The sequence below is a fragment of the Leifsonia sp. Y878 genome (assembly GCF_057669685.1).
The window spans coordinates 337,705-392,753 of the sequence record NZ_JBYHFS010000003.1 but is presented as its reverse complement, the minus strand read 5'-3'; the positions used below and the strand labels follow the sequence as shown (position 1 = coordinate 392,753).

Annotated in this window: 57 protein-coding genes and 2 tRNA genes (2 of these 59 only partly in view); 29 read left to right on the top strand and 30 right to left on the bottom strand. The window is 64.3% G+C overall.

The features are described from left to right. Positions 1–424, top strand: the end of a protein-coding gene (locus tag AC25Y4_RS13025; RefSeq protein ID WP_488120839.1) for a DUF4349 domain-containing protein. Its footprint begins 467 nt before the window's first position; only the last 424 of its 891 coding nucleotides appear in the window; the start codon falls outside the window, past its left edge; the stop codon is at positions 422–424. Positions 425–445: 21 nt separating this feature from the next. Next, positions 446–1,618 (top strand): acyl-CoA dehydrogenase family protein, encoded by a 1,173-nt coding sequence (locus AC25Y4_RS13020; protein WP_488120906.1) that lies wholly within the window; start codon positions 446–448, stop codon positions 1,616–1,618. 14 nt (positions 1,619–1,632) lie between these two features. Here AC25Y4_RS13020 and AC25Y4_RS13015 read toward each other — a convergent pair whose 3' ends face one another. Then, on the bottom strand, positions 1,633–1,872 hold the full coding sequence (locus tag AC25Y4_RS13015; RefSeq protein ID WP_488120838.1) for a hypothetical protein: 240 nt from the start codon (positions 1,870–1,872) through the stop codon (positions 1,633–1,635). A gap of 174 nt (positions 1,873–2,046) precedes the next feature. Between AC25Y4_RS13015 and AC25Y4_RS13010 the strand changes: the two genes are divergently transcribed. From AC25Y4_RS13010 to AC25Y4_RS13000, 3 genes are all read left to right on the top strand, one after another. After that, entirely contained in the window at positions 2,047–2,169 is a 123-nt protein-coding gene (locus tag AC25Y4_RS13010; protein ID WP_414802663.1) for a hypothetical protein, read from the top strand. 121 nt (positions 2,170–2,290) lie between these two features. After that, complete coding sequence (locus AC25Y4_RS13005) at positions 2,291–3,211, top strand: alanyl-tRNA editing protein (RefSeq protein ID WP_488120837.1); 921 nt, start codon at positions 2,291–2,293, stop codon at positions 3,209–3,211. A 109-nt stretch (positions 3,212–3,320) separates the two neighbouring features. Continuing rightward, positions 3,321–3,812: a DUF1269 domain-containing protein gene (locus AC25Y4_RS13000; protein ID WP_488120836.1), complete on the top strand. Its 492-nt coding sequence runs from the start codon at positions 3,321–3,323 to the stop codon at positions 3,810–3,812. A 65-nt stretch (positions 3,813–3,877) separates the two neighbouring features. On the opposite strand, the gene AC25Y4_RS12995 is transcribed toward AC25Y4_RS13000, so the two are convergent. The 3 genes from AC25Y4_RS12995 to AC25Y4_RS12985 all read right to left on the bottom strand — a co-directional run bounded on the left by AC25Y4_RS12995 (position 3,878) and on the right by AC25Y4_RS12985 (position 7,399). Next, positions 3,878–5,476, bottom strand: a complete 1,599-nt coding sequence (locus tag AC25Y4_RS12995) for a pyridoxal phosphate-dependent decarboxylase family protein (RefSeq protein ID WP_488120835.1) — start codon at positions 5,474–5,476, stop codon at positions 3,878–3,880. After that, a complete protein-coding gene (locus tag AC25Y4_RS12990; protein ID WP_488120834.1) occupies positions 5,469–6,857 on the bottom strand; it encodes an MFS transporter in 1,389 nt (462 codons plus the stop codon). Before AC25Y4_RS12990 ends, AC25Y4_RS12995 begins: the two co-directional genes overlap by 8 nt. A gap of 86 nt (positions 6,858–6,943) precedes the next feature. After that, on the bottom strand, positions 6,944–7,399 hold the full coding sequence (locus AC25Y4_RS12985; RefSeq protein WP_488120833.1) for a MarR family winged helix-turn-helix transcriptional regulator: 456 nt from the start codon (positions 7,397–7,399) through the stop codon (positions 6,944–6,946). A gap of 185 nt (positions 7,400–7,584) precedes the next feature. Between AC25Y4_RS12985 and AC25Y4_RS12980 the strand changes: the two genes are divergently transcribed. The 3 genes from AC25Y4_RS12980 to AC25Y4_RS12970 all read left to right on the top strand — a co-directional run bounded on the left by AC25Y4_RS12980 (position 7,585) and on the right by AC25Y4_RS12970 (position 10,209). Next, entirely contained in the window at positions 7,585–8,796 is a 1,212-nt protein-coding gene (locus tag AC25Y4_RS12980; protein ID WP_488120832.1) for an MFS transporter, read from the top strand. Between the two features lie 198 nt (positions 8,797–8,994). Next, a complete protein-coding gene (locus AC25Y4_RS12975) occupies positions 8,995–9,357 on the top strand; it encodes an aldo/keto reductase (protein WP_488120905.1) in 363 nt (120 codons plus the stop codon). A gap of 219 nt (positions 9,358–9,576) precedes the next feature. Beyond that, the gene (locus tag AC25Y4_RS12970; RefSeq protein WP_488120831.1) at positions 9,577–10,209 is read left to right on the top strand and encodes an Lrp/AsnC family transcriptional regulator; all 633 of its coding nucleotides are present in this window, start codon (positions 9,577–9,579) and stop codon (positions 10,207–10,209) included. Between the two features lie 33 nt (positions 10,210–10,242). Here the strand turns inward: AC25Y4_RS12970 and crcB are convergent, their stop codons facing one another. From crcB to AC25Y4_RS12920, 10 genes are all read right to left on the bottom strand, one after another. Beyond that, positions 10,243–10,620, bottom strand: a complete 378-nt coding sequence (crcB, locus tag AC25Y4_RS12965; protein ID WP_488120830.1) for a fluoride efflux transporter CrcB — start codon at positions 10,618–10,620, stop codon at positions 10,243–10,245. Continuing rightward, the gene (locus tag AC25Y4_RS12960; RefSeq protein WP_488120829.1) at positions 10,617–11,099 is read right to left on the bottom strand and encodes a fluoride efflux transporter FluC; all 483 of its coding nucleotides are present in this window, start codon (positions 11,097–11,099) and stop codon (positions 10,617–10,619) included. The genes crcB and AC25Y4_RS12960 overlap by 4 nt, the downstream gene beginning before the upstream one ends. Further along, positions 11,099–11,617: a universal stress protein gene (locus tag AC25Y4_RS12955; protein ID WP_488120828.1), complete on the bottom strand. Its 519-nt coding sequence runs from the start codon at positions 11,615–11,617 to the stop codon at positions 11,099–11,101. The genes AC25Y4_RS12960 and AC25Y4_RS12955 overlap by 1 nt, the downstream gene beginning before the upstream one ends. A 72-nt stretch (positions 11,618–11,689) precedes the next feature. Further along, positions 11,690–13,402, bottom strand: coding sequence for an MDR family MFS transporter (locus AC25Y4_RS12950; protein WP_488120827.1), 1,713 nt, complete (start codon positions 13,400–13,402; stop codon positions 11,690–11,692). A 29-nt stretch (positions 13,403–13,431) separates the two neighbouring features. Beyond that, positions 13,432–13,569: a hypothetical protein gene (locus AC25Y4_RS12945; RefSeq protein WP_488120826.1), complete on the bottom strand. Its 138-nt coding sequence runs from the start codon at positions 13,567–13,569 to the stop codon at positions 13,432–13,434. Positions 13,570–13,828: 259 nt separating this feature from the next. Then, the gene (locus AC25Y4_RS12940) at positions 13,829–14,497 is read right to left on the bottom strand and encodes a TetR family transcriptional regulator (RefSeq protein ID WP_488120825.1); all 669 of its coding nucleotides are present in this window, start codon (positions 14,495–14,497) and stop codon (positions 13,829–13,831) included. Positions 14,498–14,644: 147 nt separating this feature from the next. Further along, positions 14,645–15,064 (bottom strand): organic hydroperoxide resistance protein, encoded by a 420-nt coding sequence (locus AC25Y4_RS12935; RefSeq protein ID WP_488120824.1) that lies wholly within the window; start codon positions 15,062–15,064, stop codon positions 14,645–14,647. After that, on the bottom strand, positions 15,061–15,540 hold the full coding sequence (locus tag AC25Y4_RS12930; RefSeq protein WP_488120823.1) for a MarR family winged helix-turn-helix transcriptional regulator: 480 nt from the start codon (positions 15,538–15,540) through the stop codon (positions 15,061–15,063). Before AC25Y4_RS12930 ends, AC25Y4_RS12935 begins: the two co-directional genes overlap by 4 nt. A 77-nt stretch (positions 15,541–15,617) precedes the next feature. Next, complete coding sequence (locus AC25Y4_RS12925) at positions 15,618–16,655, bottom strand: DUF2804 domain-containing protein (RefSeq protein ID WP_488120822.1); 1,038 nt, start codon at positions 16,653–16,655, stop codon at positions 15,618–15,620. Continuing rightward, positions 16,652–17,905: an MFS transporter gene (locus tag AC25Y4_RS12920; RefSeq protein WP_488120821.1), complete on the bottom strand. Its 1,254-nt coding sequence runs from the start codon at positions 17,903–17,905 to the stop codon at positions 16,652–16,654. Before AC25Y4_RS12920 ends, AC25Y4_RS12925 begins: the two co-directional genes overlap by 4 nt. Positions 17,906–18,106: 201 nt before the next feature. Here AC25Y4_RS12920 and AC25Y4_RS12915 point away from each other — a divergent pair, with 201 nt between their 5' ends. Beyond that, positions 18,107–19,063 (top strand): NAD(P)/FAD-dependent oxidoreductase, encoded by a 957-nt coding sequence (locus AC25Y4_RS12915; protein WP_488120820.1) that lies wholly within the window; start codon positions 18,107–18,109, stop codon positions 19,061–19,063. Between the two features lie 10 nt (positions 19,064–19,073). Next, positions 19,074–21,623 (top strand): excinuclease ABC subunit UvrA, encoded by a 2,550-nt coding sequence (locus AC25Y4_RS12910; protein WP_488120819.1) that lies wholly within the window; start codon positions 19,074–19,076, stop codon positions 21,621–21,623. A gap of 137 nt (positions 21,624–21,760) precedes the next feature. Here AC25Y4_RS12910 and AC25Y4_RS12905 read toward each other — a convergent pair. The 4 genes from AC25Y4_RS12905 to galU all read right to left on the bottom strand — a co-directional run bounded on the left by AC25Y4_RS12905 (position 21,761) and on the right by galU (position 24,918). After that, positions 21,761–21,836: transfer RNA gene (locus AC25Y4_RS12905), tRNA-Ala, on the bottom strand. 281 nt (positions 21,837–22,117) lie between these two features. Beyond that, complete coding sequence (locus tag AC25Y4_RS12900) at positions 22,118–23,110, bottom strand: hypothetical protein (RefSeq protein WP_488120818.1); 993 nt, start codon at positions 23,108–23,110, stop codon at positions 22,118–22,120. Between the two features lie 82 nt (positions 23,111–23,192). Beyond that, entirely contained in the window at positions 23,193–23,852 is a 660-nt protein-coding gene (locus AC25Y4_RS12895; protein WP_488120817.1) for a GNAT family N-acetyltransferase, read from the bottom strand. Positions 23,853–23,994: 142 nt separating this feature from the next. Then, positions 23,995–24,918, bottom strand: a complete 924-nt coding sequence (gene galU / locus AC25Y4_RS12890; protein WP_488120816.1) for a UTP--glucose-1-phosphate uridylyltransferase GalU — start codon at positions 24,916–24,918, stop codon at positions 23,995–23,997. Between the two features lie 51 nt (positions 24,919–24,969). On the opposite strand from galU, the gene AC25Y4_RS12885 reads away from it, so the two are divergent. The 4 genes from AC25Y4_RS12885 (at position 24,970) to AC25Y4_RS12870 (ending at position 27,176) form a co-directional block, all read left to right on the top strand. Beyond that, positions 24,970–25,548 (top strand): 5-formyltetrahydrofolate cyclo-ligase, encoded by a 579-nt coding sequence (locus AC25Y4_RS12885; protein WP_488120815.1) that lies wholly within the window; start codon positions 24,970–24,972, stop codon positions 25,546–25,548. A gap of 46 nt (positions 25,549–25,594) precedes the next feature. Beyond that, positions 25,595–25,966 carry an FmdB family zinc ribbon protein gene (locus AC25Y4_RS12880; protein WP_488120814.1) on the top strand — a complete coding sequence of 124 codons (372 nt, stop codon included), beginning with the start codon at positions 25,595–25,597 and terminating at the stop codon, positions 25,964–25,966. Between the two features lie 118 nt (positions 25,967–26,084). Continuing rightward, positions 26,085–26,513: a large conductance mechanosensitive channel protein MscL gene (mscL, locus tag AC25Y4_RS12875; protein ID WP_488120813.1), complete on the top strand. Its 429-nt coding sequence runs from the start codon at positions 26,085–26,087 to the stop codon at positions 26,511–26,513. A 15-nt stretch (positions 26,514–26,528) separates the two neighbouring features. Further along, a complete protein-coding gene (locus AC25Y4_RS12870; protein ID WP_488120812.1) occupies positions 26,529–27,176 on the top strand; it encodes a phosphoribosyltransferase in 648 nt (215 codons plus the stop codon). A gap of 36 nt (positions 27,177–27,212) precedes the next feature. On the opposite strand, the gene AC25Y4_RS12865 is transcribed toward AC25Y4_RS12870, so the two are convergent. The 3 genes from AC25Y4_RS12865 to AC25Y4_RS12855 form a co-directional block, all read right to left on the bottom strand. Further along, entirely contained in the window at positions 27,213–27,425 is a 213-nt protein-coding gene (locus tag AC25Y4_RS12865) for a hypothetical protein (protein ID WP_488120811.1), read from the bottom strand. A 67-nt stretch (positions 27,426–27,492) separates the two neighbouring features. After that, positions 27,493–31,233 carry a DUF4011 domain-containing protein gene (locus AC25Y4_RS12860; RefSeq protein WP_488120810.1) on the bottom strand — a complete coding sequence of 1,247 codons (3,741 nt, stop codon included), beginning with the start codon at positions 31,231–31,233 and terminating at the stop codon, positions 27,493–27,495. Between the two features lie 68 nt (positions 31,234–31,301). After that, the gene (locus tag AC25Y4_RS12855) at positions 31,302–32,318 is read right to left on the bottom strand and encodes a magnesium and cobalt transport protein CorA (protein ID WP_488120809.1); all 1,017 of its coding nucleotides are present in this window, start codon (positions 32,316–32,318) and stop codon (positions 31,302–31,304) included. An 88-nt stretch (positions 32,319–32,406) separates the two neighbouring features. On the opposite strand from AC25Y4_RS12855, the gene AC25Y4_RS12850 reads away from it, so the two are divergent. Together AC25Y4_RS12850 and AC25Y4_RS12845 are read left to right on the top strand one after the other, a co-directional pair. Beyond that, the gene (locus AC25Y4_RS12850) at positions 32,407–33,369 is read left to right on the top strand and encodes an endonuclease/exonuclease/phosphatase family protein (protein ID WP_488120808.1); all 963 of its coding nucleotides are present in this window, start codon (positions 32,407–32,409) and stop codon (positions 33,367–33,369) included. 56 nt (positions 33,370–33,425) lie between these two features. Continuing rightward, the gene (locus AC25Y4_RS12845; RefSeq protein WP_488120807.1) at positions 33,426–33,881 is read left to right on the top strand and encodes a GNAT family acetyltransferase; all 456 of its coding nucleotides are present in this window, start codon (positions 33,426–33,428) and stop codon (positions 33,879–33,881) included. 14 nt (positions 33,882–33,895) lie between these two features. Here AC25Y4_RS12845 and AC25Y4_RS12840 read toward each other — a convergent pair whose 3' ends face one another. Then, positions 33,896–34,567: an SIMPL domain-containing protein gene (locus tag AC25Y4_RS12840; RefSeq protein WP_488120806.1), complete on the bottom strand. Its 672-nt coding sequence runs from the start codon at positions 34,565–34,567 to the stop codon at positions 33,896–33,898. Between the two features lie 117 nt (positions 34,568–34,684). On the opposite strand from AC25Y4_RS12840, the gene AC25Y4_RS12835 reads away from it, so the two are divergent. Next, the gene (locus AC25Y4_RS12835; RefSeq protein ID WP_488120805.1) at positions 34,685–35,161 is read left to right on the top strand and encodes a PGPGW domain-containing protein; all 477 of its coding nucleotides are present in this window, start codon (positions 34,685–34,687) and stop codon (positions 35,159–35,161) included. A gap of 4 nt (positions 35,162–35,165) precedes the next feature. Here the strand turns inward: AC25Y4_RS12835 and AC25Y4_RS12830 are convergent, their stop codons facing one another. Further along, positions 35,166–35,579, bottom strand: a complete 414-nt coding sequence (locus tag AC25Y4_RS12830; protein ID WP_488120804.1) for a PPOX class F420-dependent oxidoreductase — start codon at positions 35,577–35,579, stop codon at positions 35,166–35,168. Positions 35,580–35,684: 105 nt separating this feature from the next. On the opposite strand from AC25Y4_RS12830, the gene AC25Y4_RS12825 reads away from it, so the two are divergent. Beyond that, entirely contained in the window at positions 35,685–36,815 is a 1,131-nt protein-coding gene (locus AC25Y4_RS12825; protein ID WP_488120803.1) for a hypothetical protein, read from the top strand. Positions 36,816–36,857: 42 nt separating this feature from the next. Beyond that, the gene (locus AC25Y4_RS12820; RefSeq protein WP_488120802.1) at positions 36,858–38,558 is read left to right on the top strand and encodes a cellulase family glycosylhydrolase; all 1,701 of its coding nucleotides are present in this window, start codon (positions 36,858–36,860) and stop codon (positions 38,556–38,558) included. 33 nt (positions 38,559–38,591) lie between these two features. Here AC25Y4_RS12820 and AC25Y4_RS12815 read toward each other — a convergent pair whose 3' ends face one another. Both AC25Y4_RS12815 and AC25Y4_RS12810 read right to left on the bottom strand, forming a co-directional pair. Further along, a complete protein-coding gene (locus AC25Y4_RS12815; protein ID WP_488120801.1) occupies positions 38,592–39,434 on the bottom strand; it encodes an SDR family oxidoreductase in 843 nt (280 codons plus the stop codon). A 323-nt stretch (positions 39,435–39,757) separates the two neighbouring features. After that, positions 39,758–41,233 carry an HNH endonuclease signature motif containing protein gene (locus tag AC25Y4_RS12810; protein WP_488120800.1) on the bottom strand — a complete coding sequence of 492 codons (1,476 nt, stop codon included), beginning with the start codon at positions 41,231–41,233 and terminating at the stop codon, positions 39,758–39,760. A gap of 469 nt (positions 41,234–41,702) precedes the next feature. Between AC25Y4_RS12810 and AC25Y4_RS12805 the strand changes: the two genes are divergently transcribed. After that, a complete protein-coding gene (locus tag AC25Y4_RS12805; protein WP_488120799.1) occupies positions 41,703–44,012 on the top strand; it encodes a glycoside hydrolase family 3 C-terminal domain-containing protein in 2,310 nt (769 codons plus the stop codon). A 19-nt stretch (positions 44,013–44,031) separates the two neighbouring features. On the opposite strand, the gene AC25Y4_RS12800 is transcribed toward AC25Y4_RS12805, so the two are convergent. Continuing rightward, entirely contained in the window at positions 44,032–44,880 is an 849-nt protein-coding gene (locus tag AC25Y4_RS12800) for a class I SAM-dependent methyltransferase (RefSeq protein ID WP_488120798.1), read from the bottom strand. Positions 44,881–45,112: 232 nt separating this feature from the next. Here AC25Y4_RS12800 and AC25Y4_RS12795 point away from each other — a divergent pair, with 232 nt between their 5' ends. Next, positions 45,113–45,502: an SHOCT domain-containing protein gene (locus tag AC25Y4_RS12795; RefSeq protein WP_488120797.1), complete on the top strand. Its 390-nt coding sequence runs from the start codon at positions 45,113–45,115 to the stop codon at positions 45,500–45,502. Between the two features lie 28 nt (positions 45,503–45,530). On the opposite strand, the gene AC25Y4_RS12790 is transcribed toward AC25Y4_RS12795, so the two are convergent. Then, positions 45,531–45,995, bottom strand: coding sequence for a hypothetical protein (locus AC25Y4_RS12790; RefSeq protein WP_488120796.1), 465 nt, complete (start codon positions 45,993–45,995; stop codon positions 45,531–45,533). Positions 45,996–46,093: 98 nt separating this feature from the next. Here AC25Y4_RS12790 and AC25Y4_RS12785 point away from each other — a divergent pair, with 98 nt between their 5' ends. Beyond that, entirely contained in the window at positions 46,094–46,966 is an 873-nt protein-coding gene (locus AC25Y4_RS12785) for an SDR family oxidoreductase (protein WP_488120795.1), read from the top strand. Positions 46,967–46,970: 4 nt separating this feature from the next. Here the strand turns inward: AC25Y4_RS12785 and AC25Y4_RS12780 are convergent, their stop codons facing one another. Beyond that, a complete protein-coding gene (locus AC25Y4_RS12780; protein ID WP_488120794.1) occupies positions 46,971–47,336 on the bottom strand; it encodes a DUF2255 family protein in 366 nt (121 codons plus the stop codon). Between the two features lie 198 nt (positions 47,337–47,534). Between AC25Y4_RS12780 and AC25Y4_RS12775 the strand changes: the two genes are divergently transcribed. The 4 genes from AC25Y4_RS12775 to AC25Y4_RS12760 all read left to right on the top strand — a co-directional run bounded on the left by AC25Y4_RS12775 (position 47,535) and on the right by AC25Y4_RS12760 (position 50,389). Further along, positions 47,535–48,056, top strand: a complete 522-nt coding sequence (locus tag AC25Y4_RS12775) for a DUF1269 domain-containing protein (RefSeq protein WP_488120793.1) — start codon at positions 47,535–47,537, stop codon at positions 48,054–48,056. Between the two features lie 430 nt (positions 48,057–48,486). Then, the gene (locus AC25Y4_RS12770) at positions 48,487–48,786 is read left to right on the top strand and encodes a hypothetical protein (protein WP_488120792.1); all 300 of its coding nucleotides are present in this window, start codon (positions 48,487–48,489) and stop codon (positions 48,784–48,786) included. Positions 48,787–48,895: 109 nt separating this feature from the next. Further along, on the top strand, positions 48,896–49,507 hold the full coding sequence (locus tag AC25Y4_RS12765) for a TetR/AcrR family transcriptional regulator (protein WP_488120791.1): 612 nt from the start codon (positions 48,896–48,898) through the stop codon (positions 49,505–49,507). Between the two features lie 96 nt (positions 49,508–49,603). Next, entirely contained in the window at positions 49,604–50,389 is a 786-nt protein-coding gene (locus tag AC25Y4_RS12760) for an SDR family NAD(P)-dependent oxidoreductase (RefSeq protein WP_488120790.1), read from the top strand. Between the two features lie 32 nt (positions 50,390–50,421). On the opposite strand, the gene AC25Y4_RS12755 is transcribed toward AC25Y4_RS12760, so the two are convergent. Next, a complete protein-coding gene (locus AC25Y4_RS12755; RefSeq protein WP_488120789.1) occupies positions 50,422–52,005 on the bottom strand; it encodes a deoxyguanosinetriphosphate triphosphohydrolase family protein in 1,584 nt (527 codons plus the stop codon). 165 nt (positions 52,006–52,170) lie between these two features. On the opposite strand from AC25Y4_RS12755, the gene AC25Y4_RS12750 reads away from it, so the two are divergent. Genes AC25Y4_RS12750 through AC25Y4_RS12740 form a run of 3 tightly spaced genes read left to right on the top strand, consistent with a single transcriptional unit; the run spans position 52,171 to position 54,910 of the window. After that, entirely contained in the window at positions 52,171–53,112 is a 942-nt protein-coding gene (locus tag AC25Y4_RS12750; RefSeq protein WP_488120788.1) for a cation diffusion facilitator family transporter, read from the top strand. A 2-nt stretch (positions 53,113–53,114) separates the two neighbouring features. Then, the gene (locus AC25Y4_RS12745) at positions 53,115–54,275 is read left to right on the top strand and encodes a S1C family serine protease (RefSeq protein ID WP_488120787.1); all 1,161 of its coding nucleotides are present in this window, start codon (positions 53,115–53,117) and stop codon (positions 54,273–54,275) included. Beyond that, the gene (locus tag AC25Y4_RS12740; protein WP_488120786.1) at positions 54,272–54,910 is read left to right on the top strand and encodes a LysE family translocator; all 639 of its coding nucleotides are present in this window, start codon (positions 54,272–54,274) and stop codon (positions 54,908–54,910) included. The genes AC25Y4_RS12745 and AC25Y4_RS12740 overlap by 4 nt, the downstream gene beginning before the upstream one ends. Positions 54,911–54,997: 87 nt before the next feature. Here the strand turns inward: AC25Y4_RS12740 and AC25Y4_RS12735 are convergent. Then, positions 54,998–55,049 (bottom strand) — tRNA-Arg (locus AC25Y4_RS12735) (it continues 23 nt past the right edge of the window).

Here is a 55,049-nt window from a genome sequence, read left to right as displayed (position 1 = left end):
GGATGTGACGGAACAGAGCCAGGATCTTGAGGCGAGGATCACCGCACTGCAGACATCCGTCGATCGGTTGCTCGCACTCATGGAGAAGGCGACGACCACCGCAGACCTCATCACGATCGAAACCGCGTTGAGCGACCGCCAGGCCCAGCTGGAAAGCCTGCAGTCCCAGCGCACGGCCCTCACCGACCAAATCGACTACGCCACCCTCAGCCTCGACCTCTACGCAGAAGGAGTGATCGCTGCGGGCGCCCCCGACACCTTCTGGAGTGGCATCGCAGCTGGCTGGGCGGCTCTCCTCAGCACCGTCTCCGGTGCTGCCGTTGTGGTCGGCGTGCTGCTGCCGTGGATCGTCGCAGCGGCCATCCTCGGCGCCATCGTGCTGATCATCGTGAAGATGTCGACGCGCAAGCAGCCCGCTGCCTAGTCTTAGGGGGTGAATGACTCCATGAGCATCCCCGCCCCCGCAGCGCCCCTCCTCACCGACGCGCTGCTCGGCCGCATCAGGGGTCGCGCCGCCCGCTACGACGAAGACAATTCGTTCTTCACCGAGGATCTCGATGAGTTGACGGCCGCCGGCTACCTGCGTGCCCTCGTCCCCCACGAGTACGGCGGACTCGGTCTCACTCTGCAGCAGGTCAGCCGGGAGCAGATCCGGCTCGCCGCCGCGGCACCGGCCACCGCACTTGCCGTGAACATGCACCTCGTCTGGACGGGAGTCGCCACCGCGCTGCGTGACAGGGGCGACAGTGCATTGTCATTCCTGTTGCACGAGGCAGGACGCGGCGAGATCTTCGGCTTCGGCGTCAGCGAGCCCGGCAACGATTTGGTGCTGTTTGGGTCGAAAACGGATGCCGTCCCTGAGCCCGACGGCGGATACCGCTACACGGGCACCAAGATCTTCACGTCCCTCTCCCCCGCCTGGACCAGGCTCGGCACCATGGGACTCGACACCACATCAGCGGATGCCCCGCAGATTGTCTGGGGATTCATTGACCGCACCGATCCGGGCGTCACCCAGAAAGACGACTGGAACACGCTCGGCATGCGCGCCAGCCAGAGCCAGAGCACAGTCCTCGACGGCGCGTACGCCCGGCCAGACCGCGTGTTCCGCAAACTCGCGCCAGGCCCGAATGCCGATCCGCTCATCTTCGCGATCTTCGCCAACTTCGAGATCCTGCTGGCATCGGTCTACACCGGCATTGGGCAACGCGCACTTGAACTGGCCGTCGAGGCGGCGAACCGGCGCACCTCCCTGAAGAACGAGGGTCGCACGCTGGCGCAGGATCCCGACATCCGCTGGCGGATAGCGGATGCCGCCATGGCCATGGACGCCATCTACCCGCAGATCGATGCGCTCGCCCACGACGTTGATGCCATGGCCGACCGTGGGGCGCAGTGGTTTCCACAGCTGGCCGGGCTCAAGCATCGCGCCACGGAGAACGCCAGGCATGTCGTCGACCAGGCACTTCGGGTGAGCGGCGGATCGTCGTACTTCGCGGGCAGCGAGCTCGGACGGCTCTACCGTGACGTGCTCGCCGGCATCTTCCACCCCTCGGATGCGGAGTCCGCGCACGCCACGGTCGCCGCCGCGTGGCTGGGACCGCTGGACACTCCGTAAATAAGCGACGCTGGTCAGTTGGCGACGTTCGGCTCGCCCTCGCTGTCGTCTTCTTCCACGAAACGGTACGGGATGGGCTCTGCGGTCTCGCGCCCCTTGCGGTAGGTGCGCGTAATGGTGTCGTCGCCCTCCACCGTTGTCCTCACGACGGTTTCCTGCTCCTTGCCGTCCACATACTCCAGGTCTATCTCTTCCCCTGCAGCGATGGAATTCGGTCCGAACAAGACTGCCCGATAGGTGGATTGACTGGTCATTATTTCCAACCTTCCCTGACTCGTGGCCCTCCGTCATTGGAGGGGCTCACCCAAACCAGCCTACGAGGGGAGCGCTGCAAGGGACAGGGCACGAAGCAGAATGATGATCTTTACGGGGAAGCCAAGTATGGTCAGGGATAGAGGGCCGCTGCAGCCCTGAAGGAAGGAGCACTTATGTCTGATAAATCACCGCGTAAAGATGCATCGAAGAAGACTGCCGATCGTTCGCTGAAGGAAAAGCGAGCCGACAAAAAGGCCAAGTCGAACGAGACGTCCGAAAAGGCACGAAAGAGCTAATTCTTCTTTCCTCATTCCGACAGAGGTGGTGCCGCAGCGTTTCGCTGTGTCACCACCTCTGTGTTGGTTAAACTCTCGTGTTGGATAAACCAGCATTCGTCTCCGCAAGCAGAAGGACCCCATGACCCTCCCCATTCTCGACACCCGCGTCACCTATCCCGCCGGCGAGCTCACCTCGACGAGCCAGGTGCTGCATCTCGAAGAGATGGCCGATGGCCGGCTGGCTGTGCTGCTCGATTCGACCAGCTGCCACCCCGTGGATGCCGGCTGGCCAGACCAGGGGCCCGACAACGCCGTGCTGCGGCGCGGCACCGAAGAGATCCGCATCAGTGACTGCATCGTCGGTGCCACCGACGGGCACGCACTGCATGTCGGCCGCGACATCCCGGTTGCCAAGGGCACCGAGGGATGGGCCTTCGTGGTCGTGCACATCGTGGAACAGGAAGCGGCAGCGGCGCTGGCCACACCGCTGGCTGAAGGCGACACCGTCGATGTCGTCGTTGACGCCGAGCACCGTCGCCTCATCTCCGCCGGCCACACCGGATGCCACGCGGCATCCCTCGCTCTCAATCTCGCCGTCGCCGACCGCTGGAAGAAGGACGTGCGCCTCGACTCCCTCGGCACACCGGACTTCGATGGGATCGCGATCGACGTGTCGCAGATCAGGGAGAACGGTTCGCTCGACACCTATCGGCTCGGCAAGTCACTGCGCAAGAAGGGCTTCGTCACCGAGGGGCTCACCGCAGGGCCATCCGCTGAACTGGCCGCCATCGAAAGCCTTGTGAACGCCACGCTGGCCGGCTGGGTCGCTGCCGATGCCGCTGTGCACATCGACAGCGATGGGCCTCTGCTCACCGATCGCCGCTACTGGGTGTGCGAGCTTCCAGAGGGCACCGTTCGGATTCCCTGTGGCGGCACGCACCTGCGCAGCCTCGGAGACCTCTGCACGGCATCCGTTTCTCTCAGCATTGTCGACCTCGATGGCACCCTCGTGCTCACGATGGACACCACGGTCACCGCGGGCGCGACAGTCACAGCCTGACAGCGGCGCTGCCACGGCATCCGGTGTCGGCTCTTGTCTCTCTGCGCGCTCTGGGGTGAGAGTGGGAGCACGCCTCGGCACCGGCCGTGGCAGACGGATAGGAGACCCCATGGCCGACTTGATAGTTATCGCATTCGACACCGAATCACAGGCCGAGGGAGCCTATAAGCAGGTCCAGTCTCTGCAGGACGACCTGGTCGTTGAGCTGGCCGGACTCGCCCTGGTCACCGTCGACAACGACGGCAAGACACACGTCCACACGCCGGACAGCGCCAGCAACGTCGGCCTCGGTGTCGCCGGCGGCGCGCTCTTCGGCACCGTGATCGGACTGCTGTTCCTGGTGCCGATTGTCGGGCTGGTCACCGGTGGAATCCTGGGCGCCCTGGTGGCCGGGCTCGACAAGACAAGCCTGGACAGCGAATTTCGCCAGCGCGTGAAGGACGCCGTCTCAGCTGGAAAGTCGGCCGTCGTGATCTACGCGACGAAGCTCACCGAGGACAAGTTCACTGCCGCGCTCGCGCCATACGGCGGCAAGGTGGTCAAGACCTCGCTGTCGGAGGAAGATGAGAAGGCGTTCGCCTCCGACCTCGAGGCGAAGTAGCGCGAGAGCCGTGAGGATTTCGAGACACTCGCTGGCGCTCGCTCCTCAATCAATGGACACTCACCTCACAGACGGGGCTCAACCAACCGGGCCAGCAGCTCGATGAGCAGCCGCTCGGTCAGCGGAGCGGGGAGTGCCTCCATCGCGGCGAGCAACGGCGCCATCTGATCGGGCAACGCGCTCGCGCCGGCGTCACCATCACCGCCGCTGCCATCGCCGATTCCGAGGCTGGCCAGCAGCCCGGCGGCCTGGTCAGAGGTGAGCGTCATCGTGCCGCTCAGTGCCTCCGCGGGCAATTCCGGCAGCGCGGTGAGCACATGCACTGGATCAACGGCTGGCACGCCGCGCACGTCGTCGGCGGCCTGCACCATCGCGGCGATCAGCTCACCCTCCACAGACTCGGTGACAGGGGTGAGCGTCAGGTGGGTGGTCGGCGGCAGCTGCACGCCGTTCGGCTGGAGCAGGCCGGGCTGTTGTTGCACGAGCCAGCCCAGCTGCCGCATCCGATCGGCAAGGTGGTGCGGGTCGACGCGTCTGGCGGGGGGCACGGCATCGTCCGCTGCCACGGCGAACAACGGCCCGGTCGGCGACCCGACCACGCGCAGCCCGTCGATGGCGTCTGCGGCCGTGATCAGGGCATCCGTTGCCTGTTTGCACGACTGGCTGAGCTCGGCGAAACCGTCGGTGCCGAGCCGTTCGATGATCGCCCACCCTGCGGCGAGGGCGCCGGCCGATTTCGAGCCGAGCATGGTGGGGTTCACGACGGGGTACCCAGGCCAGCGCTTCGTGGCGAAGTACTGGTGACGCTGCCTGTCCCGCCCGCGATGCAGCAGCACCGATACACCCTTGGGCGCGTAGCCGAACTTGTGCAGGTCGGCCGAGATGCTGGTGACGCCGGGCACCGCGAAGTCCCACGCCGGCAGGTCACTCCCCCACCACGGCAGCACCCAGCCGCCGATGCACGCATCGACGTGGCACGAGAGACCGGCAACGGATGCTGCTGCAGCGACTGTCTGGATCGGGTCAAGCGTTGCATACGGATACGACGGGGCTGAGACGACGACGATGGCGACATCAGCCCCGAAGCGGAGGATCAGCTCGTTGGCATCAACCTGCCCGTCGGTGTCGACGGGGACCAGATCGAGCTCAAGGCCGAAGTAGTGGGCGGCCTTGTGGAAGGCGGCATGCACGGTCACAGGCGCGAGCAGGCGGGGTACACCGGTGCCACCGTTGGCGCGCCACCCATCGCGGGCTGTCTTGACCGCGAGGAGGCAGCTCTCGGTGCCTCCGGAGGTGACGGTGCCGACGACCATGGTGTCGGCAGCTGCTGATGGTGCGGCGGGCTGCGCGCCTTGCTCGCCGGGCTCGCCGGGCTCGCAGTGCAGCATCCGGGCCGCGAAGCCAACGATGTCGCGTTCCATGGCGGCGACAGAGGGGAACGTTGTCGGGTCGAGTCCGTTGACCGGCTGCATGATCCGGATCGCCTGTGCGGCGAGTTCGTCGAGCTCGGCCAGGCCGGAGTCGTAGACGTAGGAGAGCACGTGGCCGCCGTGAGTGGGGGCATCCGCTTGTCGCAGCTCCGTGAGGCGGGCGAGGATCTGCTCGGATCTGTCGGTCAACGTTGACCTCTCCGTCGATGCCGCGCTGTCGGTCGAATCAGCCACGAAGTGCCTCCTGGGTTGCGATGGTCAGGTCGATGTCGTTCTTGCGCAGGCGATAGCGAGACAGCGTGACGAGACTGAGCACCATGACCGCCGCAGGCACGATGCTGAAGCTGATCACGATGCCGGCTACGGCAGTTGCGCTCTGCTCGACGCTTTCACCTGCGACACGCTCCGCGTAGCCGGTGAGCGCGAGCACCACGGTCAGTGCTGTGGCGCCGAACGCCATGCCGGCGGTCTCCCCCGCCGTCCAGATGCCGCCGAAGATTCCGGCGTTTCCGGCGCCGTTCGTTGTCGCGTCGTAGGAGATCACGTCGGGCAACATCGCCATGGGCAGCGACTGCATGCCGGCGTATGCAGCACCGGCGAGGGCGACGGGCGCGTAGATCCAGGTGCCTGGGGCCCAGAGCTGACCGACGAGCGCGAGAGCCGCGATGCCGTAGAGAACGCTGGCGATCGTGAATGCGCGCTCCTTGCCGATGCGCCTGGCCACCACACCCCAAACCGGTGCGCACACCAGAGCAGGGGCGATGAGCGCAACGAAGAGGAAGGTGACGGCATCCTCTGAGCGCAGCACCCAGGTGGCAACGTACTGGGCGCCGGCGAGCATGATGCCGGTGGCCAATCCCTGCAGGATGAACGTAGCGAGCAAGGCCCTGAATGGCTGGCTGCGCTTCAGCGCACGCAGGCCGTTGAGGTAGCCGGCGCTCCAACGGCTATGCCGCGCGCGGACAGAGTCCTCCCCTGGGCTCACCACGACATGACGAGGGGCAACGGATGCCGAGATCAGCATTCCGGCGCCGATCACGACACCGGCAACGATGGCCATCATCAGGTACCCGACGCGCACGTCGCTGCTGAGGCTGCGCAACAGCGGACCGCCTGCCCCGAACAACAGGATCGCCAGCGCGAGCACCACTACTCGCCACGTGAGCAGGCGGGTGCGATCGTCGTAGTCGCCGGTCAGTTCAGCCGGAAGAGCGATGTACGGCACCTGAAACAGGCTGAACGCTGTGGCGCAGATGAGGAACGCGAGGCACACCCAGATCGCAGCAATGGGCCGGTCAACACCCGCAGGCACCGCGAAGGTGAGGATGAAGAAGATCGGCAGCAACGAGCCGCCGAGCACCATGAATCGGCGCCGCGACCCGGTCGCGACCAGGCTGCTGTCGCTGCGTGCGCCGATGATCGGGTCGATGACGATATCCCAGATCTTGGCCAGGGTGACGACCAGACCGGCGGCGAGCGCGGTGATCCCGAGGGTGTCGGTCAGGTAGTAGACCAGCACCAACCCTGGCAGTGTGGCAAAACCGCCGGTGCCGAGCGAGCCGATCGCGTATGCGGCAACGGTCTTTCGACCCAGTGAGTGCGCCTGTGCATCCATGCAGCGAGCATAGGGGCATCCGTGCCTCGGATCGCGGCAGACGCGTGCGCGGATTGCCAATTGTGCACGTCAGGGACCGGCAGACTTCAGCTCGCTGGCACGCCAGCCAACTCCGGCAGCGACTCGACCAGCGGCGCCAGCTCTGGGATCTCACGCGCGTTCCGCAGCGCACGCTCCAGCGTCTCATCGTGAATCGGCCTGGCCGTCTCAAGCAGCTCGCTGCCCGCGGCCGTGAGCTCCGTGTAAATTCCGCGGCGGTCATCGGCACACAGGATGCGGGTCAGCAGTCCCCGGTCTTCCAGCCGCGTGACCAAGCGAGTCGTCGCACTCGCACTCAGGGCGCTCGCGTGTGCCAATTGCTGCATCCGCATGTGCCAGCCGTCCTGACGGCTGAGCGCATCGAGCACCGTGTATTCGACGACGGAGAGCGAAACGGCCCCCTGCAGCGCTCGCTCAAGTTCGGTCTCGATGAGTCCGTGCAGGGCGGCAAGCGTGCGCCATCCCCTCGTGCGGATCTCGACTGCGTCGTCGGCGATACCCATGTTCATGCTCCTGTCGTGCAGTGATACCGGCGCGGGGTTTGGGCGCGGAGTGTTCCGCGCGCAAAGTAGTTGCTTGCGCGGGTTACTTGCGTGTGCAATGATTTATACCGCGCCTGCAACTACAAGCGTAAGCACAAACTTCGTTTCTGCCTAGCCTCGCACCTGCATATCTCTGGAGAATTCGTATGCCACTCGGCCTCATCGCCCTCGCCGTCGGAGGGTTCGGCATCGGACTCACCGAGTTCGTCATCATGGGCCTCCTCCCCGACATCGCCGCCGACTTCAACGTCACAGAGGCAGCCGCGGGCTGGCTGATCACGGGATACGCGCTGAGCGTCGCCGTCGGAGCACTCCTCATCACCGCGGCCGTCACGCGCCTCCCCCGCAAGCCGGTGCTCCTTGCCCTGATGGTGCTGTTCATCATCGGCAACCTGATCTCAGCCACCGCCGCCGACTACCCGGCCATGATGATCGGTCGCATCGTCGCCGCTCTCTGCCACGGCGCCTTCTTCGGTATCGGCTCCGTCGTCGCGGCCAGCCTCGTCGCCCCTGAGAAGAAGGCCGGCGCCATCGCCATCATGTTCACGGGCCTCACCGCCGCCAACGTGCTCGGCGTACCGTTCGGCACCTTCCTCGGCCAGAGCTTCGGCTGGCGTTCAACGTTCGTCGCGATCACCATCATCGGCATCATCGCACTCATCGGCCTCGTCGCCTTCATCCCCCGCGCACCACGAATCGAAGCGGATGCCGCCAGCGGCCTTCGCGCAGAATTGCGCGCGTTCCGCTCCGGCCAGGTCTGGCTGTCCCTGCTCCTCACCATCTTCGGATTCGGTGGCATCTTCGGCGCCTTCACCTACATCGCGTACACGCTCACCGAGGTGAGTGGATTCGCCAGCACGACGGTGCCGTGGTTGCTCGTACTCTTCGGCGTCGGACTCTTCCTCGGTAATGTCCTCGGCGGCAAGGCCGCAGACCGCGGCGTTGATCGCGCCCTGATTGTCATCCTGTCTGGCCTCACTGTCGTCCTCGTGCTTTTCGCGCTCACGGCGCAGAGCCAGATCATGACCATTGCGTCGCTTGTGCTGATGGGCGGCTTCGGATTCGCCACGGTTCCTGGCCTGCAGCTGCGCGTCATGAAGTACGGCGGAAGCGCGCCGACGCTGGTTTCGAGCGCCAACATCGGCGCATTCAATCTCGGCAACGCGCTCGGCGCAGCCGTGGGTGGCATCACCATCACCGCCGGTCTCGGCTACACGTCACCGATCTGGGCCGGCGCGCTGATCACGTTCATCGCCCTGTCACTCATGATTGGTGCGGCGGTTGCCGCCAGGCGCAGCGGGCCGCGAGCAGGAACGCCGGCAGCGGCTGAGCCGGCAGAGGCACTGCTTGACGCGTGACTCGAAGAGGCCGTTCACGGCCGTTTCGAAAACCCCGTGAGCCGGTCTTCGGTCGCAACCACGGTCCACAGTTTGGCTCGCTGGAATTCGAGACATTCGCTGGCGCTCGCTCCTCAATCAGCGAAGACCGAGGAGACCGGTGGGATGCGTTGCGCGCATTGAACGCAGCGGCGCGACGAGCTCGCCGCCACCGCAACGATCGTGCCGGCCGTCAACCAGATCGAACTGCACCCTGCCCTACAGCAGCACGACACCGTGACCTACAACCGCGCTCACGGCATCGCAACCGAGGCGTGGAGCCCGCTCGCCCAGGGGGCGTTGCTGAGCGACGAAAGCATCACGGAGATCGCGGCGCGCCTCGGCCGCACGCCAGCCCAGGTCATCCTGCGCTGGCACCTGCAGCAGGGACGCATCATCATCCCGAAGTCGGTGACGCCTGCTCGGATCCGTGAGAACCTCAACATTCTCGATTTCGAGCTGACGGATGCCGACCTCGTTGCGATCGACGCCCTCGAGCGTGATGGCCGTACCGGACCGCACCCCGCGGAGTTCAACGGCTAGGAACCGGCAGCGGCAGCGCACACCGGGATGGCAGTTTCCCTGCGCCCCCGGTGTGCGTTGCGGCGTGCAGGAGACACGACGCGTTCTCGCCTCTGAAATGGATTGTTAGCGCGAACTTACGGGCATTTGCGATCAACTGTGCACGCAGGCGCGCCAACACAAGGACAAAATCATGACGCTTGCGGGCAAAGCCGAATATTATCTCTAATTAGCCGATCAATGGATGATTCGATGGACAAGGGGGAGCCAACGATGGACCTTGATGAGACTCATATACGAATGCTCGAGATGTTACGAGACAACGGACGAATCTCAGTGGCGACCCTGGCGGAGGAACTGGGAATCTCTCGCTCGAATGCGTACACGCGCTATGAAGCGCTGGTTCGCTCAGGGGTGATTCGTGGCGTGCATGCCGACATCGACCCTGCAGCGGTGGGGCTGAGCGTGGCGGCCATGGTGTTCGTCACGGTGCGCCAGAGCCAATGGGCAGACTTTCGCAGCCGGTTGTCCGGCCTCGCCGAGCTGGAGTACTTCATCGTCATGACCGGCGAGCATGACGCCATGCTGGTGGTCAGGGCAGCCGGTGTCTCTGCCATTCACAACCTGGTGGCCACGCGCCTCGCGCAGTGGCCGTCAATCAAGGCCACCGTCACCGTGTTCATCATGGATGAGGAACGTTCACACGTTTCATTGCGGATGCCGGTCGACTCCAGCGACACGCTGCGCCAGTCTGGGGAACGCTTTGGAATGACCCGGTTCGTCCGCACGAGCGAAGACCGCGCCAGCGGTGCTCACGGCTCCCACAGCTCCCTCGCTGCGCAGGCTAAGCGCGCACCTCGCGGCACACGCTGACTGCCCGGCGGCATCCGCTCGCCCGTACCTGAACTAGACCAGCTTGCCGAGCCAGAGGCCAAGCATCGCTGCGGCCACACAGCCGATCAGCATTCCGATGCCGCTTCCGAGCGCCGCGCCATACCGGCGCTGCTTGACCAGCTGTACCGTCTCGTAGCTGGCGGTGCTGAATGTCGTGTAGCCCCCCAGGAACCCGGTGCCGATCACGATGTTCAGGTCGGTCGGCAACACGCGCACGAGCGTGAGACCCGTGATGAACCCGAGAACGAACGAGCCGGTGATGTTGATGATCGTTGTCGCCCACGGGTATGCGGTCTTCAGGTTGGCGCGGATGAGACCGTCGACGATGAGGCGCACACTGGCGCCAACGCCACCGGCGACCGCCAACAGGATGAAGATGAGCGGGGTCATTGGTGTGCTCCCTGCGCTGCGTCAGCATCCTGACTGGCCGGAGCCGGGTGGGTGGCCTTGTAGTGCTCGTTGGCCCTCGAGGCGATGGCAATTCCAAGCAGGGTGGCAAGGGCGCCAACGATCACGGTGCCCAGGGAATAGAGCAGCGCCCAGCCCCAGTCGCCGTTCGAATTCAGCACCGCTGTATCGGTGGCCAGGGAACTGTACGTCGTGAACCCGCCGCAGAATCCGGTGCCGAGAAGCAGCTTCAACCTGCCCACTGTCTTGTCCCCCTTCGGGAGACGGGTGAGCCCTTCGTAGAGGTATCCGAGCACGAAGGCGCCGATCACGTTGATGATGGCGATGGCTATCGGCACACCATTGACGGACGGGATCCACAGCGATAAGGCCTCACGACAGGCGGCACCTACGGCACCTCCGGCCGCGACAAGGCCGATCGACGCCCACCGGAGGTAACTGGGCCGGGCTCCGGATGCCATTACGCTGCCTCCCACGGCAGTTTCTGCTCGGCTCCTGGGGCACGAGCTGGAACGACTACAACGGGCCGCAACTGGCGATGGGCCAGTTGAATACCAATCGACCTGTTGAAGAACTCCTGAATGCCACCACCGACGGATCGCTCATGGGTCCCCACCACGATCATGGCCGCGTTCACGGTGTCAGCGAGATGGCCGAGCGCCACGGGGATGTCCCCCACCAGCACCCGCGAACTCCAATCAACATGGGTGTCGATGAGGATCGAATCGAGGGTCTCCGCGAGTTCGCGGTCGAATTCCTCTTCACGCGTGTCGGCAAAATCTGGGTCGATGGGCATTGAAGACACCGAACCGTCCGCACCCTCCGAGACCACGAAGCGTCCAGGATTCACATGCGCACAAATCAGGGTGGTGTCGAACTCTGCGGCGAATCGGGCCGCCTGCACGACCACCCTGGCCGGTTGGCCCGGTGCAACGCCCACCACGACGGGCGGCTTCTTGTTTCCCGCATGCTCAGCCATGTTGTGACTCTATTCCGCCTCCCCCGCAGCAGCAAGGCCGCCTGCGTGGCCATCGGCGACGCTACCCGAGAACTAGACCCGTTCTGCGTCGGAGTCGTCGGACACTGCCGTGCCGGATGTCGCATCCGCTGCACCAGCGGTTGCCACGTCCGTTGCGGGTACGCCAGCGGACTGCGCCGAAGCGGACTGCGCAGAGGAGAGCGCTTCAGCCTCAGCGCCACCGATGGCCTCGCCCCTGGCCACCATTCCTGCGGTGTCAGAGAGCGGGATCTCCTTGAGGAACAGCGCCAGCACGAACGACAGCGCGATGAACGGGATCAGGTACCAGAAGACGGGAGCGAGCGAGTCGGCGTATGCCGTCACCACGCCTTCGCGAACAGCATCAGGCAGCTGGCTCAGTGTTTGCGGGTCAAGCGTGGCCGTCGCGCTGCCGGCATCCGTTGTGGATGCCCCAGCGTCGGTGAAGACGGCGGTCAGCTTGTCGGAGAGCGAGTTGGTGAAGATCGCTCCGAAGATGGCAACGCCGAGAGCGGCTCCCACCTCACGGAAGTAGTTGTTCGTACTCGTTGCCGTTCCGAGCTCCTCAGCCGGCACAGCGTTCTGCACGACAAGCACGATGACCTGCATAATGAGGCCAAGTCCAGCACCGAAGAAGAACAGGTAGACGCAGATCAGCCAGATGGGCGTCGTTGCGCTGAGCGTTGTCATCGCCAGCATGGCCGCGGCCGTCAGGAGCGTACCGAAGATCGGGTACATCTTGTACTTGCCGCTCTTACTGATGGCGATACCCGACCAGATGGAGGTTCCCATCAGACCGGCCATCATCGGCAGCATCAGCAGACCGGATGCCGCGGCCGACGTGCCAGACGACATCTGCAGGAAGGTCGGAACGAACGCAATCGCCGAGAACATACCGAGGCCGAGGGTGAGGCCGATGGCCGTGGCGTTGACGAAGATCGGGTTGCGGAAGAGTGACAGCGGAATGATGGGATCTTCTGCGCGGGTCTCTGCCCAGATGAAGGCCGCAATCGCAGCAACCATGGCAGCGCCGAGCGCCCAGGTCTCCAGAGCGCCCCAGCCGTGGTCCTTGCTGCCACCGAAGTCGGTAAAGAAGATGAGGAACGTCGTCGCGGCCGAGAGCAGCACAACGCCGAGGATGTCGATCTTGCGCGTGGCCTTCTTGTTCGGCAGCGTGAGGGCGAACCAGGCGATGGTGAACGCGGCAATACCGATCGGGATATTGATGTAGAACGCCCACTCCCACGTGAGGTGGTCGACGAAGAAGCCCCCGAGCAACGGTCCGGCCACAGCGGACAGGCCGAAGATTGCGCCCAGCGGGCCCATGTACTTGCCGCGATCCTTGGCAGGAACGATGTCGGCAATGATGGCCTGCGAGAGGATCATCAGTCCACCGCCACCGAGACCCTGAATGGCCCGGAAGATGACGAAGCTCCAGAAGTCGGTTGCGAATGCACAGCCAACCGACGCGAGCGTGAAGAGCGCGATGGCGAACAGGAACAGGCGGCGGCGCCCGAGGACGTCACCGAATTTTCCGTAGATTGGCATCACGATGGTGGTGGCAAGCAGGTAGGCGGTGGTGATCCACGCCTGGTGCTCGACGCCACCCAGCTGGCCGACGATGGTCGGCATAGCCGTGGACACAATGGTCTGGTCAAGGCTCGAGAGCAGCATCCCCGCAATGAGCGCGGAGAAGATGATCCAGATGCGCTTCTGCGTGAGGAGCAACGGTTGCCCCGCTGTGAGCGAAGATGATGGAGAGGCCATCGCTAGGAATCCTTAGGTTTTGTGGGTGGTTAGGCAGTGGTGGCGCTGGTCGACTCGAAGAGCAGCGAAGCAATGCGTTTCGGTTCCCGGTCGAGAGCGGATGCGAGCGCCGTGGCCTCGATCTCGGCTGGCAGAATGCCGCGCTCGCAAATTGCACTTTCTGACACGGAGTGCAATGTTACACAATGGTTGACATTGTGCAACTTTCGCCGCGCTCCTGAAGTGGGCAGAACCAGACCGCGCTGGCAGTCCCCCGACCACCAGCGCAGCGGCCTGGTTACCGGCACACCCTCCTGTGCCGGTCTAGCGGCGTGGCTGCGTCCAGCAAACCGAGAATCCCCCGATTCACGTTCGCCGAGAAGCCGAACCGCCGCTTAGTACGATCGTACAGTAAAGTGCCCGACGGTAAAACTCGTCGTCTACCCTTTAGCGCTGGGTATCGAGGCGCGGAAAATACTGCGCAGGGCGAGGGCCGATATTCGCGCTCAACCGCCGCTGGACATCCGCTACGCCAACGACGGTGAGTGACCGGAGCAACATCTCGTCGATCCGTTCCAGCAGGTCAGCGCACTCGGTCAGCCGACCGGAGATTTCCTGCACCCCGTTGAAATATGCAACCAGATGGTACGCCTCGCGCTTCGAATCGAGGTCGGCGCGCACGTCGCCCATGGCGATGGCGTCGTCAAGCATCGCCGAGATTTGGGCAATCCAGCTGACGTATGGAGTTGGCAGCTGGACGTTGATCTGGTCGTGCTCGCGCACCAGCCGCACAGCTGCCCGCACCCGAACATCGTCGCGATAGGCGCTGGCATCCTCGCGGATGGAGGCGATGATCGCATCAATCCCCCGAAGGGGCGTGGCCCCCGACTCGTCGGTGACGGGCTCGTGTGCGAAGACCGCCCGGATCAGTGCACCTGCAATGTCGGACTTTGCGCGGAAATGATACTGAACCAGTCCTTTTCCCACATCCGCTTTGTCGGCGATTGTGCCGATCGAGGCACCGGCATAGCCATGCTCCGCAAACTCAACGGCAGCGGCCGCCAGGATACGCTCGCGCGTGTCTGCGGCCCGAGTGGCCTGATCAATCATCGCCATGCTTCCCTCTATCCGAAACTTAATTTTCGCATAGTGTGCCACCCATATGGGTGACGTTTGAGGCATAACATGCTCGTTGTGCTGGCGTGCGACCGGCCTGAGTACTTACGCGATCGGCCTGTGTACTTACGCGACTGGCCTGTGTACTTAGTCGTCGGAGACGACGATGTCCACGACGATGTTTCCGCGGGTCGCGTTGGAATACGGGCACACCTCATGTGCACGGCTGGCCAGCGACTGCGCGATGTCGGCTGGCACGTCGGGGAGGACGACCTCAAGAGTCACGGCCAGACCGAAGCCACCTTCGATAGCACCGATGTGCACCTGGGCGCCGACACTGGAGCCCTCAACGCTGACCTTGTGCTCACGGGCTGCCATCTGCAGGGCGCTGTGGAAGCAGGCCGCGTAGCCGGCGGCGAAGAGCTGCTCTGGGTTGGCGCCATTGCCGGTTCCACCCATGGCCGCTGGAATGGCAAGCGCGAGGTCAATGCGGTTGTCCGTCGTTGCGACGTGGCCGTTTCGGCCGCCTCCGGTAGCGAGGGCTTCTGCGGTGTAGAGCGTGTTCATAGGGATTCCTTTGTGTCTGGTGTGTCTGATGCTCGTTCTGAAGGAGCGTTGTTGATGGTGCAGATCTTGTTGAGGATGCGCCGAAGCTCTGCAGCTTCGGCCTGCTCCAGCCCGAGCTGGGTGCCCAGCTCCAGGGGAACGCGCAGGGCACGCGCCCTGAGGTCGCGACCGTCACTCGTCAGCGTGACCATGACCATCCGCTCATCGGTCGCACTGCGCTGGCGCGTTACCCGTCCGGCTGCCTCGAGTCGCTTGAGCAACGGCGACAGCGTTCCGCTGTCGAGCCCGAGGCGAGAACCGAGCCAGGAGATGGTCACGTCGTCCTGCTCCCAGAGCGCGAGCATCACGAGGTACTGCGGGTAGGTGAGACCCAGCGGGTCCAGCACCTCGCGGTACGCCGACGTCACGACTTTGTCCCCCGAGTACAGCGCAAAACACAGCTGATCGTCGAGGGCGAGCGGGTTCTCAACTGACATGCGATAAAGCTAACAGGCAATTAGATTGTGCACAACTTAATTGCGAACATGCGAACGGATGCCGTGCCACGACCGCATCACCAGCGGTTGTACACGTCCTCCGCCCAGCCGACGATCTCCTCGACGAGTACCCGTTTTCCAGCGTCGTCGATGAGCCAGCCACAGTAGTGCCCGAAGCACTGGTGGGTCTTCGACCCGATGACCACGAAATTCATGCTCGCGAAGCGGTCGTAGAACGGGGTGAAGGTGAGCTCGACCCGAGCGGAGGTGATGCGCCATGGCGCCAGCCAGTCGTTGGAATTGAACTCCCACATCAACAGCTCTGCGACCTTGTGCACCCGGCCGTCCACGGTGAATGCATTTTGCGACGGGCCATGCGGCCGAGTGCCGCCACCACCCAGCTGCAACCCGATCCGCTTTCCGGCTGTCATGCCGGCGCCCGCTCCCCAGTTCCAGTGCGTGCCGTATGGCGAGCGTGCACGGGCATGGTCGAGCACCGCCCAGGATGCGCCGGCCGGCACGGCGATCTCCTCACCATCAACCCAGAGGGAGCCGTACGTTGGCCGATCGACGTCCTTCACGGTGTATTGGGCGAGCCGCGCGCTGAACGGCGAACTCGTGGCCGGCGCTTCATGCCCGTCGGGGATCGTCGCGACCACGTCGAGCCGCACCCTGGCGGACTCTGCGCGCAAACGCGTGCCGCCGTCGACCTCGTCGATGTCGATGGACAGCCCCTTTCCCCTGGCACGAGAAGACCCGGCGCCGAGGGTGCCAGGCAGGCTCACGTTTCGACTGAACGGACCGATGACAGCGGTGTCGATCGGAACCAGCGTCTCGCGGTCGAGCACCCACAGCTGATGCAGGGAGGCGAAGTCCAGTCCGGCGATGGTCACCGCGATGATGTGGGTCGGAGTGGTGATGCCCCAGTACTCCCAGCGCTTGTTGCGGCCCCAGCCATAGAGGCCACGCCCGAGGGAGTCGGTGTCGTGCAGCTGATGGCGGGTCCAGCCGACGGCCGCCGGGTTCTGCCGACCGTTGGGGAGCAGGAAGGTGACGGGCGCCGTGATCTCACGCTCGTCGGACGCGTTCGCCACCCGAGCGGTGCCGCTGGTCATCGGACGCTCTTGATCGGGAGGATGGCGATCGCCCCGAGAATGGCGAACACGATGCCGGCCACGAAGATCGACGCGTACCCCCCGCTGATGCTGATGAGCAGCCAGGCAACGAGCGGGGTGAGGGCCTGCGGCAGTGTGGTCGCAACGTTCAGGATGCCGAGGTCTTTCGCGGCATCATCCGTTTCGTCTGGGAGTACCTCTGTCATCAGCGCGAGGTCGACGCTGAGGTACACGCCGTAGCCGATGCCGAAGACGAAGGCGAGGGCGAACATGCCGGCGACGGTGGGCGTGACGAGCGGAATGACGAGTGCCGCGCCCATGATGAGCGACGACGCGATGACGAACACCTTGCGGCGGCCAGTGCGATCGGAGATGCGACCCGAAATGTACGTGCTGAGCAGGGCAGCCACGAGTTGGGTGACCGTGAGGAGGCCTGCAAGGCCGGCCGCCTCCACGAGCGGCAACCCGATGTAGTCGGTCAGCACGTACAGCAGGTAGGTCTGTACACCCTGGTAGGCGAGGATCATGAGGAAGCGGGCGCCGAATGCCCAGGCGAAATCGGGGTGCTTGCGGGGGTTCACCCAGAAGCCTCCGAGGAAGCTTTTCCAGGAGAACGGTGGCACAACGAGGCCGACGGAAGACGTGTCCCTATTAAAGAGGACATACGCGACAGCAACCAGGAAGATTCCGGCGGCAAATGCGGCGTACCCGACGCCAATGTTCTCGACGAAAATCCCTGCTCCGACAACGCCGATCCCCATGCCGGCGATCGTTCCCATCGCGATGACGGCCGAGGCCACCCCGCGACGTTCCCGCGGAAAATGATCGGCGACCACAGCGGGCACCGCCGTGCCCAGCGCGTTGAGCGCAAGCATGAGCAGCACCCAGACCACCGTGATCCACAGCAGCGTGTTCATGGCCACCAGCAGCATCATGAAGAGCGCCGCACCACCGGCCCCGGCCAGGATCCACGGCGCACGCCGCCCCAACCGGCTGCGGGTGCGGTCTGACCACGCACCGACCAGCGGGTGGATGATCACCGCAGCAATAGCGGATGCCGTCATCACGAGAGCAAGATTGCCCACCTTGTCGGCTTCGTCGACCAGGGCAACCTGGTTCGGCACGAAGATCGTCATGAATGACGCGTAGCAGGCGAGCAGCATCGCGTTGATCGAGAACAGCGAAACCAGTAGTTTCCGCTGCGGGGCGCGGGTCACGGCACTCGGGGCCGTTGGCAGTGTCTGAGTCACTAGGGTCCTCCTCATTGAGGTAGGCCAACCCTATTGGATGGCGACCGCCAGAGCGCGGAAGTGAGAGCGGGAAAAAGCTCCGTCGGGTCCAGCGCGCGAGGCGCGAACCGCGGGTATCCTCACGGGCATCACCCCATCCGCTTGCACGCGAGCGGATTCGGGGCATCCGAGTATGCACAGCATCCTTCGTGAGGGCACGTGATGGCATCCGACTTGTTCGACGTTGCGGTGGTGGGCGGCGGTCCAGCGGGGCTGAGCGCTGCGCTCTCACTGACGCGGGCCCGCCGCCGCGTGGTCGTGTTTGACGCAGGCGACCCGAGAAACGGCGTGGCACAGCATATGCATGGCGTCCTCGGTCATGACGGGCTGCCGCCGGCTCGCCTGCTCGAGCTCGGTCGGAGCGAGGTCAGAGGATACGGCGGCGTCGTCGTCGATGGGCGCGTCACGGCGGCTCGTGCCGACGATAGCCGTATCGAGGTCGCTGGTCCGTCAGGAGTTGTCACAGCACGGCGACTGATCGTGGCCACGGGGCTCCGTGACGGGCTGCCCGACATTGCCGGCCTGCGCGAGCAGTGGGGTCGTGGCGTCGTGGTGTGCCCGTACTGCGATGGGTGGGAACATCGCCACCACATCATCGGCGTCATTGCCGCAGGACCGCACGGGCTCGAGCAGGCTCAGCAACTGCGCCAATGGTCCGACCAGGTCGTTTACTTTCCGAATGATCTCGACGAGCTCTCACCAGACGCGCGCCGGTCACTTGAACGGCGCGGTATTCAGATCGAGCACGGTCGGGTGCACGCCGTGCGGTCGAGCGCTGGCATCCTCACAGCGATTGAGCTGCCCGACAGATCCGTACCGGTGGACACGATCTTCACCCAGACCACGCTCCACCCCCGCGACACGTTGCTGCGTGACTTAGGCGCGCGAACGCTGGAGCGTGATGCTGGCGACTCGTGGGTGAGAGTCGACGCCGATGGCCGCACCAGCGTCACGCATGTGTGGGCCGTTGGCAACGTGATCGATCGTCGCTCCAATGTGTCCGTGTCTCTCGGCGCTGGCTCGCTTATCGCCGGTGCCGTCAACGCCGATCTGACCGCTGATGACATCCGCTCTGGGGAGAACACCTACTACTCGAGAACCCACAGGAATCGCGAATAGAGGAGCCCTCATGTCCGCACCTTCCACACCTCTGCAACCGGCCACACCCTCAGCTATCGCCGTGCGCGGGGCGCGAGTCCACAACCTGAAGAACATCGACGTTGACGTGCCCCTGAACGAGCTCGTGGCGATCGCAGGGGTGTCAGGGTCGGGGAAATCCTCCCTCGCGCTCGGCGTGTTGTACGCGGAAGGGTCACGCCGGTACATGGAGGCTCTCTCCACGTATACGAGGCGTCGCCTCACTCAGGCGAGCCGTGCCGCAGTCGATTCCGTGGAGCATGTGCCTGCCGCACTCGCGCTCAGGCAGCGGCCAGGGATCTCAGGGGTGCGATCCACGTTCGGCACCTCGACCGAGCTGCTGAACAGTCTGCGGCTCATCTATTCCAGGCTTGGACACCACGAATGCCCGAACGGGCACCGGATGGAACCGACGATGGACGTCGCACTGGATCTCCCGCTGACGTGCCCGGTGTGTGGGGCGGTGTTCGGACCGCCAAGCGCGGAATCGTTCGCGTTCAACAGCGAGGGTGCCTGCCCCCGCTGTCAGGGGACCGGGGTTGTCAGGGAGGTCAACCCCGACTCGCTCGTCCCTGACGAGACGATCAGCATCGACCAGGGCGCCGTCGCGCCGTGGGGGATGTTCGGACTCGCCGCGAACCCGCAGGTCGCAGCCGCCATGGGGGTGCGCACCGACGTGCCTTTCGCCGAGCTGACCGACCACGAACGCGACATCGTCTTCCACGGCCCCTCCGAACAGCATCAGATCCTCTACCCGGCGAAGAATGGCAAATTGTTCGAGCTCAAAATGACCTACCGAAACGCCACTCAGGCCGTCGAGGAGGCCCTCAAGAAAGCCGACACCGAGAAAGGCCTGAACCGGATCGAACGCTTCCTCAGCATCCAGACCTGCCCCGTCTGCCACGGCAGCCGCCTCTCCGCCCGTGCCCGCTCAACCCAGGTGGAAGGCATCGACCTGGCCGAAGCCACCGGCAAGACCCTTGAGGAGATCACCGCCTGGGTGCAGACCATCCCGGCCACAATGCCAGCCGCGATGGTGACGATGGCCGAGAATATCGTGGCGCACATGGTCGAGACCGCCCAGATGCTCGTGAAACTCGGGCTCGGCTACCTCGCCCTTGACCGGGCATCCTCCACCCTCTCGACCGGGGAGCGGCAGCGGGTGCAGCTCTCCCGTGCGGTGCGCAACCGCACCACCGGCGTCCTCTACGTCCTCGACGAACCCTCCATCGGACTGCACCCCTCCAATATCGACGGCCTGCTGGGAGTGGTGCGCAACCTGCTGATCGACGGGAACTCCGTCGTCATCGTCGACCACGACGTCCAGGTCTTGAGGGAATCGGACTGGCTGATCGAGATCGGCCCTGGCTCCGGAACCGAAGGCGGCCAGATCATCGCCTCCAGCACGCTGCCCGACCTCATGCACAACCCCGACTCGAAGATCGCCGGGTTCATCGACCGCAGCCAGAACACCATCGTTCGTCACCCAGCATCCGCGGCGGACATGTTCACCGACGGTCGCATCCACCTGTCCACCTCGCCCCTGCACACCGTCCACGCTCTCGATCTGGACATCCCCAAGGGCCGACTGATCGCCGTCACGGGAGTCTCCGGATCCGGAAAAACAACACTGGTGCTTGAGAGCCTCGTGCCCGCCCTCCAGGCCCGCGCGAAAGGCGAACGGCTCCCCGCCCACGTCACACAGCTGGATACGGGCGGGTTGCAACGGGTCAGCGTCGTGGACGCGTCCCCCATCGGGATCAACGTACGCTCCACCGTCGCGACCTACAGCGGCGTCCTTGACGACCTGCGACGCGTGTACGCCGCCACCCCAGACGCGAAACGCCTCGGCCTCAGAGCCGCAGACTTCTCCTACAACACCGGCAGCCTCCGATGCCCACAATGCGACGGCACCGGACAGATCTCCCTTGACGTGCAATTCCTCCCAGACGTCGACATCGTCTGCCCCGAATGCGAGGGAACTCGCTACTCCCCCGCCGCCGACCAGGTGCGCCGCCACCCACGCCACGCCGCCGCTGACCACGACGCCGACGATCGGGGCCTCTCACTCCCCGAGCTTCTCGCGATGACCATCGAACAAGCGCTCAGCCACGTCATAGACCTGAAGAAGGTCCACGCGCGGTTGCAATTGCTGTCCGACCTTGGCCTGTCCTACCTCACCCTTGCCGAGGCCACCCCAGCGCTCTCCGGTGGTGAGGCGCAACGGTTGAAGCTCTCCACCGACCTCGACAGGGATCAGCACGAAACGCTGTTCGTCTTCGACGAACCCTCCATCGGACTCCACCCCCTCGACGTGCAAGTCCTGTTGCACGTGCTGCAACGTCTGCTCGACAACGGAGCAACGGTCATCGTCATCGAGCATGACCTCGACGTAATCGCCAACGCCGACTACCTCATCGACCTCGGCCCAGGCGGCGGCACCGCCGGCGGCCGCATCGTCGGCACGGGCACTGTCGCACAGATCGCGGCGGACCCGTCCAGCATCACCGGTCGCTACCTGCCCACGTCGCTGGAGAAGTGAGCGCGGTGGTGGAGCTGTGAGCGCGTTGGTGGAGCTAAGGGGACCCCGTCGTTCGGGCTCCGCCCTCACTCCTCCTCGAATCGCTGAGGTCATTAAAAACAGTAAGGACCGACCCTTCGGGCCGGTCCTTACTGTTTTGGTGGAGCTAAGGGGATTCGAACCCCTGACCTTCTCATTGCGAACGAGACGCGCTACCAACTGCGCCATAGCCCCAAACTGCACTTGAAGATTATCACGGCCAGACGACTGTTCTGCGCCAATCAGTCGCCCGCGCCTTGCGAAAACAGCAGAATGCGGGAGCGCGGTGTCAGCGCGGTGTCAGCGCGGCGTCAACTCGGCGTTAGCTCTCGACCGGCAATGCCCCACCACACCGCTGACAGACGCCCAACGAGACATCGTCAACGTAGAAACCACAGTCTGGACAGACGTTCGCCAGCCAGCACGCTGGGTCCCCGCCTGTCTCAGACCCGGCGGGTGTGCGATCTTTGTCCGGGCTATCCGGCACGGCGACGGCGGAGTACCGCGTCGAGGTCGGTCATGCCTGGAGTTGTCTCGCCGATGATGCCCATCGACGCAAAGCGACTGTTCGACGCTGTCTCTGGCTCTCGAACCTGCGACGCCATAGCGGATGCCGCCGGGCGCGCAACGGGGCGCGTGATCGGCGTAGCTTCCTGCGAGGTCTTCGCGGCAACGATCTGCGCGGCCCGCAGGGCGATCTCGGCCTCTGCGGCCGCCGCCTTCAACTGCGCGGCAGCATCGACGGATGCCATCGCCGTCTGCGCGATCGACCCACGAGAGAGGTACAGGGGGCGAGGGAGCGACCGCGGGGTCCACGTTGCGGGCGCAGCTTCGACCTCTGGCTCGAGGTGCACAGGTTCGAAGTCCGGCATCTGCATTCCGCGCCTGCGCTGGACGGGGGCAGCGGTGGCCACCGTGTTCGCGGCGCGAATAGAGCGTCCAGCCTTGGCGAGCCGCGACAAGAGACCCAGCGACGCGCCTGCCGTGACGCCACCAGCGATCAGCAGCACCCACGTTCCGGCGATGGCAGGTCCGATGCCGGCTGCGACCGTCAGCACCCCGGCCAGCAGCACGAGGGAGGTCAGCGACCGCGCGCGTCGGAGGCGGTGCAACGTTGAGGGAGAGGCAGAGACGGCTGGCTGGAGCGACGCAGTCGCAGCGAGTACCGCCGCGCGCCTAGCCGCTCGTGCGGCATCCGCTGCGTATTTGGCGTCTGCCCTGGCATCACTTTCAGCCTGGGCAAGAAGTTTCTGTTGCGCTGACACGGTTCGAGCCGATGCTTCCACACGCACCTGCGCTGGGACCTCGGCTGTTTCAGCCAAAATGCGCATGGTCTGCTGCAATCGCACGGCGTTGCGTTCGGTGGCCAAATACTGCCGACGCCTCGCCCACGTCGGCATGAGGTACGCAACCCAGAGCACAGCAGCAATCGCCACCATGACTCCCCCACCCAGTGCCTCACCGCTCATGCTCCCTACGGTATGAGTCGCCGGGTACTATGCGCCACATTCCCGAGGGTGTGTCTGGAGGAAATGTGCAGACTGTCAGGACTTATTTCTTCGGCACGTACAACGGATGCGCTGCAGCGGCCAGGTCGGCAGGGGTGATGGCGGCCGCGTCCGGCGGCACAGTTCCGTCGTGCCAGCGCGAGAGCACGCCAGATTTCACCTCTTCGGCCACGAGGGCGAAGCAGAAGTGGTCGCGCCATTCGCCATTGATGTGGATGTAGCGACGGCGGAGGCCCTCGTAGCGGAAACCGAGCTTCTCGACGATGCGAAGCGACGGGGCGTTCTCTGGCCGGATGCAGATCTCCATCCGATGCAGGCCCAACTGGAAGAAGCAGTAGTCGGTGGCCAGCGCGACGACGGTGGGGGTGATGCCCTTCCCGGCGAAGCGTTCACTCACCCAGTAGCCGATGGTCGCCGATGACAGCGATCCCCAGGTGATTGATGACACGTTGAGCTGGCCGGCGAGTTCGCCCCTCGACTCAATGATGAACGGCAGGCCGTTGCCAGCGCGCGAGTGCGACAGCAGGCCACGGATACTGGCACGTGTGTCGAACGACATTGGGGCGTAGGGGCTGGTTGCTTCCCACTTTCGCAACCAGCCCCGGTTCTCCATGAGTTCTTGCTCAAGGAGTTTCGCGTCCTTAATCTTCACGGCACGCAGGGTGATATCCCCCTCGTGCAGCGTAGGAATCGCGAATGGCACGCTTTACCCGTCTTGTTGGGGGCATCCGTCCCTTGGTGGGGACATCTGCCCGGTTCTGATGTGGGCGACCGCCCGTTTTGTGTGTGCGCGGTCGCCCGGTGGTGGCCGATGTGCCGATATCGACAAATCTAGCCGAGCATCCTTAGTCGAGCAGGCTTGATTCCACGGGGCCATCCTCGAGCCCGGCTGCGAACTCGCGCAGCCACGGGCGCAGGTCTGGACCGAGGTCCGCACGGTCAACCGCAAGCTGCACGATGGCCTTGATGTAGTCGAGACGGTCTCCGGTGTCGTAGCGACGGCCGCGGAAGATCACGCCGTACACGCCACCGGTCTGCTCGGGGCTGACGGCCATCGCCTGGAGGGCGTCCGTCAGCTGGATTTCGTTTCCCTTGCCAGGCGCGGTGTTCTCGAGGATCTCAAAGACCTCCGGACGCAGCACGTACCGACCGATGATCGCGAGGTTCGACGGAGCGTCTTCAACCGCGGGCTTCTCAACCAGGCCGGTCACGCGAACGACGTCGGGGTCGTCAGTGGCCTCAACGGCAGCTGCACCGTAAAGCGAGATCTGGGAGGGGTCAACCTCCATCAGCGCGATGATGGTTGCGCTTCGCTTCTCCTGCTCATCGAGCATGCGCCCGAGGAGGGGATCACGCGGATCAATGATGTCGTCACCAAGCAGTACCGCGAACGGCTCATCGCCGACGTGCATCTTGGCGCGCAGGATCGCGTGTCCAAGACCACGGGGATCGCCCTGTCGCACGTAGTGCATGTCAGCCAGGTCGGTTGACGCGTTCACCTTTGCGAGGCGGCTTGAATCACCCTTCGCTTCGAGCAACGCTTCAAGCTCCGGCAGACGGTCGAAGTGATTCTCCAGGGAGTTCTTGTTACGCCCCGTGATCATCAACACATCGTGCAGGCCTGCGGCAACTGCTTCTTCGACCACGTACTGAATCGCGGGCTTGTCAACAACGGGCAACATTTCTTTCGGCATGGCCTTTGTGGCGGGCAGGAATCGTGTTCCTAGTCCCGCGGCGGGAATGACTGCTTTTGTAATCCGATTTACCATGCAGCACAGGCTATCGGCTTCCATTCGGATTCCACATCTAGAATGAAACACATGGTCTCTGACATCGGTCACCGAAAAAGGGCGCTTCGCGCGGAATTACGGGAGCGCCGCCAGAACCTCACCTCGGTTCAGAAAGATGCCGCTACCGCAGGGTTTACCGAGAATTTACAAAGTCTTGTTATTGACCTGTCAGCCCGTTCGATCTCGTGCTACCTGTCGGCTCGCAATGAACCGAACACGCGCCCGTTCCTGAACTGGGCAGAGGCAGAAGGCATCAGAATCCTCTTCCCAATCACTCGCGACGATGGTCTGCTCGACTGGACAGTTGGCGAAGAGCAGGAAGAAATCGAGGGTATCGCCGGCACGCCGGAAGCCGTCGGTGAACTGCTCGGACCGATCGCGATCAACGACGTCGACCTCATCATCGTGCCGGCCGCGGCCGTCGATGCCGCAGGTATGCGCATGGGCTGGGGCCGCGGCTACTACGACAAGACCCTGGGCTCCATGGAACGCTGCCCCCCGGTCTATGCGGTCGTGTACGACAACGAAGTCCTCGATGAGGTTCCTCGAGAAGTTCACGATCAGCCCGTCAACGGGGCGATCACCCCTACGAGAATCATCTCGTTCTAATTCTTCGACGTGCATACGCACGTCATTACCCACGGCCGGAGATTCAGTGCCCACCTATTCATACCGTTGCACCGAGTGCGACACCGCGTTCGACATCCACCAGGCATTCACTGACGACTCGCTCACCCAGTGCCCCACCTGCGCCGGCAAGCTGCGCAAGGTGTTCTCGTCCATCGGCGTGACCTTCAATGGCTCTGGTTTTTACCGCAACGACTCGCGTGACACCAAGTCGTCGAGTTCAGCGCCCGTCGCAGCCAAGGGCAGTAGCGCCCCCGCCGCGACTCCAGCCAAGGAGAGCAAGCCGACGGTCAGCGCCGGTAGCTCCAGCTCCAGCTCCACGTCCAGCTCTAGCTCCACGTCCAGCTCAAACAGCTCCAGCTCTTCGGGCTCCAGCTCACGGGCAGCAGCCGCATCCTGAGGTCATCTGCCGCATCGCCGGGTGCGGAGCAGAGTCGGTTCGTCATAGGCTGGATTCACCACTGCGAATGCCAGCACCCGCTGTCATGAGCTCGCCGGCGACCAAAGGAGACACTTCCGTGATTCAGGGTTTCAAAGACTTCATCATGCGTGGCAATGTGATTGAGCTTGCTGTCGCAGTCGTCATTGGCGCTGCATTCACCGCGGTTGTGAACGCCATTGTGACGGGATTCTTCAACCCGCTGATCGCATCGTTCTTCGACGCTGACAGCCTCGCGAACTCCATGGTCGTGCCGCTAGGCAAGGCCGAGATCTCGTTCGGACTCGTTCTGTCGGCCATCATCAACTTCCTTCTCGTTGCGGCAGTCGTGTACTTCGTCTTCGTGATGCCGCTCAACAAGCTGAAGGAAGCACAGGAGCGCCGCCGCAAGGCTGGCCTCCATGCCGAAGCCGCGGCAGCCGCACCGACCACCGAACTCGACCTCCTCACCGAGATCCGCGACCTGCTCAAGGCCAGCAACACCAGCGAGACCAAAATCACCCTGTAGAAATGCGTCAGCCTCATGAGGGCTTTTTCGAATAGAACGGATGCCGGGCAACGGTTGGCCCCGTTGCTCGAATACCTGCGCGACGCAGACCCCGTCGTGATGGCCATTCCCCGCGGCGGGGTCCCTGTCGCCTACGAGGTCGCTCGGTTCCTGGATGCACCGCTCGACCTCGTGATCGTGCGGAAGCTGGGGTATCCCCCGCAACCTGAAGTCGCCGTCGGCGCAATCGGCGAGGGCGGCGTTCGCGTCATGAACTCCGGATTCGGCACGGGCTGGATCACCCATCACCAGCTGCAGGGCGTCGAGTCACGCGAACGCGCAGAACTCGATGCCCGCGTCAAGCGGTGGCGCATGCAAGACCGCGTCAATCCGTCCGGCCGAACGGTGATCGTGGTGGACGATGGCGTGGCAACAGGATCGACGGCCGAGGCAGCATGCCGCGTCATGCATGAACTCGGGGCCGAGCGCGTCGTCCTGGCGGTACCCGTCTGCCCCCAGAGCGCACTTGACCGGATTCCCTCTGCTGACGACCTCGTCAGCCTGCATACTCCTGCGTCGTTCTTCGCCGTCGGCGAGTACTACTACGACTTTCGGCAGACGGAGGATGACGAGGTGACAGCCATCCTGGAGCTGGCGCGGCATCCGCATGACCCCGCTGGTTGAGGAAGGCCGGTCACGGCCGCCTCGAAACCTCGCGAGCTACCAGTGCGGTGGACGATCCTGACGCAGTCGGTCGTCGTTCTCCCCGCGTGACGCACCGCCGACAGAACCGACGGATGCGACACCGCCCTCTTCCCGAGGAACCGGAACGTCAGGACTCGGGTCTGTACCCGGTGCAGGGGTGAGTTTCGCGCGCCGTGAACGTCCTGGCTGCCGGACGACTTCCTGGCGCGGTGTTGCACTCTCACTCATGGAACAAGGCTACGCGCCCTTGACCTGCGTTTCGAACTCAAGGGCTTTCAAACGCGGGCTTTCAAACTCAGGGGCTTTCAAACGCAGTGGCTGCAGGCTTGACGCCGGCCAGCGCTGCCACACGAGCGGCGACGGCATCCGGGTTGCTGAAGAGTTCGAAGCTATGCACGCGCAGGTAGTGCCAGCCGAGACGGCGCAGCACCTCCGGGCGCAGCCGCAGCGACTCGCGGAGGCTTGCGCGACCGACGACGACATCCGTTTCAACGACAACGGCGCGACCGGCGTATGAGGCAGCGAGTGCAAGCTTGCCGCGGTGACCGAGCGAGACCGTGAGACCCATGCGCTGCAGGCGGGTGGCCAGGTCGACGAGCATGGCTTCGCTGGCGTCGGGAACAGACACCTCGGTGCCGCGCGCTTCCGTCTGCGTGAGCAGCTGCGAGAGCGCGAGGATGCCGTGGCGCTGGCGGTCGTCGTCGATGTCGGCAGGGCGGAAGCACGACACGATATCCATCGCGCGGCGTGCCCGAGTCATGCCGATGGCCAGCAGGCGGTCACCGCCCGGCTCGCCGAGGGAGCCGAAGTTCGACAGCAGGCGTCCGTGCGGGGTGCGGCCGTAACCGATGGAGAAGATGACGCGGTCGCGGCTCTGGGCAACGGCCTGCTCAAGCGTGAGCACGGTGAAGGGTTCTGCCCTGTCCTTCAGTATGAAGTCGGAGAGATCCGTGCGCTTGGCGAAGGCGGCGAGCACGGCCTGGTTCACGCGAACGGCGTGCCTGGTGCTCGCGGTAATGACCATGAGGGACTCGCGAGGACGCTTGACCGCGTGGTCGATGACGAGGTCGACAACCTTCGCGACCTCGGCGTCGACGCTCTCGACCGCGCCGGTGTCGGCATCCGGCATGCCGTGCCCACCCTCGACGTAATTGAGGGTGAGGCTGCCGTGCCCGAGGAAGCTTCCGGCCCATGGCAGTGAGTCGATGCGGCCGCCGTAGAAGCGGTGGTTCACGATCTCAGTCAGGTCTTCGCCGCCAGCGCGGTAGCTGCGGGTGAGGGTGAGCGTCGGCAGCAGTTCGCCGAGCCTGGCGAGCGCAGAGTCGGCGTGCAGCGCATCGACGCTGGACTCAGCCGTCTGGGTGTCATCCGCATTCTCGCTGATGCTGGTCTGGAATACCGACGGGGTCTGCGTGACAGGATCCCCGAGCGCAACGACCTGCTTGGCACGACGGATTGCGCCAACGTTCTCGGCGAGGGTTGTCGCTCCAGCGTCGACGAGCAGCACGGTGTCGAAGACGATCTTGTCGGTCAGCGTCGCGACCTCGTACGGCGAGACCAGCCAGACGGGCGCAAGCACCCGGCCGAGGTGCGGTGCGACCTCGTGCAGTTTGGTCGGGCTCAAGCGGTCGGAGCGAAGGAGCCTGCGCAGCTGCTCTGCTTCCTCTGGCCAGTCGACGATGCCGATCTTCCAGGTTTCGGCGAGCAACCAGGCCAGCAGTGAACCGGCAGAGGAGGCGTGTGCCTCGTCGACCAGTTTGAAGTCGGCTTCCAGGCGATCGAGCACCTGGGTGTTGGCGTTGAGGAGTGCCTTGTCAGAACTGAGCATGGTCTCGAGCACCGACTGCCACCAGGCGAGTTCGAGCTCGGCGGAGACATCCTGCTCTGAGACGTGGCGCTCGGACAGGTCGGTCATGAGTGGGTCGAGGTTGTGCTCACGCAGCGTGGCCAGCAGCGCGGTGCGCTCGTGCAGGTTCGCGAGTACTTCGCTTTCTGCGGCGAGCCCCGAGATCATGTGGATGAGTTCCTTGACCGGTCGGTTCGCGAGCTGTCGCGTCGTGCCGGCGGTGCCGAGCGGCACGTCGAGCGTTCCGAGGTCGGCGGCAACGCGCTGGTAGGCGACGTGCACATCCGCGATGCCGACAGGCACCTCTGGAATAGCGCCGGCGACCACGTAGCGCTGCCACAGGGTGCGCTGCTGCTGGATGCGTCGCAGGCTCTCGTTCATGTCGCTGACGTGCACACCAGGGCGCAGGTACTCATCGGCGAGCTTCCGCAGGCGGCGGCGGCTGGTCGCCGTCATCTCCGACGATTCCCTGCGCGACGATGTTGCCGCGATCAGCTCGGCGAGCGACCGGTCGTACACGGCCGGCTGGAACCGGTCGAGGGTCTCACGGATGTCGAGCAGCAGCCTCAGGTAGATGCCGAGTTCTGTGATGGTTTCGAACGGGCGCAGCTTGGTCTGGCCGACCAGCCCGAATGCGCGCTCCAGCAAACGGGGCAGCTCGATCTGGTTGACCCGCTTGGCAAGCTGGTGAGCGGATGCCGCTTCAGCCGTCGACGTGAATGACGCTCCGTACCAAGGAGAGTCGGCGGGTCCGTAGCGGAACTCGCCGAGGGCCGCAGCCTTGATCAGCGTCTGGGCTGCTCCGGTGCGGTCGTTCGCGAGGCGTTCAAGGGCGGCGCGGTCGAGCCTGGCCGTGGTTGCTGGCGGGTTCGGCAGTTGCGCGAGGCGCGTGAGTTCGCCGAGCGCGTCGAGCACCGACACACCGAGAGCAGGGTCGCGGCGGGTGAGCGCGTAGCGGTAGTCGAGCAGCACCTTGCGCAAGCGAACGAGAGCGTCGTCGACGTCGCTGACCTTGGGCTGGGTGGCCTTCTCGTTGCGGGTGATCGACTGGATGAGGTCGCGGCGAAGCGTTCGCGGGGTGACCGCAACGCCGGGGAGTCCGATCTGGGTCAGCCGGTGGGCGATGCCGTCGAGGCTGGAGCGGCGGGCGCTCACCACGAGCACGCGCTTGTGCTGCGACATGAGCGAACCGATCGCGTTGACGACGGTCTGGGTGCCACCGGTGCCCGGCAGCGTCTTCACGACGAGCGAGTTGCCTGCGGCGATCTGCGCGACAACGTTCTCCTGCTCTGCGTCGGCGTCGAGGAGGAGGGTGTCGGTGGCTGGGGGCCTGGCGTCCTGGCCGATCGGCACCACAGGGTTGTATGCGGCTTCGATCGCGCGCTTCGCTGCCGGGTTCCCTGCGATGGCGTCGAGAAGGGGGTGGTCGAAGTTGCTGGCGTCTTCGGCAAGCACGCGTCCGACATCCGCAAAGGACGACACGACGAGGCGCGGCACCACGTTGAACCACGGCAGGTGCGAGGTGAGCCCGCGGAGGCGGTCGATGACGGGCTGAGGCTTGAACGCGCCATTGGTGATGGCGAGCGCGACGAATGCGTCGGCATCCAGGGTGATCTTGAACTGGTCGTGCAGGGCGTGCGCCAGCTCAGGGTTCAGGAACGGCTGGCCCTTGAGCTTCAACTCGAAGTCACGACCATAGCGACGGATGGCGACGGGCCGCAGCAGCACTGGAGCGGTGAACTCTTCGTCGCCGTGGCGCCACTCTGCCAGGCCGATGGCCAGGTGCACGGACTCGATGCCGCGCATGGATCGCAGCTCGATGCCCTTTTGCGTGATCTCACCTGCGGCGAGGCGGGCGTTGCGCAGTGCCAGCTCATCGCGGATCAGGTTGGAGAGCAACGTCGACTTGCCCGTGATGAACTGCGGCAGCCCACCGGGGTGGCTGGCGCTCAGTTCGATGCGGGTGCGTGGATTGTCACTGAAGTGCAGCAGCGGTGATTCACCGCCGACCCTGGCGAGGTCGTCCCGCCAGCGTTGCCACGAAGGCTCGGCAATGTTTCCGGCGACCAGCGTCGGATCTCCCAGACTGACGGCGTGCGGAGACGTCATGTTCTGTGCGCCGGGCGCTGACGCGTCCGCGTACTCCGACTGCACGTCGTCGTCACTTAGTTTTTTATCGAGGCGCCACACACCGCAACCCTAAGTCGGAGACACGCCTTTTTGGCTTAGGCTGCCCCGAGTTTCGCGGCTTCGGAGGCCTAAAGCCAGTTTCTTTTCTTGAAAACCCGGTAAAGCGCGAAACCCATGGCGAGCATGAGGGCGATGGCGAACGGATAGCCGTACTCCCAGTCGAGTTCTGGCATGTTTCTGAAGTTCATGCCGTAGATCGTTCCGACCAGGGTCGGCGCGAAGAGGATGGCCGCCCAGCTGGAGATCTTCTTGACCTCTTCACTCTGGGCAAGGCTCGTCTCCGTCAACCTGCGCATCTCGTCGTTCTGTCGCTGGGCGACCACCGTGCTGTTCGCGGTGAGTGCGTTCTGCAGCACCTGGCGCTGGCCGTCGCCCTGTTCCGTCACTCGAATGGTGTGGTCGAGAACATCGAGGAGAAGGCGCCGCAGGTCAACGGCGACGTTGTACTTCTCGAACCCCTTCACCAGCGATTCCAGGATCGGGGCCAGGGGTTTCGTCGCCCGCTGAAACTCGATGACTTCGCGGGAGAGCGCATAAATACGCCGCGACACCTCTGGGTTGCCGTCGAAGAGCTGGTCTTCGATCTCGTCGATGTCGTTCTCGAGACCGGCCACAACGGGGCCGTATTCATCAACGACCTGGTCCAGAATCGCGTACAACACGGCCTCAGGGCCGAGCGCGAGCAGCTCTGGTTCTGCTTCCAGCCGCTTCCTGACCGTTGCAAGGTCCGGCGATTCTGCGTGTCGGATGGTCACGACGAAATCGGGCCCGACGAAGATGTGGAGTTCCCCGAACTCGACGCGCTCGTCCACGTCGATGTACCGGGCAGGGCGGAGCACGAGAAACAGGATGTCGTCATATTTCTCCAGCTTCGCCCGCTGATGACCGCGCAACGCGTCATCGACGGCGAGGTAGTGCAGCCCGAACTCAGTGGCCACTGAGCGCACTTCGGCTTCGGTCGGGCGGTACAGGCCGATCCACGCGACGCCTTTGTGCGCCTTCATGCTGTCGAAGCTGTCGTCAAGCGTCGCCGGAGTGTCCACTCGTCGGCCATCCACGTAGATGGCGTTGTCGATCAGTGCCACTGGTCCTCCTCGGTCGCGTCAAGTGTGTCATTGAAAGTGCATGCCATGCCTTCGGGACTTGCACAGGCCAGGCCAGCAAGATGAAAGCATGTACAGAGCAGCACCCGGAAGCGAAAAGGCTCCGTCGCCCCGGCGCGCGAGCAGGCGATGGTTGGCCAGGAGCGTCGCTGTCGCTGCCGTTGTGCTTGCCATCACCATAGCTTTCGGCGCGTTCATTCCCGGCTCAATCGGCACCGGATTCGCCACCGTATTGCCGTGGCTTGGGTTGCTCGTGCCTGTGCTGTTCTTCGCCGCGCTGCTGAGCCGCAGGCGTCGTGCGTGGATGGTCGTTGCCGTGCCGCTGATGGTGTGGGCCGTGGCGTTCGTGCCCAGCCTGGTTCCGCTCGGTTGGCTGGCGCCCGCTGCAGCGTCCGAGAACACCCTGACTGTCGCGAGCCAGAACGTTCAGGCTGGATCAGGCACTGCGGCCACGTCGGCCACGACGTTGGTCGAACAGGGTGCCGACATCATCGCCCTTGAAGAGCTCGACGCCGACGCGCGGGATGCGGCTGCCGCTGCGCTCGCGGACAGCCATCCATACAGCTATACCGTTGGCACAGTTGGCCTGTGGAGCACCTTCCCCATCGTCAACGAGCAGCCTCTCACCTTGGGGCTTGGTTGGAAGCGCGCGCTTGCCGCCGACATCGACACTCCGCAGGGACTCGTGAGTGTCTACGTCATCCACGCTGCATCATTCAGGCCTGGCGAGCACACCGATCGAGACACCATGCTGCGGGAGCTCGCCGCCATGGTGCCGAATGACGAGAACGATCGCCTGGTTGTGCTCGGCGACTTCAATGCCACCTCCTCAGATCGGGCTCTCGCGCCGCTCAGGGCCGTACTGGACGAGCCGAACCAGTCGAATGCATCGCTCGGCTTCTCCTGGCCGGCGTCGTTCCCGCTCGGCCGGATCGACCACATCTTCCAGCGCGGCCTAGAAGCCACGTCGCTGCGTACGGTCGAGTCTGGCTCGAGCGATCACCTTGCTGTTCTGGCCACCTTCAACCTGTAGCGGGCCGCTCCCTCGTCGCGTTCTCCGCACCCCGGCACAACTGCAAAGATATGCGGATGCTGATTCGCACCTTCCACCCCGCCGACACCGACGCCGTCATCGAGTTGTGGGAGGCCAGCGGGCTCACCCGCCCGTGGAATGACCCGCGAGCAGACATTGCGCGCAAGCTGACCGTGCAGCCAGAGCTGTTCCTCGTTGGCGTGAACAACGATGAAGACCACACCGACGATGAAGACTACGCAGGCGGCGAACAAGTGATCGCCAGCGTGATGGCGGGATACGACGGGCACCGCGGCTGGGTGAACTACCTCGCGGTCTCCCCGTCAGAGCAGGGAAAGGGCCACGGCCGCGCGCTCATGGCAGAGGTCGAGCGGCTCCTGGAGGCGAACGGCTGCCCCAAGCTCAACCTGCAGGTGCGGGCGGACAATGCGCAGGCATCCGCTTTCTATGAGGCGTTGGGCTACAGAGCGGATGCCGTGCTCTCGTTCGGCAAGCGCCTCATCACCGACTGACCACGGTTTCCCCCTCAGGTTGCGATGAAGCGTGCGTCGACCACGACGCTGACCTCGATATCCTCTGGTTTCAGCACCAGCTCGGTATCGCCTGCGCCGCCCACCGCTCGCATCATCATGGCGTCCTGAATGTACGGTGCCGCCCCAGACCCCTGGTCGCCGAGCATGCCAGGATCGGCGAGCGCGATGGCCTTGACCTGGCCGAGCCCGATGCTCTGCGCGTACACACTGGCCTTGTCGACGGCGTCTTTCACCGCTCGGGAGCGCACTTCGGCTGTGACGGTGGTCATGCGGGCCTGGGTCAGTGACCACTCAATGTGCCCCACCGTCACAGAGTCACTCGCGGCCATCGCCTCGATCCACCGGGTGAGGGCGGAGAAGTCGCTGAAACGCACGCTGAAGTTGATCGCCGCGTGGATGACGGGGGCGAGTTGCTTGCCCTCGTTGTTCCACGGTTTGGTGCTCCACACCGCGAGGGTGTCAGATGACCACCAGGTGACGGGTCCGTTCTGGGCGTTGTGCAGCGCAGTGATGCTTGAGCGCACGATGTCAGCTGCGCGTGTTGTTCCGTCGAACACAGATTGGCGGTCTGCACCGTCGAGTCCGACGCGCAACTGCACGGTGGCGCGTTCCGGCTGGTGCCAGGTCGAGAATCGTCCCTGCACAGTGATCACGGTTTCCTGCATGGCTCTCCCATCGCGCGCGTTGCGACTGTCGACAGTCCGGCGGTCGTGTCGACAGTCTGGCATGACGAGGCGTCAGATAGTCAGGCGCCGCCCAGTCATGGTGGCTACCATGACCGCATGCAGCCAGACGAGCGTTTGATCATCCAGATGGAGAGCGGCACAGAAGCCAGTTCAGGTTCTGACGCTGGTGCCACGTCAGAATCCACCCGCGCTCATCCGGCGGCGCGGGCGTTCAGCAGCGTACGTGGCAGCATCGGGCGTCACCCAACGGCGAACAGGGTCTACCGCACAACGGTGGGCGTTGCCGGCACAGGGACGGTTCTGCTGGGAGTCGCACTGATTCCGCTGCCCGGCCCTGGATCCCTGATCGCCCTGGGCGGGTTGGCTTTGCTTGGCACCGAGTTCACGGGTCCCAAGAAGGTGAGCACGACCATGAACAAGGCGGCCAAGGCTGCGCTCAAGCGCACCAAGGATCGTCGCGCTGCGAAAGCGGCAACGGCTGCACAGGCAAACATGGCCGCTCGGGTCGCCGATGCAGAGGCCGCAGCGGCTGCCTCACATTCTGCAGCAGTCCCCGCTCAGCCCACGGGCTGACGTTTCAGACTGCCGGCGGCACCGTGATGCGGACGACAACGCTCGTCTTCTCTGCGCCGCGCAGCTTTCCTGCTGCACGAATCGCCTTGTAGCGCAGGCCGTACTTCGCGTTCAGCGCGGTCTCGATGACCGCGCGAGTCGCCGGGTCGGTGAGGATCTCTGCCGTCGCCGGCGTCACCGCTGCATCATCGGCGACGCGCCCACGCATGTCGCACGGGGTGAGCTCGACCCTGGAGCCGTTGCGGATCCGCTTGACCTTGCCTGACGCACCATCCGTCGTGACGAGCAGGTGACCATCGCCACCATCGACGATCCACACCGGCGTGGACACGGCGTCGCCGCTCTTCCGAAACGTCGTCAACAGCACATACGGTTCGACCGCGATTTCGGCGGGGGTCAGGGTGTTGCGTTCGAGCACGGTGGTCTCTTCTCTATCTGCGGGAACTGCACGATCCTAACCGTTTCGGCCTGTGAGACGGCACGCACTCGGCTGACACGGAAGTCCGACGAGTACGGTCTTTGAATGGAAGCTACACAAAACACCATGGTCGTCGGCCTGATCGCGGATCCGGGAATGCCGTTGAAACTGGCTGAGACGCTCCAGAAGACGCTCCCCGCATCCCTCACCGCGTCCGTGGATTCTGAGGTCGACTGGCGCGTGCAGGTGGTGGAATTCTCATTGCCGCTCAACGAGTCGGGTGTTGTCGACCTGAACGACGATGCGACGCTCTTGCGCGAACAGTGGAACTGGAACTATGTGGTGTATCTCACTGACCTTCCCAAGTACGTTGAAAATGAGCCGCTGATTTCCAGTGCGAATGTGGCTTTCAAGTCGGGGATGATCGCGCTGCCCTCATTGGGTGTGGTGCGCAGGCTGCGGCTGACTCGCGCTCTCCTGGAAGTCCTGTCGGCCCTTCACGGCGCAGCAGCGACGAAGGACCTGCGCCGCGGCAAGGATTCCCTGACCAGACGTGCGCTCTACCGTGACACCGAACCGGACAATCCCGATGGGCAGGACACGTACGAAACGGTGAAGGGTCCGCTTGGACGCCTGCTTCTGCAAGCCGGGATGGTGCACAGCAATAGGCCATGGCGACTGATCCCCCAACTCTCATCAGCCATGGCGGCGGCGATCGCAACAGGGGCGTTCGGCATTTTCTACACAAGCATCTGGAGCCTGGCCGATTTCGCGAGCACCTGGAGACTCCTCGGCGTCAGCATCTTGTCGATTGCGGTCTTGAGCACCTGGCTGATGGTGTCCAACAACCTCTGGGAGCGCCCCAGCGGAGGACTCAGGCGAGAGCGGCAAATCACCTACAACCTCGCGACGGTAACCACCCTCGTGAGCGCAGTGGCAACCATGTATATCGGCCTGTTCGTCGTCATCCTCGCCGGTTCCCTCATGATCATCAACAGCGGTTTCATGGCCGAACAGCTCGGCCACGAGGTCGCATTCGGAGACTACGTCAACCTGTCGTGGCTCTCCGCGTCACTGGGAACGCTGGCCGGCGCCCTGGGCTCCAGCCTGGAGAACAAGGAATCCGTACGCAAGGCAACGTTCAGCAGCCGGGAATATGAACGCCGGCAGATGACGATTCGTCAGAAGATTGAGGCCATGGAGCCCTCCGAAAACCTCTCCGACGCCGCGAAATAACATCTGGGAGTGCCGCGCCCGGCGTACTGCTACTGTGGGCGCGTGCAGAGACCAGTGTTCCCTGAAAACTCCCCGCGACGCCGCGTCCGTCGCTCCCTCGCTGCGTTCACGGCAGCACTGATCGCCGTGGCCGGCCTGTCGGGCGCAGCCGTCAGTTTGGCGTCAGCGAGTTCGACAGCGGATGCGGCAGCGCCGGCATCCGCTGCCACCTGGCTGCACACCGACGGGGCGCAGATCAAAGACGAGTCGAACAGCGTCTTCACGATCAAGGCGGTCTCGTGGTTCGGGCTGGAAACCAACAACTGTGCTCCGCATGGTCTCTGGGGATCGCTCACCATCAATAAGGCGCTCGCGCAGATCGCGTCGATGGGCTTCAACACCGTTCGACTGCCGTACTCGAACGAATGCCTCGCCCAGGCCAAGCCCACCGACATCAACTACTGGGCGAACAAGGACCTGGAGGGCAAGAGCCCGCTGCAGGTCATGGATGCCGTCGTCGCCGGTGCACAGGCAAACGGACTCCGCGTCATCCTCGACCGACACCGTCCGGATTCCGGCGCGCAGTCAGAGCTTTGGTACACCAGCACGTATCCCGAAACCAAGTGGATCTCCGACTGGACGATGCTGGCGGAGCGCTACAAAACCGACCCGACGGTCATTGGAGCCGACCTGCACAATGAGCCGCATGGTGCGGCAACATGGGGCGGCGCGGCAGCGACCAACTGGCAGGCCGCTGCGACGAGGGCCGGCAATGCCATCCAGACCGTCAACCCGAAACTCCTCATCGTCGTTGAGGGCATCGAAGCGCAGTCGGGCGATGACTGGACATGGTGGGGTGGCGGTCTGAAGGATGCCGGCGCGGCGCTGGTGAAGCTGAACACCCCGAACCAGGTGGTGTACTCGCCACACGACTATCCGGCATCCGTTTACAACCAGAAGTGGTTCAGCGACGCCAGCTACCCGGCAAATCTCACCGCGCTGTGGGACAAGAACTGGGGCTACCTCGTGAAGAACAATGTGGCTCCCGTGTTGCTGGGTGAGTTCGGCACGAAGCTGGCCACCGAGTCAGACCAGAAGTGGCTCTCCACGCTGGTGAGTTATCTGAAGACGAACGGCATCTCGTGGGCGTACTGGTCGTACAACCCGAACTCCGTCGATACCGGGGGCATCCTCAAGGCTGATTGGGTCACGCCGGAACAGGCCAAGCTCGACGCACTCGCGCCGCTTCTGGGTGCTGGCTCTCAGCCGGGCACTCCGACTCCCACGGTGACTCCGACTCCAACGGCAACGGCAACGGCAACGGCAACGCCGACGGCAACACCAACGCCGACCGCCACGCCGACTCCCACAGCAACGCCAACGCCGACCGCTACGCCCACCCCCACACCCACGCCGACATCGACCCCAACTCCGACGCCCACGCCGACCCCGACACCGGGCGCGAGCGGCACGACCGCCGCCCTTGCAATAGCCAGCTCGTGGAACGGGGGCTACGTCGGAAACGTGGTCATCACGTCATCCGTTGCAATCAAGGGATGGACCGTCAGCTGGACAGACGCGAATGCCACGAAGATCACCAACTCGTGGGGCATGAAGTGCTCACTGGCGTCGAAGACCATCACCTGCACCGGAGCCGACTACGGCACGGCTCTCGCCGCCGGCCAGACCAGGACCCTCGGGCTCCAGGTCGACGCGAAGAAGCCACCTGCTGCAGAGGCGCTCACCGTCACGGTCTCGAAGTAGCGTTCGGCCCGGTCGTTCCCACGGCTGGGCCGGTCATTCACCGGGCGGGAAGTCCGTTGATGCGGCAAGGTCTGCCTGCTCCGTGAAACCGGTGATGCGCCTGTGAAGTACGTCGATGGTGCTCGCGAGCGCAGCGGAGCCGAGCACCAGGCGCAGCGGCGCGGGTGTCATATCAGCGCTCTCGATGATCCGGGTGGCCATACGTGCCGGGTCGCCGGGGGCAAGTCCATTCGCCGGATCGAGCATCTTCAGGAAGCTGTGCGCCGGAGTCTGGTCGTAGACCGGAAGGAGCGTGGCGACCTGGGCGCTGCCGTATCTGAACTCCGTGCGTGCACCACCGGGTTCGACGATCGTCACGCCTATGCCAAAGGGCGCGATCTCCTGGGCAACAGATTCTGCAAAGCCCTCTATCCCCCACTTCGTCGCGTGGTAGAGCGAATTCCCGGGGAAGGCGACCTGGCCGCCGTAGCTGGAGAGCTGGATGATGCGCCCACCACCCGCTGTGCGCATGTGCGGGATCACGGCGCGGAAGAGCTGGATTGAACCGACCAGGTTTGTCTCGATCATCCCGTTGATCTGGTCGTCACTGAGCTCTTCTGCGGCTCCGAACAGGCCATAGCCAGCGTTGCTCACGACGACGTCAATCCGACCGAATTCGGCCGCAGTGCGGTCCACGATCGCGCGCATCGTTGCGGTGTCCCGCACGTCGAGCAGTTCGACCTTGAAGAGATCGGGGTATCGCTCCAGCAGATCCGTGACACTCTCGCGCCGGCGCACGGTGCCAACGACGCGGTCCCCGCGTTCCAGCAGCTGCTCGGTGATATGACGGCCGAACCCGCTGCTCACCCCGGTAATCAGCCACAAACGTTCAGACATAGTGTTCTCCATCCCATCTCGCCGTGAGTGGCGCTCACATGGGTGCGTCTCCATACCCACGGTACGACTGAGCCGGGGCGAGAGGGAGGCCCTGCCAGTGATCCTCACAGACGGGTTCGACGCCTTGGTTACTCTTGCGGGTTTCGAAACTCCACCGCTGCGTTGGGTTGCTTTCCTGAACTTTCTAACTATTTGGCTCACGAGGACACCTGATCGGAAGCTGCGGCATACCGCCACGACGATCCATGCAGCCAGCTGGTGATCAAGACAGCCAGATGGTTCAGATCAGCCCGTTAGGTTCGGTTCAGTTCGGTTCGTTCGGTTCAGCCGGCTCGCGGATGGTCGCGTTGATCGCGTTGATCGCGTCTATTGGCGAGTTGGTCTGCCATCCGGGTCGGGGACTTCGTTGCCACGTGCCACCGTTGGTGTCCGTCCATCCAGATCGGGGCTTTCACCTGCGGGACGCCGTCGACCATCCGGATCTGCCACCCCGACCGGTGAATCGTGCGGTGGTGGAACCAGCACAGGGTCACTCCGTTACTCACCTCGGTGGGCCCGCCGAGCGCAGCGGGGATCACGTGGTGGATTTCCGCCCACGCGGCCGGGCTCTGGCAACCGGGGATGATGCAGCCGCCGTCGCGGAGGGTGATTGCACGGCGCTGCTGGCCGGAGAAGCACCGGTCGGTGACTCCCAGTTCGATGATCTTGCCCTTCGCATTGATCGTGACCGGTTGCACTCCCCCGGCACACGCCATCTGCTCCACGGTCAGCATTGAAACCGGTACCACCTGTCCGTCGATGTGGCCGGCACCCGTGCCTGCGAGGAGGTCTTCCTGCCGCACACTGACCAGCACGGTCGGGGCGGCCCCGCCGATCGAGGGTGCTTCGGCGCTTCGCGCGGCGGTGTCAACGACCATCGTGAACAGGTCGTGCCGTAGTTGGTCATTCGTACGGTCGTCACGCTCGAGCACGTCCCGGTCGATCTCTTGCTCCTGCTCCTCCGCGGTCAGAAACTTCACCTGCGCAGTCCGAGGCGACATATACGCATCCATCAGGCGTTGGAACTTCGCGGCCGTCTCCGGCATCAACGCACCCGACACGGGGATGAGACCATCACGCTCGGTGCCGAGCCGGAAGCCACGGTTCAACATCGCCCGCTTCTCATCGGGCTCCAGACCATCCGGGTCAATGAACGCCCTCCACACCTGCGCCTGCAACAAGGTCGCATCCGCAGCCACCGGGATCGTGGCCTCGTCGTCCGGCCCGATCGGTTGCCCGGTCGCCGCAGCGACCAGGGCTTCCTCGGCGAGCTGGATTCTGTCGACAGGGATCCGGCCGCGCAGCGGTCCCAACACGGTGATGATCGCCTCAGCGCTGTCCCGACCGAGCAGCCCACTGGCCAGACCCACCGCCACGGCGGGGAACTTCGCCGGGAACGCCGCCCCGTCCAACCCGTACTGGGTACGCACCTGCCCACCCAGTCGGACTCTCTTGGCGATGGTCTTCGCCGACACACCCGTGAGCCGCTCCAACAGTTCGGTGCCGCTCCGGCATCCGCGCTTGGACGACAGCCGCACCGAGACCTCCAACGTCTTCCGCGACCGCTCCTCAATCTCGGCGGCCAACGACACTCGGTACGCGTCGATGAGTCGCCCGACCTGCTCCGCCTGGATGGCACGTTCGACTAGGTCATCATCACTGTCGACGCGCACCGTGGCGCAGGGCTTGGCCTCCGAAAACTCCGCCGTGAAATCCTGCAGCATGTCCTTGACTGTGCGGGATTCCTCAACTGTGAGCATGCCTCAATACTACCAATATTAGAACTGATAGGCGAGCTTTTCTCAGTCGTATCTAGAGATTAGTCGTAAGTATGTTCGGGTGATGTTCCGAGGTGGCGACGCCGCGACCCGCCCTGAGATGCGAGCGAGAATGAACGTTCGGCCACCGCGCCGAATTCTGGGCGCGCGTTTTCCCGCTGGGCGCGCGGTTAATCGCGCGCCAGGCGCGTTTTCGCGCGCCCAGCTGAAATCGCGAGGTCCGCCCGCCCACTTGACACTCGCCAGCGATCTCACTCCCCGACCACGCCCGCTCTTCGGCCGCCCTCGATCCTCGGCCACGTCCGCTCCTCGACCAGCGGAGGGGCGAACGGCGCGGCATCCGCTCATGAAAAGGCTGGACGACGCCAACCAGCCCTCGTAGGCTCCCACCACCGGCCGGAACGGGAATCATCCGGCGACGTCAGGTAGCCATCACCGTCGAAGGAGCATCATGACGAGCACAGGTCCCGCCACCACTGGCAGCACCAGCGAAAGCACCAGCACCAGCACCAGCGAAAGCACCAGCACCAGCACCAGCACTAGCCCAGACACCCGCGGCACTCTCGCAACCCTGACCCTCGAGCAGAAGGCAGGCCTCACCAGCGGCGCCACCTTCTGGACCACCAAGGAAACACCAGAGGTACCGTCCATCATGCTGACCGATGGTCCGCATGGCGTACGAAAGCAGCGCGGCGGCTCAGACCACCTGGGCATCGCCGACAGCGTGCCCGCGACCTGTTTCCCGCCCGCCGTCTCACTCGGCTCCAGCTTCGACCCCGCGCTGCTGGAACGCGTCGGCACGGCGCTCGGCGAAGAGGCACGAGCCGAAGGCGTTGGCGTCTTGCTCGGCCCCGGCATCAACATCAAGCGCTCCCCCCTCTGCGGCCGCAATTTCGAGTATCTCTCCGAAGACCCGCTGGTGTCCGGGGTACTGGGCGCAGCCCTCGTGCGTGGACTCCAATCACAGGGCGTTGGCGCCTCACTCAAGCACTTCGCCGCGAACAACCAGGAGACCGACCGCATGCGCGTCTCAGCTGACATCGATCCGCGGCCGCTGCGCGAGATCTACCTGCGCGGCTTCCAGCGCGTCGTCGAAGACGCCCAGCCCTGGACCGTCATGTGCTCGTACAACCGAATCAACGGAGTTCATACCTCGCAAGACCCGTGGCTGCTGAACACCGTGTTGCGCGAGGAGTGGGGCTTCACCGGCCTCGTCGTCTCAGACTGGGGCGCCGTCGTCGACCGCACCGCCGCGATTGCGGCTGGGCTTGACCTCCAGATGCCGTCCACCGATGGTCGCACAGACGCCGAGCTCGTCGCCGCCGTGCGCGCAGGTGACCTCGACGAGAGCGTCATCGACACCGCGGCCGGCCGCGTCATCCAGCTGATCCAGAAGGTCCAAGCGAAAGCGGATGCCGCAGCAACCTACGACGAAGCCGCCCACCACGCGCTGGCCAGGGAGGCCGCCGCTGCGAGCGTCGTCCTCCTGAAGAACGACGGCGTGCTGCCCCTCTCCCCTGATGCCTCCGTCGCGATCATCGGAGAACTCGCCCGCACACCTCGCTACCAGGGGGCTGGCAGCTCGCTCATCAACCCGACCCGTCTTGAGAATGCGCTCGACGAGATCCGCACCCTCACTGGCCGGGAGGTTCCGTTCGCGGCCGGATACGCCAGCGACGGGACGGCGACGACTGAACTGACCGCTGATGCTGTTGCCGCGGCATCCGCTGCCGACACGGTGCTGCTCTTCCTCGGCGTGCCGGCCGCGCAGGAGTCCGAAGGGTTCGATCGCGACGATATCGAGTTGCCCCCTGCCCAACTCGACCTGCTTGAGGCCGTACTCGCGGCCAACCCGCGCACGGTCGTCGTGCTCTCGAACGGTGGCGTTGTGCGCCTGTCAGCGTTCGCCGCACGGGTGCCGGCCATCGTCGAAGGCTGGCTGCTCGGGCAAGCGGGCGGCGGCGCAATCGCAGACGTGCTCTTCGGTGTCGTCAATCCGTCTGGGCGACTCGCCGAGACCATTCCCCTGCGGCTCGAAGACACCCCCGCTTTCCTCAATTTCCCCGGCGAGCATGGCCAAGTGCGCTACGGAGAAGGCATCTTCGTCGGATACCGCTGGTACGACGCGCGCAGCCTCGAGGTCTCGTATCCATTCGGTCACGGCCTCTCGTACACGACCTTCGAATACTCGAATGCCACGGCAATAGCGGATGCCGCTGGCATCACCGTGCGCGTCACTGTCACCAATACAGGCGCGCGCGACGGGGCGGAGATCGTGCAGGTGTACACGGCCCTGCCCACGTCAGCCGTGATGCGCGCGCCTCGTGAGCTCACAGCGTTCGCGAAGATCGCACTCGCTGCCGGTGAGAGCCGTGAGGCAGAGCTCACCATTCGCCGCGAAGACCTCGGCTACTGGCATGATTCGCTGTCGCGCTGGGTGGTTGAGGGCGGCAGCTACGAGGTGTCGGTCGGCAGCTCCAGCCGCGACATCCGCGCACGCATCGCCGTCGGTGTCGAGGGCGATACGGTGCGGATGCCGCTCACCGCCGAATCATCGATCGCCGAAGTCATGGCCCACCCCATTGCCGGGCCGCTGGTGATGCAGGCGCTCGGCGGGCAGGCATCCGCTGGACTCCTGGCCGACCCGACCATCGCCAAGGTGTTGGAGTCCGCTCCGATCGGCCGCATGATGGCCTTCCCCGGCAGCGGCGTCGACCCCGACCAGCTCGCACAGCTCTTGGCGGCAGCGAACGCACGCTAAGTCCAGCTGGCGCGATGGCTCACGCCAGCTTGACCGCCTGGAGCGTGTAACTCAGGGGTACGCGTTCCGGGTGGTCGATGAGAGACCATTCCCCAGAGGCATCCAGCGCCATGCGACCGGGCAGCGCTTCCCACGGAACGCTGGTGTGCTCGACCAGCGCGGTGAGCTGGAGGCCGGCATCGAACAATGCAGTGATGATCTCACCGAGGCCGTGATTCCACTCATGGGTGACCGAGGCCTGAAGGGGCGTGTCGGTCTCGACATACGTCGATGAGTCGTCCCAGACGATCGGGTCAACCTGCTCGAAGTATGGGTAGCCGACCACGAGGGCGCCGGGCTGATCCTCGTCGATGGCCCACAGCATCGGGTGCCCTTCACGAATGAAAAGTCGCCCGCCGGGAACCAGGAGCGATGCCACGGTTTTGGCCCAGCGTGCGATGTCGGGCAACCAGCAGAGTGCCCCGATGCCGGTGTAGACCAGATCGAACCGCTCGCCACCGAGCGCCTCCACCGCGGAGTACACGTCGGCTTCGACAAACGTCACATCGGTACCGGCTCGCTGTGCGAGCTCTGTCGCACCGGCGATGGAGACAGATGAGAGATCAACCCCGGTGACCGTTGCGCCCAAGCGTGCCAACGAGATGGAGTCAGTGCCGATGTGGCACTGCAAATGCACGGCGCGAAGGCCAGACAGGTCGCCCAGGCGCGCCCGATCGAATGTCACAACGTGAGACAACCAATTCTGGTCGTCCACAAATCGCTGAATCCCATAGTCGTCCGAGGCGAGGTGCAGCGGAGCCCGCTCATCCCAATTGGCCTTGTTCAGCTCCAGATAGGAATCGCTGTACGGGTGCGGAGAGTCGGTCATGGGGCGTCCTTTGCGGGCGGGTATCTAAGCGGATGCCCGAATGCCGAGCCTTGCAGGCTATCGGATCACGTATGTCGGCGCAAAAGGCAGCATCCGGGTAATTTGCCGCCCAACAGGCACTTCACCCGATTCGGGTGGTGGCCCCTCTACGAGCAGGTCGGAGACTGGGTCTCGCGAGCGCATCGCATGGGTGCTCGCGTGCCGAGATCCACGCACGAACAAGGAGTGAGCCATGAACTTCTGGAATTCGTTTTGGGACATCATCTGGTGGTTCGTCTGGGCATTCGTTTTCATCGCCTACCTGTTCGCGCTGTTCACCATCGTCGTCGACCTGTTCCGCGACACGAAGCTGAACGGATGGTGGAAGGCGCTATGGCTGATCTGCCTCCTGTTCGTTCCGTTCCTGACCGCTCTGATCTACCTGATCGTTCGCGGCGGAGGCATGGCCGAACGCAGCCAACGTGAGGCTGCCCAGGTGCAGGATGCCACGCAGGACTACATCCGTTCGGTGGCCAGCTCGAGCCCGGCGGACGAGATCGCCAAGGCCAAGGCGCTCCTCGATTCCGGCACGATCACGCAGTCAGAGTACGAGGCGCTGAAGACTAAGGCCCTCGCGCACTGAGTCAGGCGTGCGCGTCGGCACCTCGTGGTCATGACGATGCCACCGGCATCCGCTCTGCTCTGTGTGCGATGAAGAAGGGCACCAGGCCGTACAAGGCTGCGCCGATCGCCGCGAAGCCCAGGAGTGCGTTTGCCCGTGACGGGTCGGCCGGGGGCGGGCTCACGGCCACCCACATCTGAAAGACGCCCACTGCAGTGGCGAACCCGGCGACGGCGCCGCTCCAAAACAGCGGAATCCGCCTGTTGCTGCCCGCTTCGTTTGGGGAGAGCGGAACGACGCTGGCCGCGCCGACTCCAACGCCGATCAGCACGACGAGTATGGGCACGAGTATCGCCCACATCGGAAAGGTCGGCGCAATGGCGCCGTCGATATCGTTTCGCAGCATCACCTCGGCCGGCAGCTCGTCGCGCCAGCGCAGCCACGCCACCAGACCGACCACCAGCGGCAGCCAGACTGTGCCGGCTGCGATCACGTCCCGAGTTCGCACCATCACGGTGTCACCGTAGCAGTGCGCCCTCCCCCGGCATCCGCTCTGGCACCCCGGTTGCGTCGTCTCGGAGCATGCTTGTCTCGAGACCGAAGGGCGCTCTGATGACACAGGTTCGCAGCGAACAGATGGCGGGCAAGACCGTGCTTGTCACGGGTGCCACCGGAGGAATTGGCCGGGCAACGGCACTGGGATTGTCCGCGATGGGTGCAGACGTCGCGATCGTCGGCCGCGACACTGAACGCACCACGGCCGCCGCCAGCGACATCCGCTCGGCCTCTGGCGGGAAGGTCATCCCCTTCGTTGCTGACCTGTCCAACCAGGCCGAGGTGCGGCGCCTGTCCGACGAGGTGCTCCAGTCTCTTTCCCGCATCGATGTGCTCATCAACAACGTCGGCGGGTACTGGCATACCCGACATCTCACCGCTGACGGTATCGAGCGCACCCTGGCCCTCAACCACCTCGCACCCTTCCTGCTCACGAACCTGCTTCTCGAACGACTCACGCAGAGTGCACCTGCCCGCGTGGTCACAGTCGCCTCCAACGCACAGGCCATGGGGAGAATCGACTTCGACGATCTGCAGGGCGAGCGGGCGTACTCCGGATCCCGGGCATACAACCAATCCAAGCTGGCCAACGTCATGTTCGCCTACGAGCTCGCCCGGCGTGTGCCGGCCAGCTCCGTCACGTCAAATGCGCTGCATCCCGGCGTGGTCTCCACGGCGTTCGGGGCAGAAGATCCCGCCGGCGTCCAGCGGATGCTCGTCCCCCTCATGCGGCCATTCATGAAGAGTCCAGCGGATGGCGCAGCCACGTCGATCCACCTGGCCAGCGACCCGTCCGTCAGCCGCGTGACTGGCCGGTACTTTGCGAACCGCAAGCCTAAGGAATCCTCGGCGAACAGCTACGACCAGCAGGTCGCAGCCAGGCTCTGGGCGGCGAGCGCCACACTCGTCGGCCTGCCTGGAGGTCGATAAACGGTCACCGAGGCTCAACGCGAAGAGTGGTGCTCTTGGCCACGTCACTCGTGATGGCTCGTACCGGGCTTCCGCCGCCGTACTTGGCGCGATAAGCGGCATCGACCTCGTCGTCGTTGTCGGCGTTCCGCACAAATGTGACGTCCTTGGTCACGCCCCCAGCTTCGATACGGCCTTCGCCGCGAATCTGGGACCCGCGATACCAGGCAGCAGTGGGACCGTTCACGGAGCGGATGTAGATTTCATCACCCACTCGCACCACCCAGATGATGACGCTGTTTCGCAACGAGCCGTCTTTCCGCATACCGGCCACTCGCAACTCGTCGGCACGACCGACGCGGTCGAGTTCGTCCTCGGTCCAGGCAGCCATTGTTCGTTCCCTTCGTCGCGCCTCTTGACCCGACTATAGGCACGGTTACCCGATCGGAATAGCGATGTGAGGGGATGCGCCCGGTCCGCGCTACGACGTACCAATGTTTGACGCAAGGGGGTGACGCAATGGCCGCATCGTGATTCGATGAAAAAACCTCACTCTGAGTTCGAGGTCCACTATGAATTGGAGACAACAATGGCTGACAACGACGGAATGTTCCTCTATATCGGCACGTATCCGAGCGAAAGCGCCGCCCGTGCTGACTACGACATCGTCAAGGAGCTGCATTCTTCAGGTACCGTCGGCACCTACGACGCGGCAGTGATCACCAAGGACGCCGACGGCAAGGTGCACGTCAACAAGGACGAGATGGCAACCAGGCACGGCGGATGGGGCGGAGCCGTCGCCGGCGCAGTGGTCGGTCTCCTCTTCCCGCCAGTCATCATCGGGACCGCGGTCGTCGGTGGCGCAATCGGTGCAGCGAGCGGCCACCTCTGGCGTGGCGTGTCCCGCTCCGAAGTCAAGGAGCTCGGCGATCTCATTGATGCCGGCCAGGCGGCGCTGCTCGTCGCCGGCGCCAGCAACGTTGAAGAAGCGATCAACAAGGCAGAGCTGAAGGCTGAGAAGCACGTTGCCAAGCAATTGAGCAACGTGAAGAAGTCTGAAATCGATGCCGCGGTCAAGGCAGCCGCAAGCGAAGTGGGCGCAGGAAGCTAACTCCACTCCGCAGGACGACCGGCCCGGCTTCAGAGAAATCTGAGCCGGGCCTTTCCAATTTGCAGAAAGTTGTTGCGCGCAATGCGCAGCTCCCCCTAGGGTGATGCTTACGCCATTGACGAAAGGAGCCCAGCGTGATTAACCACATGAATGCATTCGCATCCCGTACCACCGCCGGCTTCGTCGGCGTCTTCACCGCCTGATCGACCAGTAGATAGCCCACCGGTCCAGACGGTGGTGACGCTCTCGAAGCTCGACCAGGCAGCATCCGCACCGTTGTGCATTCGCCTGCCTCAGGTCACTCACCCCGCATGTGGCGCGCGCTCTCGCGCGCAGCCACGTTTCGCCGCCTAGAGCGGCCACCCATTATTCGGCGACCCCGCACGCCTAGGAGCGCGCCCGGGTTGCGAACGCGAAGGAACCAACCACCATGAATACTCAATTGGCGCCCACAACCGGGCACCAGGACCACCCGCCCGAACCGGTTACCGCCACAGAGGCGCACTCTCCCGTGCGCCGCGTGGGGGTGCTGGATCGTGCCGCGATGCATCTCGGTATCGCGCTTATCCGGTGGGGTCGCCGCCCCACCAGGGCCACACGGCGCGAACGCACTATTGGCCACAGCACTGCGTCCACGCGGACGACCTTCAATGCAGAGGAGCTAGGGGCCCGCAGGGCCGGTGACCAGGTCGACCAGTACCTGGTTATGAAGATGACGCAGTTCCGATGAACCGGCGCTGAGCATCAGCACGTGCACGGGTCGTCGCCGAGATTGTCCTCGGCGACGACCCGTTCGTACGCGAAAGCAACAGCATCAGCGGCCCGGCTACCCTTCACATATGGAGAAAACTCCGCGGGGGCGCCCTCGCAGCGAACTGAATCGCGTCGCAATCTTGAATGCCGCGCGCGACCTACTCGTCGAGATCGGCTGGGATGCGCTGAGCATTGAGCAGATCGCCGTTCGCGCTGGGGTGTCAAAGCAGACGGTGTACCGATGGTGGCGAACCAAAGGCGACATCGTGGCAGAGGGCATTGTCGAGGGAAACATTTCCTTCGTCATGGCGTCAGTGGCTAATGCGTCCGACATCGGCACAGACCTGAAATCCACCCTGAGCGCACTGTCGACGTCGCTGACCGCCCCGGGCGTCGATCCCCTTCGCAGGGCACTCACTGCAGCGGCCGCGTCGAACGAAGATGTCGCCATCCGGCAACGCGATCTTCTGGTCACTCCGCTTCGTGACCAGCTAGAGGAACGCCTCGCGCGGGCCGTTGCGGCAGGCGAGTTGAGACCGGACGTCGATCTGGACACCATGGTCGACACGTTGCTTGGCGCGATCTTTCACCGAATCACCAACATTCACGGGCCAGGCAGCGATATCTCCGAGAATCTCGTCGATCTCATTTTGCACGGCGCTGCGACACGCAATACGGCGCAGGCACACCGCAAGTGACCGCGGGTGACCGCCTGTCGAACCGACCGTAAGTTGTCGGCGTCTCGTCGACCTCGATAGTCTGACTAATTACAGGACAAGTTGTCCAGTAAATCAATGACGATGACTGAGGTCGGATATATGAAGAGACTTGACGGCAAAACGATCCTGATTGCGGGCTCCGGCGGCATTGGCGCCGGCCTGGCTGAGCGATATGCGGCGGAGGGCGCGAACGTCGTGCTCGGCGATATCGACACCGACGGGGTCGCATCCGTGGCCGCCGCCATCAGCGCGGCGGGTGGCTCCATCGTCGCAACCCGACTTGACGGCGCCGACGAAGCGTCTGTGGGCGACGCCGTCTCACTGACGGTATCCACGTTCGGCGGCCTCGACGGCATCCACGTGAACTTTGCAAAAGTGGGGGGCAACCCCACACACGGACTTCTCGACATGACGATGGATGAAATCGACGAGAGCCTCAGGGTCAATCTACGCGGCTATGTCCTCTGCACGCGCGCTGCGCTTCCACCCATGATCGAACGCGGTGGCGGATCCATCGTCTACACCAGCTCAGGATCCGCTTACGTGGCAGAGCCCGTCCGCGTTGCGTACGCCATGGCGAAGTCTGGCGGACACGCGCTCATGCGCCACGTGGCATCGCGCTACGGAGTCGACGGAATTCGAGCAAATGCCATTGCTCCCGGCGTGATTGTTCACGACCGTTTCCCCGCCGAGGTCCGTGCGGCGATGGAAGGGCCGACCATCGAGTCGACCTTCGTCAAGTCCAGGGTCGGGCGCCCAGACGATATTGCCGCAGCCGGAGCGTACCTGCTGTCCGATGACGCCGGCTATGTCACTGGCCAGGTCATTTCCGTCGACGGTGGGCGAACCGTCCGCGCTTAGTTCTAGCCGCGATCACCACTCGGAAGCGGCGCTCAGAGGCTGCGGCCTGACTCCCACAGGTTGTCAGAGGTGCCGCTGATGAGCGCCGCAACCGACATGGCCTGCGCGTCGGTGAAGGACGCTATGTAGTCGATCACCGCGCGGGCGCGACCGAAGCGTGCGATGTCGGCATCATCGATGCCGACTCCGACCGCCCCGAAAAACTCCGGGGCCCCTGAGCGCAGCTCGCGGTACTCCGCTGTCGCTGCCTCGACAGAGTCGAGGAGGCGGCGCGGGGCGCGAGCCGCATCATCCGCGTCATTCAACCAGAGGTGGAAGCCGTCGGCCAGCGTCTCGAGCACCCGTGCCTGGCCGCGCTGGTAGACAGCCAGGTCGCTCCGGTCGAGTACGAAACGCGTGTGCACGAACTTGAGCACGACCACGTCGTGCCAGGCGTGGCTACTGAGTCGCACGTGCCCACTGCGCACGTTGGGGGTGCGTTCCACCCGGATCGAGCCCTTGAGCCGATCGATCCAGCGGCGGGTGAAGGCCGACACCGCCCGGTCGGCGTCAAGCCCACCGTCGTATGGAATGGTGAGCAGGCCATCGACGAGGTCGCTGGTGACGCGCTGCACCGACTGGCGAAACCTGTCAGGGTCGGCGATCCAGGCATCTTTTGCCTGGGTGTGCCGCCAGGCTGCCTCGAGTGCGTAGCCGGGGCGACGCAGCGCAACGCCCGCCATCAGTTCGGCGGACTCGAGCGCGCGCAGAATGTTTTGTTCCGTGAGCCAGCCGTTCAGCTCGGCCGACACCGCGGTGTACTGCAGCACGCCGGCCCGGTAGAAGTCATCCAAATCGTGCACGGAGTATGCAATGTCATCGGCGATGTCCATCACAGAGCACTCGACGGTCTGCTGGTGCGTGCCGATTGCCGGGAAGGCCGAGAGCACATCGGCCATCTCACGCGCGTCGATCGAGTACGCCGAGAATTTGAGTGCACCGGATGCCGAATCGGAGCCAACCCCGCGCGGCAGCATCTCCGCGGGCTGCGGGGGCAAAGCACGCCACTCGTTGCGGGTCCACGGATATTTGAGAACGGCGGCACGCACCGCTTTGGTGAGGTTGAGCCCTCGTGGGGTGGCGTCGCAGCTATCGAGCGCAGTAAGGATGCGGAACGTCTGGGCGTTGCCCTCGAACCCGTCCGGCAGACCCAGCTTGGTGCGGGCCACCCTGTCAAGCACCTGCTCGCCGAGGTGGCCGAACGGCGGATGACCGAGGTCGTGCGCTGCGGCTGCTGCCTGCACGACAACGGGGTCGCATCCACCGAGTTCAGCGATGGTGGCTTGCACGTCCGCTGGCGCGTGGCGGAAGTCCACAGCGATCGAGCGGGCGACGGCAGAGACCTTGAGCGAGTGGGTGAGCCGGTTGTGCACCGTGGTACCTGAGCCGGCCTGCGGAATCACCTGGGTGACAGCAGACAGCCGTGAGAAATAGGGAGAAAAGCGGATGCGCTCAACGTCGACGCGAAACTCGTCTTCTCCAGCGGCGCCGTCGATATCGGTTCCCGATGTTGTTGTTTCGACGATTGCGCGCTCGCGCCCACCGTCGTCTGTGTGTGATCGCGCAAAGCTCTGCATAGTGCAGATCAGCCTATCTCTGCCGGAGGTCATGGCGCCCAGCGTGTCATTCCGGCACCCGACACACGATAGCCTTCTCGATCAGCTAAGTTGCTGATGGTGCCGCGTTTGGTGCCTGAACATATGGGGGCGCTGTGGCTGGCGGAGCAGGCGAGAAGTGACATCGTGACCAGGTTGCGCGGGGCTGAGGGTGCGGAGCAGCACGGTCTCCGCCGGTCGATCCAGTTTTCGGTCGTTCTGGCCATCATCGCGCTGCTCGTGGGCATCGTCTCTGGCACCCGAATCATCATCCTCGACGGCGCCTACATGCTCATCGGCCTCATTCTGTCGTGGGCGTCGCTGCGGGCGTCGACCGCCGTAGCCGCGGGACCCACCCGCCGGTTCCCGTTCGGCCGCGACGCCCTCGCACCGTTCGTCGTCGCGATCCAGGGCGTCGCCATCGCGGGGACGCTCTTGTTCGCCGCCGGCGACGCCGTCGTGATCATCCGCGACGGTGGAACGGATGTTGACCCCGTCGTGATCGCGGTCTATGGCGCGGTCACAGCGAGCATTGGATCGGTCGTGACCTGGTGGCTGCTGCGCGCCGCTCGCGGGTCGGACCTCGTCGCCGCTGAGGCTGCCCAATGGCGCGCTGGAGCGGTGCTCAGCATCGTCATGACGGTCGGTGCGATTGCCGCCCTGCTGATCGAGCTGACCGACCTCCGTGGTGTCGTGCGGTACATCGACCCGGTGCTCGTTCTCATCTCCTGCGTGATCCTCGCCCCCATCCCGATCCGGCTGGTCCGGTCGGGGCTGAACGAGCTCCTCGAGGGAGCACCGCCTCAAGCGACGACGGATGAGATCACCCGTGTCGTCGGACGAGTTCGGGACAGGTTCGGGCTCGGCGAGCCCACCATCCGTTCCAGCAAGGTCGGACGGAAGCTCTACGTCGAAGTCGACTTCGTCGTCGCGGCGTCGCAGTGGGATGTGAGTGAAGAGGATGACGTGCGGCACGCCGTGATCGACGGACTTGCGCATCTGGGCCTCGAGGTGTGGGCCACCGTGGCTCTCACCACCGACCGCGACCTCGTCGACAAGCGGGTCGAGCAAGTAAACAGAAGGAGCTGACGATGACAGACCTGAACGAAGCGAGTCCGGCGACCAGCACGGACGAAACGCCGGCCGGCGAACCGGTCACACTCACTACGAGCGACGCAGAGGCCACGGCAGAGTCCGCAGAGGTGAAGCCCAACATTCCTCGCTGGCTGATCGTGTCTGCCGCCGCCGCGGTGGCGCTGGCCCTGATCGCCGGCGGCTTCATCGCCGGAACTGTCACCGCTCTGGCTGTCAGTGCTGGCCGTGGATCCTGTGACGCTGAGTCGGTAGCGAACCGGGTTCTCCCCTCCGTCGTGACGATCGTGGTCGGCTCCGGTAACGGCAGCGGCCAGGTCATCACGGAGGACGGCTACATCTTGACCAACAACCACGTCATCTCATCAGCTGCCGGCTCCGGAACTGTCGACGTCCGGTTCAGCGACGGCCACCAACTACCCGCTCGCATCGTCGGCCGCGATCCGAAGACAGACCTTGCCGTCATCAAGGTGGACAGCGATGAAAAGTTGCAGGTCATCGACGAAGGCGACTCCGGGTCGTTGTCGGTCGGACAGCCCGTCGTCGCCCTCGGCGCACCGCTCGGGCTGTACAGCACCGTGACAGCAGGCATCGTCAGCGCACTCGGCCGCAACGTGCCCGTACCGAGCGAAAACGGCCGTAACGCCATTCTGGTCGGTGCCATCCAGACGGATGCGTCCATCAACCCTGGCAACTCCGGCGGAGCGCTCGTCGACTGCCGCGGCCGACTCGTCGGCGTGAACACGGCAATCTCCACAGTCGCCGGGGCTGGTGGTCAGAGCAGCACGGGCAGTGTCGGCATCGGGTTCGCGATCCCGCAATCCGTCGCCATCCCACTCGCCCACCAACTCATCGAGAACGGGAAGGTGACATACCCGAACATCGGGGCTGACCTCATCCCGATTCCGCACGCCGTGGCTGAGCACTTTGGTGTCGACAACGGACTGTTCGTGCAATCGATCACTGACGGCGGACCGGCTGACGAAGCTGGCATCCGTTCGGGCGACGTCATCACGAAAATCAACGGGCGAGCTGCGGTCAACCTGGACGTGCTCACCCATGTCCAGCTCACCAGCGAAGCCGGCGACACGGTCGAGATTGAGTACTTCCGAGCTGGTGAGAAGGGGACGACGACCGTGACGCTCGCCGAAACTTCATGATCTCGTTGGCCGCCGCTTGCGGCATCGCCCTCGTCGAGCTGGGGCTCGCGCTCACGCCAGGGCCGAACATGATGTACCTCGTCTCACGCAGCATCAGCCAGGGGTGGCGCGCCGGCATGATGTCTCTGTCTGGCACCGCGGTCGGTTTCGTCGTCTACATGGCGATGGCGAATCTGGGGCTGGCGGCAGTGTTCCTTGTGGTGCCGTGGCTGTTCATCGCGCTCAAGATTGTCGGCGCCCTCTACCTGCTGTGGCTGGCGTACAAGACACTCCGCCCTGGCGGTAAGTCACTGTTCGAGACGAGCGCGCTTCCTCGCGACTCCTTCGGCAAGCTTTTCCGCATGGGGCTGGTGACGAACCTCCTGAACCCCAAGGTCGCAATCCTCTACCTGGCACTGATCCCGCAGTTCATTGATCCGGCTGCCGGCAACATCGTTGCGCAGGGGTTTCAGCTCGGCGCGATTCAGATCCTGGTGGGCGTGACCGTGAACGGAGCAATCATCCTCGCCGCGGGCTCGATCGCGATGTTCCTGCAGCGCAAGCCAGCGTGGATGCGGTGGCAGAAATGGGTCACCGGCACGCTTCTCGGCGCGATCGGGGTGAAGCTGGCGATCGACGCGCCCGTGCCCGCGTAGTACGCCCGTGCTGATCCGCTACTGAGTCTCCGTGGAAACACAAAAGCAGGTCACCGCTTCCGGTGACCTGCTGCAGTGAGCCGCACATGGTGCCCCTGGAGGGATTCGAACCCCCAACCGTTTCCTTAGGACGGAACTG

Excerpts from the sequence above, each read along its gene's own strand:
- AC25Y4_RS12835 (WP_488120805.1), top strand. The coding sequence starts at position 34,685 with ATGCAGCCAGACGAGCGTTTGATCATCCAGATGGAGAGCGGCACAGAA.
- AC25Y4_RS12950 (WP_488120827.1), bottom strand. The coding sequence starts at position 13,402 with ATGGCCTCTCCATCATCTTCGCTCACAGCGGGGCAACCGTTGCTCCTC.
- AC25Y4_RS12870 (WP_488120812.1), top strand. The coding sequence starts at position 26,529 with ATGAGGGCTTTTTCGAATAGAACGGATGCCGGGCAACGGTTGGCCCCG.
- AC25Y4_RS12900 (WP_488120818.1), bottom strand. The coding sequence starts at position 23,110 with ATGAGCGGTGAGGCACTGGGTGGGGGAGTCATGGTGGCGATTGCTGCT.
- AC25Y4_RS12885 (WP_488120815.1), top strand. The coding sequence starts at position 24,970 with ATGGTCTCTGACATCGGTCACCGAAAAAGGGCGCTTCGCGCGGAATTA.
- AC25Y4_RS12960 (WP_488120829.1), bottom strand. The coding sequence starts at position 11,099 with ATGGCATCCGGAGCCCGGCCCAGTTACCTCCGGTGGGCGTCGATCGGC.
- galU (WP_488120816.1), bottom strand. The coding sequence starts at position 24,918 with ATGGTAAATCGGATTACAAAAGCAGTCATTCCCGCCGCGGGACTAGGA.
- AC25Y4_RS12825 (WP_488120803.1), top strand. The coding sequence starts at position 35,685 with ATGGAAGCTACACAAAACACCATGGTCGTCGGCCTGATCGCGGATCCG.
- AC25Y4_RS12930 (WP_488120823.1), bottom strand. The coding sequence starts at position 15,540 with ATGTCAGTTGAGAACCCGCTCGCCCTCGACGATCAGCTGTGTTTTGCG.
- AC25Y4_RS12760 (WP_488120790.1), top strand. The coding sequence starts at position 49,604 with ATGACGATGACTGAGGTCGGATATATGAAGAGACTTGACGGCAAAACG.
- AC25Y4_RS12755 (WP_488120789.1), bottom strand. The coding sequence starts at position 52,005 with ATGCAGAGCTTTGCGCGATCACACACAGACGACGGTGGGCGCGAGCGC.
- crcB (WP_488120830.1), bottom strand. The coding sequence starts at position 10,620 with ATGACCCCGCTCATCTTCATCCTGTTGGCGGTCGCCGGTGGCGTTGGC.
- AC25Y4_RS12850 (WP_488120808.1), top strand. The coding sequence starts at position 32,407 with ATGTACAGAGCAGCACCCGGAAGCGAAAAGGCTCCGTCGCCCCGGCGC.
- AC25Y4_RS12810 (WP_488120800.1), bottom strand. The coding sequence starts at position 41,233 with ATGCTCACAGTTGAGGAATCCCGCACAGTCAAGGACATGCTGCAGGAT.
- AC25Y4_RS12785 (WP_488120795.1), top strand. The coding sequence starts at position 46,094 with ATGACACAGGTTCGCAGCGAACAGATGGCGGGCAAGACCGTGCTTGTC.
- AC25Y4_RS12970 (WP_488120831.1), top strand. The coding sequence starts at position 9,577 with ATGGATGATTCGATGGACAAGGGGGAGCCAACGATGGACCTTGATGAG.
- AC25Y4_RS13005 (WP_488120837.1), top strand. The coding sequence starts at position 2,291 with ATGACCCTCCCCATTCTCGACACCCGCGTCACCTATCCCGCCGGCGAG.
- AC25Y4_RS12955 (WP_488120828.1), bottom strand. The coding sequence starts at position 11,617 with ATGGCTGAGCATGCGGGAAACAAGAAGCCGCCCGTCGTGGTGGGCGTT.
- AC25Y4_RS13000 (WP_488120836.1), top strand. The coding sequence starts at position 3,321 with ATGGCCGACTTGATAGTTATCGCATTCGACACCGAATCACAGGCCGAG.
- AC25Y4_RS12740 (WP_488120786.1), top strand. The coding sequence starts at position 54,272 with ATGATCTCGTTGGCCGCCGCTTGCGGCATCGCCCTCGTCGAGCTGGGG.
- AC25Y4_RS12865 (WP_488120811.1), bottom strand. The coding sequence starts at position 27,425 with ATGAGTGAGAGTGCAACACCGCGCCAGGAAGTCGTCCGGCAGCCAGGA.
- AC25Y4_RS13020 (WP_488120906.1), top strand. The coding sequence starts at position 446 with ATGAGCATCCCCGCCCCCGCAGCGCCCCTCCTCACCGACGCGCTGCTC.
- AC25Y4_RS12845 (WP_488120807.1), top strand. The coding sequence starts at position 33,426 with ATGCTGATTCGCACCTTCCACCCCGCCGACACCGACGCCGTCATCGAG.
- AC25Y4_RS12770 (WP_488120792.1), top strand. The coding sequence starts at position 48,487 with ATGAATACTCAATTGGCGCCCACAACCGGGCACCAGGACCACCCGCCC.
- AC25Y4_RS12840 (WP_488120806.1), bottom strand. The coding sequence starts at position 34,567 with ATGCAGGAAACCGTGATCACTGTGCAGGGACGATTCTCGACCTGGCAC.
- AC25Y4_RS12915 (WP_488120820.1), top strand. The coding sequence starts at position 18,107 with ATGGCATCCGACTTGTTCGACGTTGCGGTGGTGGGCGGCGGTCCAGCG.
- AC25Y4_RS12910 (WP_488120819.1), top strand. The coding sequence starts at position 19,074 with ATGTCCGCACCTTCCACACCTCTGCAACCGGCCACACCCTCAGCTATC.
- AC25Y4_RS12765 (WP_488120791.1), top strand. The coding sequence starts at position 48,896 with ATGGAGAAAACTCCGCGGGGGCGCCCTCGCAGCGAACTGAATCGCGTC.
- AC25Y4_RS12795 (WP_488120797.1), top strand. The coding sequence starts at position 45,113 with ATGAACTTCTGGAATTCGTTTTGGGACATCATCTGGTGGTTCGTCTGG.
- AC25Y4_RS12780 (WP_488120794.1), bottom strand. The coding sequence starts at position 47,336 with ATGGCTGCCTGGACCGAGGACGAACTCGACCGCGTCGGTCGTGCCGAC.
- AC25Y4_RS12775 (WP_488120793.1), top strand. The coding sequence starts at position 47,535 with ATGGCTGACAACGACGGAATGTTCCTCTATATCGGCACGTATCCGAGC.
- AC25Y4_RS12815 (WP_488120801.1), bottom strand. The coding sequence starts at position 39,434 with ATGTCTGAACGTTTGTGGCTGATTACCGGGGTGAGCAGCGGGTTCGGC.
- AC25Y4_RS12940 (WP_488120825.1), bottom strand. The coding sequence starts at position 14,497 with ATGGCGATGATTGATCAGGCCACTCGGGCCGCAGACACGCGCGAGCGT.
- AC25Y4_RS12805 (WP_488120799.1), top strand. The coding sequence starts at position 41,703 with ATGACGAGCACAGGTCCCGCCACCACTGGCAGCACCAGCGAAAGCACC.
- AC25Y4_RS12925 (WP_488120822.1), bottom strand. The coding sequence starts at position 16,655 with ATGACCAGCGGCACCGCTCGGGTGGCGAACGCGTCCGACGAGCGTGAG.
- AC25Y4_RS12990 (WP_488120834.1), bottom strand. The coding sequence starts at position 6,857 with ATGGATGCACAGGCGCACTCACTGGGTCGAAAGACCGTTGCCGCATAC.
- AC25Y4_RS12935 (WP_488120824.1), bottom strand. The coding sequence starts at position 15,064 with ATGAACACGCTCTACACCGCAGAAGCCCTCGCTACCGGAGGCGGCCGA.
- AC25Y4_RS12745 (WP_488120787.1), top strand. The coding sequence starts at position 53,115 with ATGACAGACCTGAACGAAGCGAGTCCGGCGACCAGCACGGACGAAACG.
- AC25Y4_RS13015 (WP_488120838.1), bottom strand. The coding sequence starts at position 1,872 with ATGACCAGTCAATCCACCTATCGGGCAGTCTTGTTCGGACCGAATTCC.
- AC25Y4_RS13010 (WP_414802663.1), top strand. The coding sequence starts at position 2,047 with ATGTCTGATAAATCACCGCGTAAAGATGCATCGAAGAAGACTGCCGAT.
- AC25Y4_RS12800 (WP_488120798.1), bottom strand. The coding sequence starts at position 44,880 with ATGACCGACTCTCCGCACCCGTACAGCGATTCCTATCTGGAGCTGAAC.
- AC25Y4_RS12985 (WP_488120833.1), bottom strand. The coding sequence starts at position 7,399 with ATGGGTATCGCCGACGACGCAGTCGAGATCCGCACGAGGGGATGGCGC.
- AC25Y4_RS12980 (WP_488120832.1), top strand. The coding sequence starts at position 7,585 with ATGCCACTCGGCCTCATCGCCCTCGCCGTCGGAGGGTTCGGCATCGGA.